This is a genomic window from Pseudomonas sp. B414 (assembly GCF_055408445.1).
In genome coordinates this window covers 1-57,671 of sequence record NZ_JBUZTQ010000028.1, presented here as the reverse complement: position 1 = coordinate 57,671, position 57,671 = coordinate 1, and the positions used below count along the sequence as shown (strand labels likewise).

The following is a 57,671-nucleotide window of genomic DNA, read 5'->3' as shown; positions in this document are numbered from 1 at the left end:
CTCGTTTTACGGTCAGGCACATGGCACGTCCGCCTTACCGTCCCAAAGGACGTTCGGCACGTCTTGAACCGCAGCGAGTTCACCGAATCGCTCAAAACCGGCAGCAAGCCAGAAGCCCAGATGAAGAAATTGGCGTTTCTACACGTTTGGAAACAAGCCATCGCTACCGCTCGGCAACGCATCGCAGGACCTACCCCCGCCGAATTACCGGAAACGTCCTACAACATCGCCAAGATGATTGCATCGAGCCGAGAAAACGCCTTGATGAGCCTTGTCTTGCCCCAAGAGGGCAAAGAGGTTGACCCAAGGTTCACTCAAAGTGCCTTAGACGAACTCGGTTCTTTTATCATCGACGTAATGCTCCAATGCCATGGATGGCAAAGCCCAGAAGACGCCAAGGTTGATCTTTACAAGCAAAAACCTTTCCTCGAATACCAACTTTTCAAAGAGAAATGGTACGCGTTGGGTGAAAATATCCCACTCGAACGTAAGGTCGAGCGAATCAATGATTACACCCACCTACAAAAAACCGTCGAGCATTATGAGATAACCGCAGGGCATGCCATTAGCGTCAGCAATATCGACGAAATCCGCTCCATTCTCGACAACCCAAGTAACTACAAAATCAAATCCCCTATCACAACTAACAGAATAGCCTCATTTGAAGCCTATCAGACCAAGACCAAGGGCATTATTCAAAAGACAGTAGATACGCAGGCTAATCGCTTGAAAATGATGGGGGCGTGGCTTGAGGCAGAGCAACGCGACCTCAACCACGAAAGCATTGCCAGCTATCTCGATACCCTCGACCTATCCATTAAGACCAAAAAACAATACCTATTCGCAGGTTCCAGTTTTTGGAAGTGGGCCGTTAAACACGACGAAAATTTCAAAAAACTGCACCGCGACCAGCAATCCCCCTTTGAAAAGCACGATTTCCCAGTCAACCGCAGCAAAAGGAACGATGGATCAATGGAAAGGAAGGCATTCACCCCGGAAGACGTTACAAAGCTCTATGAAGCCGCAAAAGCCACCAAAAACCGCGAAACCCTTACAGATCTTGTCCTTTTAGGTGCTTACACCGGAGCACGTATTGAAGAGCTTTGCCAACTTCAAGCCCAAGATATCGTGACCGAAGAAGGGATTAAATGCTTCTACTTCTACGATGGAAAGACTGCCGCCAGCGAGCGACACACCCCGATACACCCAGCGATACAGGACACCGTAGAAAGGTTGATCCGTGATTCAAAAGACGGTTTCTTGATTGAGTCACCTGCAGGGAACAAATACGGCAACCGCTCAGACGCCCTCAGCAAGCAATTCGGGCGATTAAAAACCAGCCTTAACTATAACAGCCAGTTTGTATTCCACAGCTTCCGCAAGACCGTTATCACGCAATTACAACGTGCAGATGTGCCCGGAATCCTCATTGCATCAATCGTCGGACATGAAACAGGAACGGTCACGTTTGACGTATACAGTGCAGGGCCAAGCCCGAAGCAAAAACACGACGCGATATCAAAACTAAAATACGAGATAAAATCTTAAAATTGCAAGCGTTACACGTTAAAATCCAGAACAATAATCAAAGGCTCCAAAGCTCTTACCCACCAGAAGAGCTTTTGACCTTCCCTAAACTACCATCTTTTTTTACAAATCGTCTCGCATAATGCACTCCCCTGCACACGCCTCATGTGTACGCACACGCACACCCGCGTCTTTAGTTATCAATATATAGATATCAAATATATTAGATAACAATAATAAAGACTACTATTCCGCACGCACGCATACCCAACCAACCACCCCATACAAAACCAAACCTACACCATCATGCTTGATATACATTTTTTATGTGGTTAAATATTTGTATATGGTTCAAGTTTTAAAAGAAGCCCTTAAAAGCATACCTGCTATGTTAACCATCCCACTTTTGCTACGCAAAAGATGTGACGGTTAACGCAGGTGCCTTGTCGGCAGGACAGAAGCAAAAGCCAAGAGCAAAAACCAACCCACCACTGAGGATAAAATGAATGATACCAATTTGCAGATAATTACGCTGACTAAAAGAGACAGAAACTATTCCAACCTGAAGGGGCTGGATAGCTCGTTGAAACACTCGCTTAGGCTGGACCAAAACGAGTATGACGACTTTGAATTCAACCCCAATCCAGACCACCCAAATATCGCCATTGTAGGTGGCGTTGAACAAGTATTAACTAGGGAATTAGCAGAGCAATTGCTGGCCGACTTCAACGACCAACTACAAACCAAACTCAAAGCAACAGAAGCGACTGACGAGATAGCAGCAGAAAAAGAAAAGCTCCGAAAACTAAAATCGAAGCTGGTCAAATTCATCAACGCAACCGAACCCACCCAAATAAAAGAATACGTCACATCGGTAATGGAGGGAGAAAGGCCGTTGGTAGTCGAAGACTACGCCGCCCTACTCAATCAACACAAAATCAGCCGTGTAGCTCAGCGTATCGACCTTCTAGAGAACTACACCACCAAGAAGCGAGAGATCGAGCAAAACGCACCAAATCGAGCCGTATCAAGGACGGTCAACAGGGTTAAAGAAATCATCCTTGTTATTCCCGAACCCAACAAGTTAGCGATAACCAAGGCTTACACCGACCTGCTGCAGAAAGCCTTGCACCAGTTTTATCAAAAAAACTTCCCAAGCAACAAGATGCTTTTCTCATTCAGTCATCTGGACGAAACGACAAACCACGTTCATGCCTTCCTTGACCTTCAAAATGAGAAGACTGGGAAGTATGATTTTTCAGCCCAAGAATTTGAGTTTGCATCACAATATTATGCGAGGAACAAAGCTCGTCTGGATAAGATATCCGAACCACCGAAATTAGAAGATTTCAAACTCCCCAACCGTAGCGAAGAAAAGCAAAACCATAGGTTCATTAGAGAACGCGAATCATGGAAGTCAAAAGTCATGCAAGCGGCCTTCTATGAGCACTTTAATGGCTTAGCCGCTGCATATGGCTTGCAAGCCAAGTTCCTACCTAAATCCAAGGAAACGAAAGAACATCTGAACAAAATTGAACAGGAGGCCAAGAAGCCAAAGAGCGAGCGAAGCCACAACTATTACACCAGACAGATAGACAGGCTCCAGAAGGAGCTAACCACAAAAGAGGTCGAACTTATCGAGCAAAAGGCTACTGTCGCAACCCTTAACACCACGATAAAAGACCTTCAAGGCACAATAAGCACCTACAAAACAACCATCCAGACGCTGGAATCACAGGCTAATGAACAGAGAAAAGAAAACAATGAGCTTGACCATCACAAACAAAAATTAAATGACGAAATAAACGAAAAAACCACCAAGACGAAGGAATTATCGACAAATTTCAAAACTATGAAGGAGAAAATGACAAAGGAACTAAACGATTTACGCAGAAAAATCAAAGAAGATACCGAACGAAAATCAGTTTTAGAAAATGCGATTAAGGTTTACGAGGAAGAACTTGAACCATTGATGAAACGCTTTGATATTCTGGTGGATCGACTACTTGATGCCCGTAGGCTCGACGAAAACCCAGAGCAATACTACAAAAGACTACGAGAAAACACCTATGAAATGGTCAGTCGCTTAGGCACAGAGAAACGTAAGGACTATCTATTCAACGTTGAAGAGCAACTGAAAGAGCAAGGTTTAGACCATACTCAAGCGGCATTAGGATTTACTGACAAAGTAAGACTATGGGCATCTGATACATTCACCAACAAGCAAGTAGTAGAGTTTGACAAGGAAGAAGCCGAGCAGGCGAAGCAAGCCAGAAAGAGAAGACTTCTAAAGCCTAAGCCACCAAGCCCGTTCCAAGACCCTTACGACCCGTATCAATAGTCAAACCCATTAGATAATAAAAACCCGCTGGAAAGCGGGCTTTTTAGCATCCAAATTTGACAACCCTCGAAAGTATGGCAATTTGAATAGAGCAGAAAAAGAAAACCACCTTGGGGAAGGTGGCAATGAATACAACAATATTATATAAACTTACACCTCCATTTAATCACCAAATAATTTATTGTCAAGTCACCCAAGGTTTTCTTTTTCTAAACAACCAATTAGACGAGGATAACAATGGGATGCGTAAAACTATTTGAGGACTACTTACCAAAGAGACCTTATCACACAGACGATTTAGTCAGTGGCTTAAAAATCAATAAAAAAGAAAAAGCGAAACTTGCTCGATTGGTCCAACCAAACGGCCCTACCCATAGATACTGGATGGTTTTCGATCTGGACAAGACCAACGCGGGGATGCATTGGGATGACGTTGGAGCACCAGCACCTAACCTCATCGCTCGAAATCCAGCCAATGGGCACGCCCATTTGCTCTACTTGCTACAAACCCCTATCCGAACCGCAATCGACGCTAAAACAGCCCCTTTACGTTACGCTGCGGCCATCGAAGCAGGTTTGCGTAACCTGCTGGGAGCAGACAGAGGATACTCTGGCTTGATCTGCAAGAACCCGATCAACTCCCATTGGATCGTGCAAGAATGGGAATCCACCCCATACACGCTGGACGACCTTGCCGACTACATCGATCTCACCCCTGAAAAGGCCAGAGAGAAGCCAGTAGAAGACTATGGCCTTGGCCGTAACTGTATGCTTTTCGATGAGTTAAGAGCGTGGGCGTACAAAGCAATCCGTCAAGGCTGGCCCGACTACAACCAATGGCTTAATGCTTGCCTTGACAGAGCCATAGGCTACAACGTCAATTTCTCCACACCCTTGGACATATCCGAAGTCAAACACACGGCTAAAAGCGTAGCGAAGTGGACACATAGAAACTTTACTCGTGGCACCTTTGACGAGTATGTCGCAAGAACTCATACAAGCGAAATCCAGAGTTTTAGAGGCAAGCAAAAGGGCAAGGGCAAGAGAGAACAAGGAATTATCTTATTTGAAGCAGGAGCTACTATTAAAGAAGTTATGAAGCAGTTAACCGTAGACCGTGCGACTGCGTACAGGTGGATGAAACACACCATCCTCCTCCACACGACCTAAAATACCACTAGCTTTGTAACACTCGGAAAAGGGCCGAAACATGGCTACATCACCTTGACCAACATAAAAACGCTTATACTTAAAACACACACAAATACATATAACGCCGAGAGCAATCCACCTATAACTTAATATATTAATACTCTACAGCCATACAATTAAAGCCAGTTATTGTCATGCCACCAGACAACCTGTATAATCTCAACTCAATCTCGATTGAGATAACAAGCCAGTAACAATAGGGAAATGCAAATGCACCCAACGCCCAACGCCCAACGCCCCAAAGTAAAATACACTTTAGGAGCCAAGCTTTTTATCTCATTTCTGCTTGTAGCTCTAGGCACTAGCATAGCTGCTCTTTTGTATGTTATTGCAGGATATTAACAATGAAAGCAAATGAATTTTCAAACGATGACATTTCGATTTTCGAAATTTATAATTTTTTCGCCCGGCAGACTAGAACCATCATAATAACCTTCCTTTTAGTTCTTGCAATAGGTTTAGGGTACACGGCAAGTAGACCGACATTGTATAAAAGCACTTCGACAGTAACAACCGGCAATAGCCTAAGCCTATACTCAGACACTCTGACTCCGCTGGAAAGACCAGAAGAAATAGTCTATAAGTACTCCAGAACTGCCACTATAACCCCTATTAAAAACACTAACATAGTCGAAGTCTCCTCGGTTACTGAAGACCCAAAACAATCGATAGAAAATATAAACCTGACAGTAAAGAAAATAACAGAAAGTCAAAAAACAATATACCAAACACAAGAGCAAAATTTTGTTAAGTATGTAGAGCTATTAAGGATTTCAGACGCGGCAAACACAAGAATACTAGACATTTTACAAACCGCATCAAAATCTTCAAATACTTATTCATCTGAAATACTTACCGAAGAACTTCCTTACTCTGGAAAATTTAAAATAAATTTGGTGCTCGTTAGCCTTTCCGCTGTTTTCGTAGCCCTTTTCACCGGTGCAGTTAAAGAACTATTCAGAAGAGTACGCGAGAGCAAATATTAGTAGCTATAAATTACAGATCCCGATACAAAGTGTATTCGCCAACCACCAATCAGGTGCATGCAAAATCCCCACCTGATTGGCGGCTCTATAAAACATCATTACAAAATTTAACCGTAACCATTTGAAGATCATGTCGCCAGAACGTAGACAAGTGAGATTTAGGCTTATAGAGGCTCCCTGAACGGTAAATCAAGAAGACTTAACTTGAAGCAGGCGTGTCTATCCAGCAAATAATGAAATAATCAAACATCAACATAGCGACAGCATACAACTGGAGGATACGCACTTAATATTATAATTTGTCGCAAAGCCTATATCAGATAATAGCACCCGGTGAGGGTGTTTCTTCTTCCTCCCTCTCCCTTCTTTCCTCCCATCCCTCCCCATATACACCCACGTACATACCCACTGACACCTCAATAGCCGTATAACTCACGGAAACGGGTCAAACTGGGCCGTTCTCACGCAAGTGATACAAATCCTCATCCAAAGTAAAAGACACGCCCTAACGCCTTAATTTCGCACTACCCTATAGAATAGCCTACATAGGTTTGGAGATATATCCCCGAAGCTATATGTATGTATACATACATATCAGATTTCATAGGACAACCCATCACAGCAGCCCACTTCCATTTTCCCAAAACCTCTATTTTTGTCCAAAACCCAAAATAGGTCATTTTCGATAAAAACCAACCCCATCGACCCGCAAGCATTAAAATGCTATTATCAAAAAAAATCTTGAAAATTTTTTACAACTTTATATCAAATTATTGATAACTCGATTTTTCCGACCATCACTTTATGGCTTAATTACGGCAAAAAACGTTGTCAATAGCAAAACGAAAATATTTTTATCGTTCAACCTTATTTGAATTTAGGGTTCAACTCTATCGCATTTTACTTAGTTGATATTTGCAATTAACCCCGACTAAAAAATCAAACCATACTTTCAAAAATCTCTCCAATTTTAATTTCAAGATTGAACGTGGGGAATAGGTCACGTAAAAAATTGAAAATTTAAAAACCCTGCCTCCGATTGGCGGCTCGCCAAAAGCTAGCGTAATACTTCGAAGATATATCCCTGAAGCATTGACTTATTTTAAACCTATGCTATTTGTATTTAAAACAGCATAGGAGAATATATGAAAAAAGCAGAAATAGCGGGAAAGATAGGCGGCATGGTTGGTGGTTTCAAACGACGAGAGCGTCAAAGATTTTTAGTCAACTTCCTAAAAATAATAGAAATTGAGGAATACCCTAACTTAAGGCTAACATCAAGCCTCGCCAAAAAACTCATAGCGGCATTTTCTGGCTATAAGTCCATCTCTAATGACGTATTAGTGAAAGAGTTTGGAAGAGGGAATAACAAGGTAAAACAGCAAAATCTCGATGAGATTGTAACCCTTATGGTGGCAAGGCATAGAGACACATACAAAGATTTATGGGGCGATGCAAAGCGAAAAATTGAAGACGATGCAGACGAATACAAAAAACGCATAATCGAAGAAATGCGACCTCACTAAACTCAAACAATGTAACGCCCCACGTTACATACTTATATCCTCAAAGCTAATACTACGCTTCACGGACATATACCCTACTCCCACAGAGTAGGAATCGCCCCATTTCGTTCCACTTAAATTAAACAGCCATAGGTTCAAAGATATATCCCCGAACCCTTATTTATCACCCACCCTCGACAACTGCCTGCGACCGGTTTTCGTTTCGTAATCCGGCCCCCAACGGCACGGGTACAAGTCCCCGCACCTTTGGCGACCTTGATCTAAAACGTAGCAGCAGAGCAGCCCACAGGCTCAGCAGAGGTATCGTCAGGTCAGCGATAGGCGTTGGTAGCCAAGAAGGCCAAAGACGCTCAGGAAGAGCCATAGGACGGTCAAATGACAGACGAAAAAAATGGCGATCTGCAGGTCAGGTTTTGCTACAAAACCTTGCTACAAATCACCATTTTTACAACCTCGTAAATCATTGATTTATAAGGCTTTTTTCAATATGGCGGAGAGATAGGGACTCTCCGATTATGACCATCAACCCCAACAAATCCATTGTTTATTGACCACAACCCCCATTAGTAGTAGAAAAGAGTAGTAGAATACATACCACTACTCACACTCGGTATCCCGTATGGCTGACTATATTTTCCAGAAGAAAGGCGAATCGACGTGGTACGTCAAACTGGATATCCCAGCGGATGTGAGAAGAGCGCTAGGCAATCGTCGTGTTTTCACTCATACCTTAAAGACAGGCCTTCGCTCAGAGGCAATGGAACGTCGCCTGCCTTGGATTACTCAGTGGAAAGCTGACATCCGCGCAGCACGAGAGTCTAAAGCTGGCAGCGGAGATGAATGGCGGCTAGCCCAGCACACGATTGGGCTAGATTTGCAGCAGAAGCGAACCGATGCCGTAACAAAGATATTCACCCCGCTGAGTCCCGATGCTACCCCGGCTGACATTTCATGGTTTGAGGCGCTCCCAGAAATAGTAAACGACCTACGGGAAAATGGTCGGTTTGATCTAGCTGAGCGCGTAACCAACAACAGCAAAAGACTCCTAGAATTTTATGAATACGGTGGGACTGCTGGCGAGGGAATTGATATTACCAACGAGCGCCAAATGATCATCGGGGATATTGAAGCAGCGTGCATTGCTGATGAGTACGATCTTTCGGAGAAAGAAGAAGAGGAAGCGCGGAGCATTATGCGCGACCCTACGACCTACAAGCCACGATCCCCAATTACCGCGCCTATGATTGAGGCTTGGGCAAAGCACCTAGTCACTCAAATCGAATCAGGGAAAACCCGTGATAGCCATAAAGCTCGCATTGAGAAGATATCTAAGTTCCTGACGACTGAAGGTGCCCCGCTCACCTTCGACACAATTCACAGGTTCTTAAATGCCCAAGGTGGTGCTCGTCAGACACTCACGAACTACATGTGGTCGGGACGAGACTTCTGGAAGTGGGCGATAAAGTACAACGCTCAGTTCCGAGATCAATTCAAAGGCCAGCTATGCCCTTTCGACGGTCACGAACTTCCCAAAACTGGTAAGGCGGCAGGAGAATCTTACATCCCGTTCACTCGTGAGGAAGTGGAGCAGCTTCACAGGATGGCAAAGGAGAAAGGCAAAAAGGACTTAGAAGACTTGATTGCTTTTGCTGCCTACACCGGGGCGAGACTTGAAGAAATTGGACGCCTAAAACCTGAGGACACCATGTTCGATGAGAACGGGGAGCCAATCGGATTCAGAATCACCGAGGCTAAAACAGCAGCAGGTGTGCGAGAAGTACCACTTAACCCAGCCCTTGTAGCCCTTTACAAAGATCGCTCAAACTCTGCAAACCAGAACAATGGCTATCTATTCAAGGGTGGAACAAACAAAAACGGCAATAGACTTGATGGGCTCGGTAAGCAGTTTGGGCGTCTGAAGTCTAAAGCCTTTAGCAGGCTGCACGTGTTCCACAGCATCAGAAAAACAGCAACCACCCTTCTCCATCAAGCCGGAGTTGGCATAGATGTTATTCCGTACATCATAGGGCATGAAAACCCTTCGTTCACTTTTAACGTCTACAGCGCCGGATGTTCTTTCAAGCAAAAGCAAGATGCTATAAACCTGCTCTCTTACAGCTTTCAGTGAAAGCGCACGAAGCAAGGACAAGCTGTCTTGAGCAACCTTGGCTTCAACTTCAATCGTTAACGCCGCTACCAGCATCGGTAGGGAAATTCGATTAAGAAGAGCTATCAATTTCATTCAGGCTATTGACAATGATTATCATTCGTGATAATATGTTTCTTATAGAGAGGAACTCTTAGGCCCCATCATTTTTACCTCTTGTTTTGGTGATGGCTGGCTTGTGGGTTACGGAATTCGCTCCTATGGTTCCGGGCTGCATTCTCATTGCAACCTTCTCTTCCCTCCTAAAAGGTCCATTCGTGGACCTTTCTTTTTATCTACGATAAAACACGTTCAAACCAACCCAGAACACAACTCACCAATCCCTTGGAGGTAAATCTATGGCTAATCATAACGCCTGTGCTGTATGCAACATCTCACTTAGCAACCATAACTCCCACGCAAAATATTGCTCATCAGCTTGTCGCTCAATCGCTTGGCGAGCAGTACAAGCAGCGAAGGTTAAACAGGTAAGTGTCTTGCTCAAAATGCCGAGCGATGTATTTGCAACATTGAAAGCTAAAGCCAGCGATGCTGGACAGCTTATTAACGGGTACATCATGAGCCAGGTAGCTTAACAACACCCCCAACAATCCGCTAACCACTTACAAGGAGATGGAAGGCAATAACACACAAGGAAAACAATAATTGAACTACGCAGTTTGCAATACCCAGTCTAGTCTCATAACCAATATCATTACCTCCTCTTCATTGCCAGCCAGCAACTCTATACACAAGTTTATTGAGATAGGTAATACAACACTGTCTCGATACTACAAACTGCTAAATAAACGATCCCGCAACGGGGCAGCAGTTGGCATTGGAGAGCTTGCTTTACTGAGCCCATCCTTCGCGGAAACATTGGCCCAAACGAGATAAAAGGGGTAGCCCCTACCTACCCTACAGGGTCGATGTTTTGCACGGCTACAGGCCACGTATTCCGTGGACTTGAAAGGCGACTTTGGCCTTATGTCTGCCTATCTTCGATACATCGGAACGTTACCCCCCCAACCAACTCAACAGAAGGATCAATCATGACTTCCCCACAGCAATTTCTCGATCAACTTAAGAGAGCCCAGTTCCGTAGACAGAACAAACAAGCTAGCCAAGTAACAACAGTTGTTGAAACTAAGATTTCAACTAGCACTGCTACCGCTACCCATACCAAGGTAGCCAAAACCAAGATGAGCGATGACCTTTATCGTACCTTGATCGTAGCCAAAGCAATCCACCATATTAAACAAAGAGGAGTATAACAATGTCATCAACAAACAAGATCGTCGTAAGTGGTGTCCCGCTTCAGTTCAACCAAGAGGAACTTGATAATAGAGTAGCTGCCCACCAGTTTGCATATACTCAAACCAGCCTGAGCTGTATTACAGTGAGAGGGAGCCACCCCAAGGAATTCTTTCAGAACATAATTGACCGAGCTGCTGAAGGGTTCAGTTTGACAGACTATCCTAGCTCACTCAGTCCAATGGACTATTCGATTTCAATGCGTAAGCCTGAAGCTTTGCAGGCTGATGACTTACTTCAGATTACTAATGATGTGAAGGCTAAATACCGGCTGGAGCTTGAGACATCTCATGAGTCTTACAAGAAGTTATTGTTTGAGCAGCTTGTACAAACAGAGGAGCTGAAACAGCAAAAGGCTCAACAAGCGACTAGGGACAAACTACTGGCGAGACTGCAAAAAGAAGCCGATGGTTGTTACCAGCCGCTCAACTTTCCTGAGTAAGAGTTTCAGTAAGCACGGCAGTATCAGGCTTTAAAGCAGGGCATAACGACCCTGCTAGATCCTCAGATTACACGTACAGACGTGCTCTGGTGCCGATGCCTGCGGGCTCCTCCTCTCAGGTGGTTACACACACTCTCTGTTCCTTCCTAAAATGGCGATTTACCGTCATACTACGGAAAACCACCTAAAATCCTCACCTAAAAACTCCGCCTTGAATCTGCCAGCCCCAGCCTTTACTGGCGGGCGTTTGCTAGATTCTGTGGGGTCGCACAAAAAGCATGAGCTGAGATGCAGTATAGGTATACATGAACAAGGACTGAAAATTGAGCGAATCCCCATCAGACAGAACGGTGCGACAGTACCTAAAATTCCACTTGAGCACCCAGTGGCGTTACCAGCACACCCTCTTCTACGCCACCCCAGAAGACAGCGTTGGTCTTTTAACGGAGCAAGTGCGATTCAAGGAAGCCCTGAGGAAGCATGTACCAGATCAGCCCTTCCTTTGCCGCATCCAGTTGCTGGATAAAGATGGGGTGCAAGCCATCTTGGTCATTTACACAACTGGCAAGGTTCATGGACTCACTGAGCTGGCTTGTAAAACATTCAAGCAACCAATGAACACTCTCGGTCGTGGCTTGCCTGATAGTCGCCGTGATGGCGCTGCTGCCACAATCAAACGTGAACCAGCTCACAACCTTGCAGAGTTCTTTGAGAAGCCTTCAGTGCGCCGCTGGAGCGTCCTAAACAAGCCACTGATTGATCCCACCCTCCAGTACAAGGCGAGCTGAAAAGCTCTTCCTAAAACACGCCTACATATAGGTGTAGAACACCCATTATATAGAAAGAACAATAAGACCAGAGCAAGAACATCGCTGGCGCTCTGTTCCCACTACAGCATGACTTACATTAAAGCCATTCTTGCTTAGAGAAACTCATTAGAAGAGTTCCAAATCTGGTGAAATACCAGCCTGACACGAACACGGTGGATATCAGTCAGGGGCCACAATGTGCCTAAGTACAATTGTGGCACCTTCGACATCGGGCGACTCATGGATCTCCGTCTGGAGTTTCAGTCCTAGAACATCATGCGGCTCGTACATCCTCAAATGCCCGATCTCCTCTCCTGTCTGACTACGTGAATACTTGCCCGAAAAAGCCAAAGGTCTAGATTCCTCGGTACGCAGGAGACTCCCCGTGAATCTTAGGAGAGCTATTGCTACTGGGCCTTGGGCTGTATCCAACACATGACTGTCGTTGAGGGTCACATCGAAGGAAATTGGCAACGCAGGCCCATTGACTTGTAACCCCTCCAAAAGCTCCGGATGGCGATCCAAGGTGTTTTTGAAAATGGAAAGAGGAGTTACTTCATCATTTGTTGCGAGCTCACGAAGCACCTGATTAGCCTGATCGCGCTGCATCGCCTCTGCCAAGCTATCCATTGTATGAGTGGCTGGAGTCGTATTCACACCAAACTCAACCCTTTGCAGATTAAGTAGGTCAGTTCGGTGCATCATGCCCACCAGCTCAGGCCAGCTCTTAAATTCAGCACAGGAGAGCTCCCTGAATTCACGAGTATCAATACCCAACTTCGACGCCAGCTCCAAGGCAGGACGACTAAAGCCAGTCGTAGATACCGCTGTCACTTTGGACAGATTGTATCTATGCCGCCTACCGTAGAGCTGCTCAATCCATGATGCAGGAGCCGGTCCAGCGGATGGCCGATCTCTGCACTCGATAAGCCAGGTAAGATCAATCGTACCGACCTTACCTTTGAGCAGGATATCAAGCTCACCACCAGTTCCTCCTGCCTCGCTTTTACGAAGCACTCTTGGTGTTATTGTCCAACCCTCTGGAAGTCGCAGACTCTCGATGTAGGTCACGATGCTTTCCAATTTACGGCCATCGTTTCTCTTCCGACTAACCATTGAATGCCTGCCTTCCTGAGATTTAAGAGTTCCCAAAGCATACACCGAAGAGCAACGAGAGAAGCCGCATGTACACCGCTGCTCTCCATTTTACGCTGTCCACTTAACAACCCCAGCATGACCTCCGCTACAGCCTCCTTGGCTATACCGCCAGTCACAACATTGGAATTCAGCCTTCCCTGAATTCCAGCGCAAGCAAACCAAACCTCAGTCAGCAATCACCCACTATCGAAGTACTCTACCTAAACGGTAGTGCGATAGACGGTGGCAAATAACTATCAGATAGCTATTGTGCAAGGCTATTCGATAGGATTATCATTTGTCTATCGATCAGATAGCCAAAAGGAAATCAGCAATGAACGCCCACCTTTACCTCAGAGCCTCCACCAAAGACCAAGACGCCAACCGCGCCAAGGTGGCCCTTGAGGCATTCGCTATTGAGAAGGGGCTGACCATTACTGGCGTGTACGCCGAGAACATCAGCGGAACCAAACTCAACCGTCCTGAGCTGCTTTCCTTGCTCGATACTGCCGAGAGTGGTGACGTGTTGTTGGTTGAGTCTGTTGACCGTCTGAGTCGCCTCTCCCAAGCTGACTGGGACACGCTCAAGGCGACTATCAAGTCTAAGGGGTTGCGTCTTGTTGTTGCAGATTTACCCACGAGTCACATGCTGGTTGAAGCGAAAGGAATCACCGGGCAAATCATGGACGTGATCAACAACATGCTGATCGACCTGATGGCAACCATGGCACGACTGGATCAAGAGAAGCGTGTGGAGCGCATCAAGCAAGGGTTGGAGAATAAGAAGGCTGCTGATCCTGAATGGAAGCCAGCAGGCAAAGGCAGGAACGCCGCCAAGTGGGAAAAGGTCAAGTCACTGATGCAGAAACATCCAAAGATGTCTGCTGATGAAATTGCCAAACTGGCTGGATGCGGTGTCGCCACCGTGTATCGAATCAAGAAAGAGACAGCGTAAGGCCCCTGCGCCCATCTAGCCTCGATAAGGCCTAGGTAAGGGGTCAACCTAGGTTAGATGACGAACGTCGCTCCTAGTGTGCACAGCAGAGGGATCAACGGGATTTTGCCGAATACCTGAGCTGCCAGCCGCCCAGATTGAGGTACTTGTTCGACAAGGTTCCTATCCCACCAAGGATTCCCCACCACCAGATACCCAAGCTGATTGGAAAGTGGCGACTGGAAAAATATTTGGGATGGCTAGAGTAGTAGAAATGAGTAGTAGAATCGAAAAGCAAAAAGCCCCGTAACTCATTGAATTACGGGGCTTTTCTATGTATGGCGGAGAGATAGGGATTCGAACCCTAGGTACTGTCGCCAGTACAACGGATTTCGAATCCGTCCCATTCGGCCACTCTGGCATCTCTCCAACGGCGCGAATCATAGCGCGATTTTTGATTATGGCAAAGCCTTTTTTCAAAAAAATCGCGCTGTATCAGTTGCTTGCGCGCCTTTACTGCTTAAAGCGGGACGCCGAGGCGGTTGGCAACTTCTTCGTAGGCTTCGATTACGTCGCCCAGACCCTGACGGAAGCGGTCTTTGTCCATTTTCTTGCCAGTGGCCTTGTCCCACAGACGGCAGCCGTCCGGGCTGAATTCGTCGCCCAGGACGATGCTGCCGTCGTGGAATACGCCAAATTCAAGCTTGAAGTCCACCAGCAGCAGGCCCGCGTCGTCGAACAGTTTGTTCAGTACGTCGTTGACCTTGAGCGACAATTCTTTCATGCGAACCAGTTGCTCGGCAGTGCCCCAACCAAATGCCACTACGTGGGATTCGTTGATAAACGGGTCGCCCTTGGCGTCGTCCTTGAGGAACAGTTCGAAGGTGTAAGGGTTGAGTTTCATGCCCTCTTCCACACCCAGACGCTTGACCAGGCTGCCGGCCGCGTAGTTACGCACAACGCATTCGACCGGGATCATGTCCAGCTTCTTGACCAGGCATTCGTTGTCGCCCAGCAGTTTGTCGAATTGGGTCGGCACGCCGGCTTCTTCGAGTTTCTGCATGATAAAGGCGTTGAACTTGTTGTTCACCATGCCCTTGCGATCAAGTTGTTCAATACGCTTGCCGTCGAACGCCGAGGTGTCGTTGCGAAACAGCAGGATCAAGCGGTTTTCGTCGTCGGTCTTGTAAACCGATTTCGCTTTACCGCGATAGAGTTCTTCACGTTTTTCCATGATGGGCTCCGCATGCTAAGTAGGTGGGCTAGGCGATTGTGCGCCAGTCGAGCCCTGAATCTTGATCGGCCAGTTGCAGCCAGTCCGGGTCGCACCCAAGGGTGTCGACAAAACATTGCCGGGCCAGCTGCGGCAGGTTGTTCTTGCTGCTGAGGTGGGCCAACACCAGGTGTTGCAGGTCTTGCCAGCCCAACTCGGCCACCAGGCTTGCGGCCTGGTGGTTGTTCAAATGTCCTTCCTGGCCGCCTACCCGCTGCTTGAGAAAAGCGGGGTAGTGACCACGGGCAAGCAGGTCGCGGCAGTGGTTGGCCTCGATCATCAGTGCATCCAGGCCGCTGTAGCTGTCCAGCACGCCAGCACAATACGAACCCAGATCGGTCAGCAAGCCAAAACGCCGCTTGCCGTCACTGAACACATATTGGGTAGGCTCCTGGGCATCATGGGCAACCAGGGTCACGCTGATGCTCAACGCGCCGATCTGCAGCGTCTCACCACCTGCCACAAAACCGGCAGGCTCCAGGGGTTTGCGCATCCCGCGCTGTGTGCCACGACTCATATACACCGGCAAATTGTAGCGCCGAGACAGCAAACCCACGCCATGCACGTGATCGGCATGTTCGTGGGTTACCAGAATTGCGCTCAATTGGTGCGCGCTAACGCCCAACCGGGCCAGGCGACGCTCGGTTTCTCGCAACGAGAAACCGCAATCGACCAGTACATAGGTGCTGTCGCTGGCTATCAGCGTGCCATTCCCTTGGCTACCACTGCCGAGAACGGCAAAACGCATAGAATCAGCCCAGGTTGTCTTGAATCACGCCCAACACTTTGCGCGCCACTTCTGGCGGGGCAACGGTGTTGATGTTTTCTTCGACAGTCACCTGCACGCTATCACCGACCTTGCTCAGGCGAACCTGGTAGCGCTGGGCACGGGCCTCAACTTCTTCCTTGTTCGGCTTGCTGGCGAAGAGACCGGAGAAGAAACCAGGTTTCTCGTCCTTTTTCTCGGCTTTTTCGGCAAGGTTGATGTAGTACAGGCCCAATGTGCGGTTGATGTCTTCAACGCGCCATTCGCCCTGTTCAAGCGCACGGCCGACACCGGACCAGGCACGGTCGAGGTCTTCGGTCAGGGTCAGCACCGGGTTACCGCTGCCGTCTTCGCTCAGGGTCACACGTGCCGGGGTGTCGAAATCACGCGCAGCCAGCAACGACACCGAACCGCCCTTCTCGGCGTTACGGCTCATGCTGATCAGCATTTCATCAACCAGGGCTGCATCCAGACCGGTGTTGACCGAGCGGTTACCGAAGTCGACGTTGGCAGTGCTGCCCGCCGGGCGGTTGGCGCTGACAACGTAGACTTCACTGGTGTTGCGCTGCACACCCGGCTCGATGCGCACCCGCAGGCGGGTCTCGCTGTCGGCGGCCAGGCCGCTGCTGCCAATGTGACGGGCCATCGGCGCCGAAAGCTCGTCAGCACGCTGCCAGCTCGTGGTGAACTCGCCGGTTTGCGGGCGTTGTTCATCGATGCGGAAGCCGTTGTCCTGGAAGAACTGCATCGCTACCGGCCACACTTCTGACGGGGAACGCTGCGCCATCACCCAACGGCTGTCGCCGCTTTTTTGCAGGCTGAAGTCGCTGGCGCTGGCGGTAACCGCCAATGGCTGCGGACGCGGCACTTGAAACTCGCCAGTGACGGTGTCGTCGGGTACGTTGCTCGGGATCGGCAACAGCGGCACAAGGCGCTTGTCAGTCTGGACACCTGGCGGCAACTGCATCGGAGCGGTTTGACGCGCTTCCAGATAATCGCTGCCACGGTCACGGAAGTACCCGTCTTGACCCCACAGCCAACCGCAGCCGCTGGTGCTCGAAATAATCACGGCTAGTGCGGAAAGTCCGGCCAATCGCTTCATGCGTAGTGCTTCCTCAATTAAACCAAAACACCGGACTGGCGCATTGCCTGACGCAGCGGTTCGTGGCAAGGCTCGCTGAGCCAGGTGAGTGGCAGACGGATACCGTCCGACATCAAGCCCATCTCGCTCAGAGCCCATTTCACGGGGATAGGGTTGGATTCGATAAACAGGGTTTTATTGAGCGGCATCAGCTTTTCGTGGATCGCACGGGCAGTGACGGCATCGCCACGCATCGCAGCGGCGCACAGGTCGCTCATGTCACGCGGGGCAACGTTGGCGGTTACCGAGATATTGCCCTTGCCGCCGAGCAGGATCAGCTCGACTGCCGTGGCGTCGTCGCCGGAGTACACCAGGAAGTCATCGCTCACGCCTGCCAGGATGGCCGGTACGCGCGTCAGGTCGCCGGTGGCTTCCTTGATGCCGATGATGTTCGGCACGGTGGAAAGGCGAATGACGGTAGCCGGCAGCATGTCGCAGGCGGTACGGCCCGGAACGTTGTAAAGGATCTGCGGGATATCGACAGCTTCGGCGATGGCCTTGAAGTGCTGATACAAGCCTTCCTGGGTCGGCTTGTTGTAATACGGTGTCACCAGCAGACATGCATCGGCGCCAGCGGCCTTTGCATTGGTGGTGAGTTCGATCGCTTCACGCGTCGAGTTGGCGCCCGTACCGGCGATCACCGGAATGCGCCCTGCAACCTGCTTGACGACATGACGAATCACTTCAATGTGTTCGTTCACATCCAGAGTTGCCGATTCACCTGTAGTGCCAACGGCAACAATGGCGTTGGTGCCCTCTTGCAGGTGAAAGTCCACCAGTTTGCTCAGAGCGTCCCAATCAAGACGACCTTGTGCATCCATAGGTGTGACCAGTGCCACCATACTGCCCGCAATCATGCAACCGCTCCTGCCGGAAAAAGAGAGCCGTAATGGTACTGGCGCCATGACCCTTGCACAAGCAACAGCTCGCCCGATGAGCATTCCCCTTAGCGTTGCTTTTCGCTACCCTTCACCCTTTGATTGGTACTGATGTGTGCGCAAGTCTGTTTCACAGGCTTTCAGCAAGCGCCAAAAGCCCCGCCCAAACGCCGCCGAGCGCGGTTTGCAGAGCCTGCAAACCGCCTGAAACGCTGTATTGACGGGCTTCTGATGTTCAAGTGTTACCTGATATTCAACTTGCCTGCCATCGACCGTACTGACCGCTCATCGTTTTAGGAAGGCTGCATGTCCACCCCCACAGTCCGCGAACAATTCCTTGTCATCAGTGCCCTTGGCGCCAACCCAATGGAGCTGACTAACGTCCTGTGTCGCGCCAGCCATGAAAATCGCTGCGCCGTCGTGACCTCGCGCCTGACTCGCCATGGCGAATGCAGTGCGCTGGTCCTGGAGATTACCGGTAGCTGGGACGCCCTGGCGCGCCTTGAAGCAGGCCTGCCTGCGCTGGCGAAAAAGCACGCGTTCAGCGTCAATGTAGTGCGCAGTGCCGCCCTGGAAACCCGCCCGCAAGCCTTGCCTTATGTGGCCTACGTGAGTTCGGCCTACCGCTCGGACATTATCAACGAGCTGTGCCAGTTTTTTATGGACCACAACGTTGAGCTGGAAAACCTGACATGCGACACCTATCAGGCCCCACAGACCGGCGGCACCATGCTCAATGCCACGTTTACCGTGACCTTGCCGGCTGGCGTACAAATCAGCTGGTTGCGTGACCAGTTCCTGGACTTCGCCGACGCGCTGAACCTGGATGCACTGATCGAACCGTGGCGCCCACAGAACCCGATGTAAGGAAACCGACTCAATGGCTGTTGCAATTGACCAACCCGTAGACGATTTCCAGATCCCGGCAACGAGTGAAAAAACCATCAGCCTGTCGCAGCTCAAGGGCAAGCAGGTAGTGATCTACTTCTACCCCAAGGACAGCACGCCGGGCTGCACCACCGAGGGTCAGGGCTTTCGCGACCATTACGCCGATTTCCAGGCGGCTAACACCGAAGTGTTCGGCGTGTCCCGCGACAGCCTCAAGTCCCATGAGAACTTCAAGGCCAAGCAGGCGTTTCCGTTTGAGTTGCTGAGCGACAAGGACGAAGCCCTGTGCCAGCTGTTTGACGTGATCAAGCTGAAAAAGCTGTATGGCAAGGAATACCTGGGCGTTGACCGCAGCACCTTCCTGATCGACAAGGACGGCGTATTGCGTCACGAATGGCGCGGCGTGAAAGTGCCGGGGCATGTCGAGGCAGTGCTGGAGCAGGCCAGGGCGCTGCATAACGGCTGACGCTATCTGCTCAATACCTTTGTGAGAGCTGGCTTACCAGCGATACAGACTGCTCGATGGATCTGAACAATCGTGTCGAAGCAATCGCTGGCAAGCCAGACTCCCACAGTATTTAAGGCATTCTCAGAGTTACTGACGCACCAGCCGCACATTCTGGAACTCGACCGCTTCAGTGCTGCGGTACGGGTTGATATCCAGCCCGCCACGGCGCACATAGCGCGCATACACAGTCAACTTCTCGGGTTTGAGCAAACGCTGCAGGTCGAGGAAGATCCGCTCCACACACTGTTCGTGGAAGTCCGAATGCTGGCGAAAGCTCACCAGATACGCCAGCAAACTGGCGTGGTCCAGCGCCGCACCACGGTATTCGACCACCACAGTGCCCCAGTCCGGCTGACTGGTAACCGGGCAGTTGGATTTGAGCAAGTGGCTGTAGACACTTTCCTCAAGCACCTGCGAATCATCACACTTGAGCAATTCAGGACGCGGCTGCGCATAATCGCTGACCGTGATATCCAGATCATCAATGCACACACCCGGCAAAACGCCTACGCCATCCGCCTGAAAATCATCCAGGCTGCGTACGCGCACGCTGACAGGCTTGCCCGAAGCAGCTGACAGATCCGCCTGCAATGTGGCTTCAAGGCTTGGGGTATCGGCAAACACGCTCTGGTTCAGCGAGTTCAAGTACAACTTGAAGGACTTGGACTCGACGATATTCGGCGAATCGGCGGCAAAGCAGAACTCGGCAATGGCCACCACCGGCTTGCCCGATGGCAACAGCCAAGACAGTTCGAAGCAGGTCCAGAAATCCACCCCGACATAGGGCAGGGTTTCGGCGCTCAGGCCCAGCTCTGCCCATTTGGCCGCACGCGGGATCGGGAACAGCAAGGACGGGGTGTAGGTGCTGATGTATTCACTGGACTTGCCCAGCGGGGAATGTTCGGCGGCGGGATGCATGAGGAAAACCTGGCTAGAAAAACCCGGTAATTCTATCGGGTTTAAGCCAGGCTTTCAGCGTTCACAGACGATCAGGGCGTTTTAAGGCGCAACTTTGACCTTGCCGACCATGCCGGCCTGGTAGTGGCCGGGCACATTGCAGGCGAACTCAAGGTTGTCAGCCCTGGTGAAAGTCCAGGTCAACTCGGCGGTTTTGCCCGGCTCGACCAGCACACTGTTGGGGTCGTCGTGCTTCATGCCCGGCATATCCATCGAACCGTGGCCCATGGCCGAATGATCCATGCCGCCTTTGCTCATGCCGGTTGGGGTGAGCATGCCGCTTTGCTGCATTTCGAGCATTTCTTTCTGATGGGCCGCGTGCATCGCCGCATTGCCCAGATTGAATTCGTGCAGCAGCTGGCCTTTGTTGATCAGTACAAAGCGCACGGTCTCACCGGCCTTCACGTCCAGCGACTTGGGGGTGAAGGCCATATCGGTCATGTCGATCTCCACCGTGCGGGTAGCACTGGCCGCCGGTGCGGGCTGGCCGAAATCGTAATGCCCGACAGGCGATGCAAGAGCCGGCAAACTCAGGGCCAATAAACAGCCTGCGAGCGACAAACGGAAACCTAAGGTCATACTTACTCCCAGAAACTAAAGATCAGGCTTGTCACTACTCTAAAACCCCGGTACTGGCATTCAACTGACAGTAAGATTACAACTTTGTCAGCTTGGCCCTACCTCAAGTACAGCAGGGTATAAGGCTGAAGTTAATTTTTACGATGAGTCGATCATGAAACTGCTGATTGTCGAAGACCAGATCAAAACCGGGCAGTATTTGCGTCAGGGCTTGAGCGAGGCCGGGTTCACCACCGAACTGGCGGCCGATGGCATTACCGGGCAACACCTGGCATTGACCGGCGATTATTCGCTGCTGATTCTCGACGTCATGTTGCCCGGTCGCGATGGCTGGCAAATCCTGCAAGCCGTGCGTGGCGCAGGGCTGAGCATACCAGTGCTGTTTCTGACCGCCCGCGATGCCGTGGACGACCGCGTCCACGGCCTGGAGCTGGGGGCTGATGATTATCTGGTCAAGCCGTTCGCCTTTTCCGAGCTGCTGGCACGGGTGCGCAGCCTGCTGCGCCGTGGTAGCAACACACCACAGGAAACCAGCCTGCAACTGGCCGATCTGCGCCTGGACCTGATCCGCCGCCGTGCCGAGCGCAACGGTCAGCGTATTGACCTCACCGCCAAAGAATTTTCCCTGCTGGAACTGCTGCTGCGCCGCCAGGGCGAAGTACTGCCCAAGTCCCTGATCGCTTCACAGGTGTGGGACATGAACTTTGACAGCGACACCAACGTGATCGAAGTGGCGATTCGCCGCCTGCGCCTGAAAATCGACGACAACCACGAACAAAAGCTGATCCACACCGTACGCGGCATGGGCTACGTACTTGAGGAGCGCAGCAGTTGATGCGCCGCCTGTCCTTGAGCAGTCGTCTGGCCCTGCTGTTTGCCGGTTGTACCGCCGTGGTGTCGCTGTTTGCCGGGGTGCTGTTCGGGCGGGCCAGTGAAGTGCACTTTGTCGAACTCGACCAGCAACTGATGGAAAGCCGCCTGGCAGTCCTGCGCAGCACACTGCAAGGGGCCGATACCCTGGAAAGCTTCACCCTGCGCTTGCCGACGCTATTACAGGATCTGGCCCACCAGCCGGAACTTGCAGTGCGGGTGCGCGGCCCGGACGGGCATCTGTGGTTTGACAGCTCGCCGCGCCTGCCCCTGGCGCTTGAAACCCGGCCGGGACTGGGCAGCCTGCAGATCAACGGTACCGATTACCGGGTTCTGGTACCGCAGAACGACAACGCAAATGCACCTCATCTGACACTGCTACTGGATATCACCCACCACCAGCACTTTCTGCAACGCATGCAGCGACTGATATGGATGACTGTCGGCCTCTCAGCGCTGGCTACGGCGATTCTCGGCGCCTGGGCGGCCCGTAGCGGCTTGCGCCCCTTGCGCCGCATGAGCGCGATTGCAGCCAGCGTTTCGGCTGACTCCCTCAACGCCCGCCTGCCCCAGGAACAAATGCCTGCCGAACTGGCCGACCTGGCCACGGCCTTTAACGCCATGCTTGGGCGGCTGGACGATTCGTTCCAACGATTGTCGGCATTCTCCGCCGATATTGCCCATGAGCTGCGCACGCCGCTGTCCAATCTGCTGACCCATACCCAGGTGACCCTGACCCGACCGCGGGGCATCGAGGAGTATCGCGAAGCGCTGCACAGCAACCTCGAGGAGCTGCAATGGATGGCGCAGTTGGTCAACGACATGCTGTATCTGGCCAAGGCTGACCACGGCCTGCTCACCCCGCGCCGCGAGCCGCTGGAGCTGGGCCATGAAGTGGAGGCACTGCTGGAGTTTTACGCGATGCTGGCTGAGGACTCGCAGATTGAGCTGAGCCGTGAGGGCAGCGCGCAGATTGCCGGCGACCGCAGCATGCTGCGCCGCGCCCTCTCCAACCTGCTGGATAATGCATTGCGCTACACGCCGGCAGGTGGCGCAATCAGGGTACTGATTGAGGCTTTGCCGAGCAGCGTAAGCATCAGCATCGAGAACACGGGTCCGGGGATTCCTGCAGAACTGCTGCCACGCCTGTTTGACCGGTTTTACCGGGCTGATCCGGCGCGGCGCGAAGGCAGCAGTGAACATGCTGGATTGGGGCTGGCGATCACCCAGTCGATCATTCGCGCCCATGGCGGGCAGATTCGCTGTGAGTCGCAGGCAGGGATCACGCGGTTTGTGATTGACCTGCCGAATAATACTTGAGCCCGCTCACACAAATAAGGGTAAGGACGACGATACTCAGGAATAGCGCAAAGCATGTGCAGGCTGGATTTTCGCCGCCCGATACGCCGGATACAGCGTGGCCAGGAAGCTCAGCACAAAACCCGCACCGCAGATCAATGCCACATCGCCACCTTGCAACTCTGACGGCAAGTTACTGACGAAATACACGTCGGAACTGAAGATATGCTGCCCGGTGACCCGCTCCATCCAGCCCACCAGTTCGCTGACATTGAGCGCCGCAATCACCCCCAGCACGCCACCGATCAAGGTGCCGACGATACCGATCACCGTGCCCTGCACCATAAAAATGGCCATGATTTGCCGCGGCGTCGCGCCAATGGTGCGCAAGATCGCGATATCCGCACCCTTGTCGTTCACCACCATGATCAAGGTGGCAATGATATTGAACGCCGCCACGGCCACGATCATCAGCAGCAACAGACCGATCATGGTTTTTTCCATTTTCATGGCACTGAACAGGCTGCCCTGGGTATGGGTCCAGTCGTCCGCCTTGTATTGCGCCCCGAGGCCCGCAGCAACCTGTTGCGAAACTTGCGGTGCCGCATACAGATCCTTGACTGCCAGGCGCACGCTTTGCACCTGGTTTTCATCCCAGTGTTGAATGGCGGCAGCATCGGCCATATGGATCAGGCCCATGGTGCCATCCAGTTCAGCCCCGACCTTGAAGATGCCCACCACATTCAAACGCTGCAAGCGCGGGGTAATCCCCCCCGGCGCAGTGCTGGCCTCGGGCACGATCAGAGTAATCTTGTCACCCACTGCCAGACGAAAACGCCGCGCCGTCAGATCACCCAGCACCACGCCGAACTCGCCGGGTTTCAGCTCCTCAAGGCTGCCCTGCACAATGTGCTGGGTGACGATCGACACCTTGCCTTCCTGCGCCGGATCAATACCGCTGATCTGGATCGGCTGCATCGACCCCTTGAATGACAGCATGCCGTCCAGTTCGGTAAACGGTACGGCGGCCGTGACTTCAGGGTTTTTCATTGCCGCCTCGGCCACCGGGCGCCAGTCATCGATCGGCTTGACGCCAACGATGGTCGCATGGGGCACCATGCCGAGGATGCGGTTACTCATTTCACGCTGAAAACCGTTCATCACCGACAACACCACGATCATCGCCAGCACACCGAGGGCGAGGCCGATCATCGATGTCATGGAGATAAACGAAACAAAACGATTGCGGCGCTTGGCGCGGGTATAGCGCGTGCCGATAAAAATCGATAACGGTCTGAACATTCGCGGGCACCGTATAAAAATTGAAGACCCGACGCCCGCTGGCAGGCGCCGGGTACTAGCCGATCAGATCGTGGTCAGGCGACCTTCCTGAAGGTGCAGCACGCGATCCATCTGGCGGGCCAGGTTCATGTCGTGGGTCACCACCAGGAACGCCGTGCGCATCGAGGTGCTGAGTTCCAGCATCAAATCCTGAATGCCCTGGGCAGTGTGCGAATCAAGGTTGCCGGTCGGCTCGTCGAGCATCACCAGCCCCGGCTTGTTGACCAGGGCACGGGCAATCGCCACACGCTGACGCTCACCACCTGACAGTTCCGACGGTTTGTGCTCCAGGCGATGGCCCAGACCGACACGGGTCAACAACGCAGTGGCTCGCTCACGGGCCTCGGGGATCGCCGTCTTGCCGATCAACAGCGGCATGCAGACGTTTTCCAGCGCAGTGAACTCGGGCAGCAAGTGGTGGAACTGGTAGACGAAACCCAGCGAGCGGTTACGCAGCAGGCCACGGGCCTTTTCACCCAGTGCCGACAACTCTTCACCTGCCAGCCACACGCTGCCGGAGGTTGGGGTATCAAGGCCGCCGAGCAAGTTGAGCAAGGTACTTTTGCCCGAGCCCGAGGTGCCGACAATCGCTACCCGCTCACCGGGGTGCAGCTCAAGCTGCAGGCCCGACAGCACAACCACCGATTCCGGGCCTTCCTCGTAGGACTTGCCCAGGTCGCGGCAACTCAACACTGCTTGTTCTTTCATGCCCAACTCACTCATAACGAAGCGCCTGCGCAGGCTGGGTGCGCGCAGCACGCCAGGCCGGGTACAAGGTCGCGAGGAAACTCAGAAGCAATGCCGCACCGCACACCATCAACACGTCCTGCGCCTGCAATTGCGACGGCAGGTAGTCGATGAAATACACGTCGGCATTGAGAAACTTATGCCCGATCAGGCCTTCAAGGGCCGAGATCGCGGCGCTGACATTCAGCGCGGCAAGCATCCCGACCACCGCACCGATGGCGGTGCCGACCACACCGATCACGGTGCCTTGCACCATAAAGGTGGCCATGATCGTGCCCGGCGTCGCCCCCAGGGTACGCAGGATGGCGATATCGCCCTTCTTGTCATTGACCACCATCACCAGCGTGGAAATGATGTTGAAGGCGGCAACGGCCACAATCAGTAACAGCAGCAGGCCGATCATGGCTTTTTCCATACGGATGGCCTGATACAGGTTGCCGTGGGTACGGGTCCAGTCGCGAGCGTAATACTGACTCTCGCCCAGCTGCTGGGCGATTTCCCAGGCGGTACGCGGCGCCTCGAACAGGTCATCGAACTTCAGCCGCAGGCCCTGTACCTGATCGGGTTTCCAGCGCTGCAAACGCGCCAGATCCTGCAGGTTGGTGATGCCCAGATAGCCATCAATTTCACCGGCGCCAACATGGAAGATGCCCTGCACGGTAAACCGCTTCATGCGCGGAAACATGCCCGCCGGGGTCACGGTGACTTCGGGTGCAACAAAGGTCAGTTTGTCGCCCACCGCCACACCGAGCTTTTTCGCCGCCTTGTCGCCGATGATGATGCCGAAGCTGCCAGGGGTCAGCGAATCGAGCTGGCCCTGCTGCATGAATCGATCAATGATCGAGACATTGCGCTCCTGCGCCGGGTCGATGGCATTGAGCAGGACTTTCTGCACATTGCCATCATGGGTCAGCAAACCCTGCATCTGGGTAAATGGCGCAACCGCCTCCACCTTGGGGTTTTGCTTGACCCTGGCGGCCAGGCCTTGCCAGTCACTGATCGGCTGATCACCAACGATGGTCGCGTGGGGCACCATGCCCAGCACGCGGGTACGCATCTCATGATCGAAGCCGTTCATCACCGACAGCACCACAATCATCACGACCACGCCAAGGGCAAGTCCGATCATTGAAGTCAGAGAAATGAACGACACAAAATGATTGCGGCGCTTTGCACGGGTATAACGCGTGCCGATAAATAAAGAGAGAGGTCTGAACATGTCGGGGCTTGTTCGAGGGAAAAGAAGACGTCCTTGTGGCGGGGCCTGATAAGCAGCTTTACACTCAGACCACAGCCGCCATCATGGGTTCGCCATGTCGACATTAAATGACGCAGATCGCCGCGAATACTACCGTATCGAGGATATGATCGCACTGGAAATAACCCCGCTATCGGCCCCCGAAGCCGCGAGCGACGAAGTGTTGCAGGATGCGTCGCCGTTATTCAATTTGCTCAGTGAACTGCACCTGAGTGAATTCGAGTCCCAGCACCTGTTGCGCCAGATCAGCGAACGCGACCGCACGCTTTCCAGCTACCTGAAAACCTTGAACAAACGTGTCGAGCTGCTGAGCCAGATCGTTGCCCAAACGGTACTCGGCAAGATCGGCGAATTGCAGCCGGTACAGCTGTCTGAAGGCGGCATCGAGTTTCATCACCCCCACGCCTGCACACCGGGCAGCCACCTCTCAATCAAGCTGGTGCTGATGCCGCAAGCTCTGGGTTTGCTGCTGCGTGCCCGAGTCATCGACTGCGTGGCACAAGATGACGACTACCGAATCAACACCGAATTTGAAGCCCTTACCGACACGCAGCGCCAACTGCTGGCGCGCTACATTTTGCAAAAACAGGCTCAGGCACGCCGCCTGGCCCGCGAACAAAACGAACCCGCGGCCGAGTAAACACTCAGGCTGTGATCGCGACAGACAAGGAGCAATTGTGACCCTGATTTATGGCCATCGCGGCGCCAAAGGCGAAGCACCGGAAAACACCCTTGCCAGCTTCGAGCAATGCCTCAAGCATGGCGTTCGTCGCTGTGAACTCGACCTGCATCTGTCCAGAGATGGCGAGTTGATGGTGATCCACGACCCTACCCTCAAGCGCACCACCGACCGACGCGGCAAGGTAATCGAGCACACCGCCGCTGACCTGACGACCTACGACGCACGCAAGGGCGGCCCGGGCTGGGTGCACCCCTGCCCGATCCCGCGCCTTGAAGAACTGTTTGAGAAGTGCGATTTCGAGCACTGGCAGCTGGAAGTCAAAAGCGCTTCGCGTACCCGTGCGGCAACAACCGTACTGGCCATTCGCGAGATGGCGGTACGTCACGGCATCATGGACAAGGTCACCGTGACCTCAAGTTCCCGTGAAGTGCTCAAGGCTGCGCTGGAATTGACCCCGGATCTGTCCCGTGGACTGGTCGCCGAATATGCCTGGCTCGACCCGATCAAGGTCGCCCGGAACTATGGCTGCGAGATGTTGGCGCTGAACTGGACACTCTGCACACCGGAACGCCTGGAAAAGGCCCAGCGCCAGGGTTTGCATGTGTCGGTATGGACAGTCAACGAACCTGCGCTGATGCGCAGGCTCGCCGACTTCGGCGTAGATAGCCTGATTACAGACTTTCCCGGTTTGGCCACTGCCACCCTCGGGAATGGCTGAAATCGGTCTCCCCGGCCGGCTCAGGCCACCGGCCGGAGCCGCTCAAAAAAGCCGGTTAAGACCGTCGTAAGCAGCTACCCGATAGGCTTCAGCCATGGTCGGGTAGTTGAACGTGGTGTTGACGAAGTACTTCAGGGTATTGAGTTCACCCGGCTGGTTCATGATCGCCTGGCCGATATGCACGATCTCTGACGCCTGATAACCGAAGCAGTGAACGCCCAGCACTTGCAGGGTTTCACGGTGGAACAGGATTTTCAGCATGCCCTGGGGCTCACCGGCAATCTGTGCCCGAGCCATGCTCTTGAAGAATGCCTTGCCCACTTCATAAGGCACTTTGGCCTGGGTCAGTTCCTGCTCGTTCTTGCCGATCGAGCTGATCTCCGGAATGGTGTAGATCCCGGTTGGCACGTCATTGACAAAGCGCCAGCTGCCATTGTCGACGATGCTGCCAGCGGCCGAACGCCCCTGGTCATGGGCAGCACTGGCCAGGCTTGGCCAGCCGATCACATCGCCTGCGGCATAGATGTTCGGCACGGTGGTGCGGTAGTTCTCATCCACAGTGATCTGGCCACGGCCATTGGCCTTGATGCCGATGTTTTCCAGACCCAGCTGATCGGTGTTGCCGGTACGGCCATTGCACCAGAGCAAGGCGTCCGCCTTGATCTTCTTACCCGACTTGAGGTGCAGGATCACGCCGTTTTCAACGCCCTCAACCCGCTCGTACTCTTCGTTGTGACGCACGGTGATGTTGTTGTTGCTGAAGTGATAGCTCAGCGCTTGCGAGATCTCGGAATCGAGGAAGCTCAACAGTTGCTCGCGGTTGTCCACCAGTTCGACCAACACCCCCAGGCCGCTGAAGATCGATGCGTATTCGCAACCGATCACGCCAGCGCCGTAAACAATCAATTTGCGCGGGGTGTGGCCCAGGCTGAGGATGGTGTCGCTATCGTAGATACGCGAGTGGCTGAAATCGATATCGGCCGGGCGATAAGGACGCGAGCCAGTGGCCACGATGATCTGCTTGGCCATCAGGGTTTCGACAACACCGTTGGCGCAGACCACTTCGATGGTTTGCTCGTCAGTGAAGCTGCCGGTGCCGAAGAACAGGTCGATACGGTTGCGCGCATAGTAGCCCGTGCGCGAAGCGACCTGCTTGGAGATGACCTTTTCTGCGCTCTTCAGAACGTCGGGGAACGAGAACCAGCGCGGCTCACCAATGGCCCGGAACATCGGGTTGGTGTTGAACTGCATGATCTGGCGAACCGAGTGACGCAGGGCTTTGGACGGGATGGTGCCCAAGTGCGTGCAGTTGCCACCGACCTGACGCCGGCTATCGACCATCGCGACCTTGCGCCCTGCTTTAGCGGCGTTCATTGCCGCACCTTCTCCTGCCGGGCCGGAACCCAGTACCACTACGTCGTAGTTGTAGACAGCCATGCGTACTCCTCAGAACAGGCCGTGGCACCGCTTTGGGCACCTACGGCTAAATCATGTCGCGGCCAGCGCCATGAAGGATCAAAACGTGGGGCACAGTCTATAGAAGCCTGACCGCCGCGAACATTAACCCTTGGTCTGGTCGTTGGCTATTTTTGTGTTCACTACATCAAAATCAGAATCTGACATAACCTCTATCAACCCACCGATCAGAGCCCACCACCATGCGCCAGTTGTTGATCGTTCTTGTGTTGCTGTACAGCGCCACCAGCCTGGCAGACGACTCCGCACAGTTAAAGGAAGCCAACTTCGACGCCCAGGTACGAGCCGGCGCACAGCCAATGGAGCGCAAGGGCCAGATCGTACTGACCTATCTATGGGCCGATATCTACGCCGCCGCCCTCTACACCCGACCCGGCACCAACCCGCAACAGGCCTTTGACGAACAACGCGACCTGCGCCTTGAACTGTTCTACTTGCGCGATCTTGAACACAGCGATATCACCCAGGCATCTGCCACCATTCTCAAACGCCAGCAATCTGCAACCACCCTGGCCAAGCTCGACGCGCCACTGAAGGAACTGCAAGCCAGCTTCGGTGATATCAAGCGCGGTGATCGCTACGCCCTGGACTACAACCCGCAGCGCGGGCTGAACCTGGAGCGCAATGGCACCGTCATTTTCACTAGCCAGAATCATCAATTGGCCAAAACCTACCTGGGCATCTGGCTTGCCCCCGAAGGCCTGCCCGACAAGCTTCGCCTGGACTTGCTCGCACAAAGGCCCTAGCCCGCCCGTGTAGCGACAACAAATGTTGCCTACATAATTTGTTACACATATGGTTACAAAACTGTTTTGCACCATGGCGCAGGCCATGACCTTGCAGTGTGGACGAGTAAAAACACGGATTACGCATAAAAACAGATAAGAGCGGGTGATTTCTGATGGCCTCCAGTACGGGCAAAGGCAAGGCGATTTTTCGTGTTGTCAGCGGTAACTTCCTAGAGATGTTCGACTTTATGGTCTTCGGCTTTTACGCCACGGCCATTGCCAAAACCTTCTTCCCAAGCGATAGCGCTTTTGCCTCATTGATGCTCGCCCTGGCTACCTTTGGTGCCGGCTTCCTGGCGCGCCCGCTGGGTGCGATTTTTCTCGGTGCCTATATTGACCGTCATGGTCGGCGTAAAGGCCTGATCATCACCCTCGCCCTGATGGCCATGGGCACGGTGCTGATCGCCTGCGTCCCGGGATATGCCACCCTGGGCGTTGCCGCGCCCCTGCTGGTGTTGCTTGGGCGCTTGCTGCAAGGCTTTTCCGCAGGCGTGGAACTGGGCGGCGTGTCGGTGTACCTGGCGGAAATCGCCACACCAGGGCGCAAGGGCTTCTTCGTCAGTTGGCAATCTGCAAGCCAGCAGGCAGCCGTGGTGTTCGCCGGTTTGCTGGGGGTTGGCCTCAACCACTGGTTGAGCCCTGAGGAAATGGGTGAATGGGGCTGGCGCATCCCGTTCCTGCTGGGTTGCATGATCGTACCGGTGATCTTTGTGATTCGCCGCTCGATGGAAGAAACCCCTGAATTCGAAGCACGTAAACATCACCCTACCCTGCGTGAAATCCTGCGTTCAGTCGGCCAGAACTTTGGCCTGGTGCTGGGCGGTATGGCGTTGGTGGTGATGACCACCGTGTCGTTCTACCTGATCACCGCCTATACCCCGACCTTCGGCAAGGCCGAGCTGCACCTGTCGGATTTCGATGCCTTGCTGGTTACGGTATGTATTGGCCTGTCGAACTTCTTCTGGCTGCCGGTCATGGGCTCGCTGTCCGACAAGGTAGGGCGCAAACCGCTGCTGCTGGGGGCAACCATTCTGGCAATTCTGACCGCTTACCCGGCGCTGTCCTGGCTGGTAGCCAACCCGAGTTTCAGTCATCTGCTGATCGTCGAGTTGTGGCTGTCGTTCCTGTACGGCTCGTACAACGGCGCAATGGTGGTGGCCCTGACCGAAATCATGCCGGTTGAAGTGCGCACCACCGGGTTCTCCCTGGCCTACAGCCTGGCGACCGCGACCTTTGGTGGCTTTACTCCTGCAGCCTGTACTTACCTGATCCATGTACTGGACAACAAGGCCGCACCCGGCCTGTGGCTGACCGGTGCTGCGGTGCTGGGCCTGATCGCTACCGTGGTGTTGTTCCGTGGCAATCAGCATCAGTTGCGTGCGGCGCAGGCGGCAGTACCAAGCAACGGTTAAAAGCCGCTTTAACTTGTGGGAGCGGGCTTGCTCGCGATGTAAACGACGCGATCTGGCTGAAAAACCGCGGCGCTCAAATCGCGAGCAAGCCCGCTCCCACAGGGTATGTACCGAGTTTTTCCCCCAGCTTTTTTGCTGCACACACAAAAACGCCCCGAACCAGTCGGGGCGTTTTCAGTTACGGCAGTTGCTTAGCGCGGGAACGCTGGCGGGTTTACCCCGGCCATGTCTTCCATAACGCGTACTACCTGGCAGCTGTAACCGAATTCGTTGTCGTACCAAACGTACAGCACAACGCGGTTGTCATTGCAGATAGTGGCTTCAGCATCCACCACACCGGCGTGACGCGAACCTACGAAGTCAGTGGAAACCACTTCCAGCGAGCTCACGAAGTCGATTTGCTTGTGCAGATCGGAGTGCAGCGCCATGTGACGCAGGTACTCGTTCATTTCTTCACGGGTAGCCGGCTTCTCAAGGTTCAGGTTGAGAATAGCCATCGACACGTTTGGCGTTGGAACGCGAATCGCATTACCGGTCAGCTTGCCAGCCAGCTCAGGCAGGGCCTTGGCAGCAGCGGTCGCAGCACCGGTCTCGGTGATCACCATGTTCAGCGCAGCAGAACGACCACGGCGATCGCCCTTGTGGAAGTTGTCGATCAGGTTCTGGTCGTTGGTGTACGAGTGAACCGTTTCAACGTGGCCGTTGACGATGCCGAACTTGTCGTTGACAGCCTTGAGCACCGGCACGATGGCGTTGGTGGTGCAGGATGCCGCCGAAACGATCTTGTCGTCCGCGGTGATTTCGCCGTGGTTGATGCCGTGAACGATGTTCTTCAGCTTGCCTTTGCCCGGCGCGGTCAACACTACACGGTCGATACCAGGGCACTGCAAGTGCTGGCCCAGGCCGTCGGCGTCACGCCATACACCGGTGTTGTCCACCAGCAGGGCGTTCTGAATACCGTACTGGGTGTAATCCACCTCGGTAGGGTTTTTCGCGTAGATAACCTGGATCAGGTTGCCGTTGGCGGTGATGGTGTTGTTGGCTTCATCGACCACGATGGTGCCATCGAACGGGCCATGTACCGAGTCACGACGCAGCAGGCTTGCACGCTTGACCAGATCGTTGTCGGCGCCTTTGCGCACAACAATGGCGCGCAGACGCAGACCGTCGCCACCACCGGTTTTTTCGATCAGGATGCGCGCCAGCAGACGGCCGATACGACCAAAGCCGTACAGCACAACGTCGGTGCCTTTACGTGCAGAAGCGTTTTGTTGACCTACAACATCGGCCAGCTCTTCACGCACAAACTGCTCAGCCGTACGGCCATTGCCTTCGGCCTTGAACTTGACGGCCAGCTTGCCCAGATCTACCGAAGCAGCGCCGAGCTTGAGCTCGCTCATTGCCTTGAGCAGCGGGAAAGTTTCGTGCACGGACAATTCGATATCATCGGACTGACGATGGCGAGCAAAGCGGTGAGCCTTGAGAATCGCAATGACTGAACGGTTGATCAGGCTGCGGCCATAGATCGAGCTAACCACATTGTTATTGCGGTATAGCTGACCGATAAGCGGAATCATCGCTTCTGCGAGTGCTTCACGGTCGATCCATTCACCAAGACACTGGTCGGGCTTCTGAGTCACGGGAACCTTCCACATGTAGGGGCTGAAAAAAGGGGCTACATTATGCCGCTGCACCCATGCAGGGGCAATGCACGCCTGTCACACGCATTTACTGAAACGATTAAGCTCCAGTAAATATAGGCGAATATTTTTTTAACACTGGCCTTTTTACCGGCCCGTCGCCCTTGCGCAGCCCCTCTGGCACCCCCATGTTGAGTAACAGGCGCTGATTTGCGCCCCCCGTTAAAGACTGCAACTGACAGCCAGCCCTCTGGCCCGTTACACTTGCCGACTTTGTCGCAACGCTTGGAGCTCAACCTTCCGTGCCCGTCCTGCGTCTACCGAAACTCCCTGCTACGGCAGGTAAACAGCACTGGAGCAACCTGCCCGGTGCTGCCCTGAGCCTCGCGATTGCCGAGGCCGCCAGCGCCGCCAAGCGCTTCACCCTGCTGCTGACCGCCGACAGCCAAAGTGCCGAACGCCTTGAGCAGGAACTGAGGTTCTTTGCCCCCGAGTTGCCGGTGCTGCATTTCCCCGACTGGGAAACCTTGCCCTACGACCTGTTCTCGCCGCACCAGGACATCATCTCCCAGCGCATCGCCAGCCTGTATCGGCTGCCGGAGCTGAGTCATGGCGTTTTGGTAGTGCCGATCACCACCGCCCTACATCGCCTGGCCCCCACCAAGTTCCTGCTCGGCAGCAGCCTGGTGCTGGATATCGGCCAGAAGCTGGATGTTGAGCAGATGCGCACGCGGCTTGAGGCCAGTGGCTATCGCTGTGTGGACACGGTGTATGAGCATGGCGAATTCGCCGTGCGCGGGGCGCTGATCGACCTGTTCCCGATGGGTAGCAAGCTGCCCTACCGGATCGACCTGTTCGACGACGAAATCGAGACCCTGCGTACCTTCGACCCGGAAAACCAGCGCTCCATCGACAAGGTCGAATCGGTACGCCTGTTGCCGGCCCGCGAATTTCCGCTGCAAAAAGACGCCGTCACCCGCTTCAAGGCCCGCTTCCGCGAGCGCTTTGACGTGGACTTTCGCCGTTGCCCGATTTTCCAGGACTTGACCAGCGGGATTACCCCGGCGGGTATCGAGTACTACCTGCCGCTGTTTTTCGACGAAACCTCGACCCTGTTCGACTATTTGCCGGGGGACACCCAGGTGTTCTCCCTGCCGGGTATCGAGCAGGCAGCCGAGAACTTCTGGTCTGATGTACGCAACCGTTACGAAGAACGCCGTATCGACCCGTCGCGCCCGTTGCTGCCCCCTGCCGAGTTGTTCCTGCCAGTAGAAGACTGCTTTGCCCGCCTGAAAAGCTGGCCACGAGTAGTCGCCAGCCAGGATGACATCGACACCGGTAGCAGCCGTGAACGCTTCCCGGCACAGCCACTGCCCAACCTGGCCATCGAAGCCAAGGCCAATCAGCCGCTGCAGGCCCTGGCAGGTTTTCTTGAGCAGTTTGAAGGCCGCGTGCTGTTTACCGCCGAGTCAGCGGGTCGCCGTGAAGTCCTGCTCGAACTGCTCGAACGCTTGAAGCTGCGGCCAAAAACCGTCGACAGCTGGCCCGATTTCGTCGCCAGCAAACACCGCCTGGCCATCACCATCGCCCCGCTGGATGAAGGCCTGCTGCTGGACGACCCGGCATTGGCACTGATCGCCGAAAGCCCGTTGTTCGGCCAGCGCGTGATGCAACGCAGGCGTCGCGAAAAACGCGCCGACGCCAATAACGATGCGGTGATCAAGAACCTTACCGAGCTGCGCGAAGGCGCGCCGGTGGTGCATATCGACCACGGTGTGGGCCGCTATCAGGGTCTGGCAACCCTGGAAGTGGACAATCAGGTCGCCGAGTTCCTGACCCTGGAATATGCCGAGGGCGCCAAGCTCTATGTGCCCGTGGCCAACCTGCACCTGATCGCCCGCTACACCGGCAGTGATGATGAGCTGGCGCCGCTGCACCGCCTGGGCTCGGAAACCTGGCAAAAAGCCAAGCGCAAGGCTGCCGAGCAAGTGCGTGATGTGGCCGCTGAACTGCTCGATATCTACGCTCGCCGTGCTGCCCGTGAAGGCTATGCATTTGCCGACCCGAAAGCCGATTATGCGACGTTCAGTGCCGGCTTCCCGTTTGAAGAAACCCCGGACCAGCAAACCACCATCGAAGCTGTGCGCGCCGACATGCTGTCGCCCAAGCCGATGGACCGCCTGGTGTGCGGCGACGTGGGTTTCGGCAAAACCGAAGTGGCCATGCGCGCAGCCTTTATTGCCGTGCATGGCGGGCGTCAGGTGGCCATTCTGGTGCCCACCACTCTGCTTGCCCAGCAGCACTACAACAGCTTCCGCGACCGTTTCGCCGATTGGCCGGTAACGGTCGAGGTGATGAGCCGCTTCAAGTCGGCCAAGGAAATCAACCAGGCCGTGGCTGATCTGGCTGAAGGCAAGATCGATATCGTTATCGGCACCCACAAGCTGCTGCAGGACGATGTCAAGATCAAGAATCTGGGCCTGGTGATCATCGACGAAGAACACCGCTTCGGGGTGCGCCAGAAAGAAGTGCTCAAGGCCCTGCGCAGTGAAGTCGATATCCTCACCCTCACCGCCACGCCCATCCCGCGCACGCTGAATATGGCGGTGTCGGGCATGCGCGACCTGTCGATCATCGCCACGCCTCCGGCGCGGCGGTTGTCGGTGCGCACCTTTGTCATGGAGCAGAACAAGAGCACGGTCAAAGAGGCCCTGCTGCGTGAACTGCTGCGCGGCGGCCAGGTGTACTACCTGCACAACGACGTGAAAACCATCGAGAAATGCGCTGCCGAACTGGCTGAGCTGGTGCCTGAGGCACGGATCGGCATCGGCCACGGGCAGATGCGCGAGCGCGAACTCGAACAGGTGATGAGCGACTTCTATCACAAGCGCTTCAACGTGCTGATTGCCTCGACCATTATCGAGACCGGTATCGACGTGCCCAGCGCCAACACCATCATTATCGAGCGTGCGGACAAGTTCGGCCTGGCACAGCTACACCAGCTGCGCGGCCGCGTCGGGCGCAGTCACCACCAGGCCTATGCCTACCTGCTGACGCCACCACGTCAGCAAATTACCGGGGACGCGCAAAAACGCCTGGAAGCCATTGCCAACACTCAGGACCTGGGGGCCGGTTTTGTCCTGGCCACCAACGACCTCGAGATTCGTGGCGCCGGTGAACTGCTCGGTGATGGCCAGAGCGGCCAGATCCAGGCGGTCGGCTTTACCCTGTACATGGAAATGCTCGAGCGTGCGGTCAAGTCGATCCGCAAGGGCGAACAGCCCAATCTCGACCAGCCGCTGGGAGGTGGCCCGGAAATCAACCTGCGCGTACCGGCGCTGATTCCCGAGGCGTACCTGCCGGATGTGCATGCGCGACTGATTCTGTACAAACGCATCGCCTCGGCCACCGACGAAGAGGGTCTCAAGGACCTGCAGGTGGAGATGATCGACCGTTTCGGCCTGCTGCCTGAGCCGACCAAGAATCTGGTGCGTATCACCCTGCTCAAATTGCAGGCCGAGCAACTGGGTATCAAAAAGGTTGATGCCGGGCCGCAAGGCGGACGTATCGAATTTGCCGCCGATACTCCGGTTGACCCGATGGTGCTGATCAAACTGATCCAGGGCCAGCCCAACCGCTACAAATTCGAAGGCGCAACCCTGTTCAAATTTATGGTTCCCATGGAACGCCCGGAAGAACGCTTCAATAACATTGAGGCGCTGTTTGAACGCCTGACGCCGAAGACTGCCTGAATGAAATGCCCATGCCCCTGAGCCAGAACCCGCGACTGACCAAACCCCTGGCACCGACCTGGGTCAGTCGCTTCAAAGAGCAAAGCCTTGAGCGTGGCCGCCGCTACGCCAAGGAAAATCGCGTCAGAATCGCCACAATCGGCGACAGCATGATCACTGCCAGTTGTCAGGGCTCAGGCGAAAACACCTACCGTCAGACCATACATTTGCGCGAATCCGCCAAAGGCACACTGCTTTTGGTGGACGCCACCTGCACCTGCCCGGTACGCATCAATTGCAAGCACACCGCTGCCGTCTTACTGAAGATCGAAGAAACCTTGAATTACCCCGCCGCCGCTCAGGATGCCGAGCTTCTGGAGAAACTCCAGGCCGTACTCGATTCACGTCGCCCCAATAACCTGCCCGAGCAATTGATCGACGATATACAGCCGGTACCGCGCCTGTGGCTGGCCAGCGCCGAGTTCAGCGCCTTCGAGCCACGCAACGGCAAGATGCAACGCTATATCCAGCACCGCGCCGCCCTGTCGTTCAACTACCTTGACCACTACGTCAGCGGGCAAAAGAACGCCGATATCCTGCTGCGCCAGGAACAGCAGATCCTGCGGATCAAGCGCCAGCCGCAGGCAGAAAACCGCTACCGCGAGCAACTGCGCAGCCTGGGCTTCAAGATTGCCACCCGCCAGAGCAAGGCCCTGCCTGAAAGTGCTGGCGAACTGTTTGAGCTGGTCAATGACAGTGCCTGGCTGAATTTCACCCTCAACCAGTTGCAGGGCCTGCGCGAGCAAGGCTGGGAACTGCAGATCGATGAGGATTTCGGCTTCGACCTGAGCCCGGTCGAAGACTGGTACGCCAATGTTGACGAGGCCCCTGAGCGGGACTGGTTCGACCTGGAACTGGGGATTGTGGTCAATGGTCAGCACCTGAGTTTGCTGCCGATCCTGCTGAACCTGATGCGTTCGCACAACGACCTGCTCAACCCCGAGAAACTTGCACGGCGCCGGGATGACGAGCTGATCCTGGTGAATATTCCGGCCAACCCCGCCAGCGGCCAAGGCCCGCTGCAGGTTGCCCTGCCATTCGGGCGTTTGAAGCCAGTACTGGCGACCCTGGACGAATTTTACCTGGGCGAGCCGGATGCCACTTCGCTGCGAATCAAAAGCGCCGACGCCCTGCGCCTCAACGCACTGGATGCCCTGCCCCTGCGCTGGGAAGGCGGCGAACAGATTCGCGGCTTTGCCCAACGCCTGCGTGATATCAAGGACTTTAGCGTCGAAGCCCCCGCAGGGCTCAACGCCAACTTGCGCCCCTACCAGCTCGAAGGCCTGAGCTGGATGCAGTCCCTGCGCCAGCTGGAGGTCGGCGGCGTACTGGCCGACGACATGGGCCTGGGCAAGACCCTGCAGACCCTGGCGCATATCCTCTGCGAAAAAAATGCCGGTCGCCTCGATCGCCCGGCCATGGTGGTGATGCCCACCAGTCTGATCCCCAACTGGCTCGACGAAGCGGCGCACTTTACCCCGCAGCTCAAGGTACTGGCGCTGTATGGCGCCACGCGCAAAAAACACTTTGCGCACCTCAACGACTACGACGTGATCCTCACCACCTACGCCTTGCTGCCCAAGGACATAGAACATCTGGCCAAACTGCCCCTGCACATCCTGATTCTGGACGAAGCCCAGTACATCAAGAACCCCGGCAGCAAGGCCACCCAGGCCGCCTGTGAGCTGGTTGCACGGCAACGCCTGTGCTTGAGCGGCACCCCGCTGGAAAACCACCTGGGCGAGCTGTGGTCACTGTTCCACTTTCTGCTGCCCGGCTGGCTGGGGGACGTCAAGGCCTTCAACCGCAACTACCGCGTGCCGATCGAGCGCCAGGGCAACAACGAGCGCCTGCAGCATCTGAATGCGCGGATCAAACCGTTTTTGCTGCGTCGCACCAAAGAACAGGTCGCCACTGAACTGCCGCCCAAGACCGAGATCATCCACTGGGTCGATCTCAACGAAGCGCAGCGTGACGTATACGAAACCATGCGCCTGGCGATGGACAAAAAAGTGCGCGATGAAATCACCCGCAAGGGTGTCGGGCGCAGCCAGATCATTATTCTTGAAGCGCTGCTCAAACTGCGTCAGGTGTGCTGTGACCTGCGCCTGGTCAGCGACACCCCGCCGAAAAAAGGCAGCACCTCGGGCAAGCTCGACAGCCTGATGCTGATGCTCGAAGAACTGTTTGCCGAGGGTCGGCGCATCCTGCTGTTTTCCCAGTTCACCTCGATGCTGGCCCTGATCGAGGCCGAACTGAAAAAACGCAAGGTGAGCTACGCCATCCTCACCGGGCAAACCCGCGACCGCCGCACCCCGGTCAAGGACTTCCAGAGCGGCACGTTGCAGATTTTCCTGATCAGCCTCAAGGCGGGCGGCGTCGGCCTGAACCTCACCGAAGCGGACACGGTGATTCACTACGATCCATGGTGGAACCCGGCGGCGGAAAACCAGGCCACCGACCGTGCCTATCGTATTGGCCAGGAAAAACCGGTGTTTGTGTACAAGATGATTGCCCGCGGCACTGTCGAAGAGAAAATCCAGCACTTGCAGCAGGAAAAATCGGATTTGGCTGCAGGCGTACTCGACGGGCGCATAGCCGGGGACTGGAAACTGCAGGACGATGATATCGACGCCTTGTTTGCGCCGCTGCCGCCTAAAACTGAAAAACGCTGAGATTCAATATGGGGCGGCGGTGCGACAATTCGACTTGTTCGCGATGCAGGCGACCAGATTTATCTGACACACCAAGGCGATACCATCGCAAGCAAGTCGAATCGTCGCACCGCCGCTCCCACAGGGGATGGGTGAGTATCAGCCCGCCAGCACCCGCGCCAACGTCGCCTTCACCTTACCCATGCCGTCATGCAGCGCCTGCTCGATTTCGGCCATGGTGATAATTGCCGTCGACTTGCCCGCCGCCGGGTTGACCACCAGCGCCAGGCACGCGTAATCCAGTTCCAGCTCACGGGCCAGCGCCGCTTCCGGCATGCCGGTCATGCCCACGATATCGCAGCCGTCACGCTCAAGACGGGCGATTTCAGCCACCGTCTCAAGACGCGGGCCTTGAGTTGCCGCATAAACACCGTGGCTGCTGTAGGAACAACCCTCGGCCGCCAGCGCGCCGATCAACTGCTCACGCAACGACTCGGTGTAGGGATAGCTGAAGTCGATATGGGTCACATGCTCCAGGTCACCGGCGAAATAGGTATGTTCCCTGCCGCTGGTGTAGTCGATCAGCTGATGCGGCACGCAAAAATGCCCGGTACCCATGGCCATATGAATTCCGCCCACGGCATTTACCGCCAGGATCGCTTCGGCCCCGGCCTGCTTCAAAGCCCACAGGTTGGCGCGGTAGTTGACCTGATGCGGCGGCACCCGGTGCGGATGGCCATGACGGGCCAGGAACAATACTTCGCGGCCGCCAAACTCACCGATCTGGATATCTGCCGAAGTCGGACCGTAAGGCGTATCCAGGGCCAGTGAACGACTAATGGTCAGCCCTTCGAGCTGAGTCAGACCCGTGCCGCCGATAATTGCATAAACCGTCATTGAGGCCGATCCCTTAATCAATTAATTGAGCATCTTTGAGTGCGCCCATCGCCACCAGCCAGCGCGGGCTCTGCCGATAGTCGGTGCTGGCCCAGGCTTGGCCACGCATGCGCGCAATCCGTGGCGACGGCGTCACCTTCAGGCGCTGCGCAGCGCTGAGGGCCAGTTCTGCTGCTGCACGATCATTGCACACCAGCCCCATATCGCAACCGGCCGACAGGGCAGCCTCGATGCGGCTGGCGGCATCACCCACCACATGGGCACCGGCCATCGACAGGTCGTCACTGAAGATAACACCGTCAAATTGCAGCTCACCGCGCAAAATATCCTGCAACCAGCGACGGGAGAAACCTGCGGGCTGGCTGTCTACCTGTGGGTAAATCACATGGGCCGGCATCACTGCCGCCAACTGCTTGCTCAGGCGGGCAAATGGCACCAGGTCATGGGCGCGGATCTGCTCAAGGCTGCGCTCATCAGTCGGAATGGCTACATGAGAATCAGCTTCAGCCCACCCATGCCCCGGAAAATGCTTACCGGTAGCAGCCATGCCGGCGTCGTTCATCCCGCGAATAAAAGCCCCGGCCAATACCGCTGCGCGTTCAGGATCACCTTCGAAAGAACGGCTGCCGACCACGGCACTGCGCTGGTAATCCAGGTCCAGTACCGGGGCAAAGCTCAAGTCCAGGCCCACGGCCAAAACCTCAGTGGCCATGATCCAGCCGCATTGCTCGGCCAGGTACTCGGCATTGGAGTTGTCGGCAATCGCGCGCATGGCAGGCAGGCGCACAAAGCCCTGACGCAAGCGCTGCACCCGACCGCCTTCCTGATCGACCGCCAGCAGCAGGTCCGGGCGCACTGCCCGAATAGATGCACTCAACTCACGCACCTGGCGCGGGTGCTCGATATTGCGGGCAAAGATGATCAAACCGCCCACTTCAGGCTGGCGCAACAATTGCCGGTCTTCAGCCGTCAGCCAGGTACCGGCGACGTCCACCATCAAGGAGCCTTGCAAGGCAGAACTCATGGGAAATCCTTTAGAAAGAGAGCGCTTGTTACCCGGCCCGGATACGCAGGCACGGGCCTGCACGCCGCACTCCAGAGAGGCAGCAGCGAATCGACAGACGGGAACAAGTCAGGGCTGGGCATGGCAGCTAGCTTAGCGGAACAAAGCTGCCGCGCCCACCCGCAGCAGGTCAAACCTTGGCGGTGACCGGCGCGGTTTTGCTGCGAGGGCGAAGCTGGGCACTGGCCATCGACGGGTCGGTAACACCGCTCTCGGCACGCATGCCGGCCGCCAGAAACGGCACCATCAGACGCATCACCTGCTCGATCGAGGTATTGACCCCAAAATCGGTCTCGGCAATGGCACGCAATGCCTTGATCCCGGACATGCTGAAAGCCGCCGCACCCAACATGAAATGTACGCGCCAGAACAGCTCGATGGGCGGGATCTGCGGGGCAGCTTCGTTGACCAGCAACATATAGCGACGGAACACCTTGCCGTACATATCTTCGAGATAACGGCGCAAATGGCCCTGGCTCTGACTGAACGCCAACCCCAGCAAGCGCATGAAGATTGACAGGTCGTTGCCACTGCGCGGCTGAATCACCAGCGCCTGCTCGACCAGCATCTCCAGCAACTCTTCAAGGGTCGGACGGTTCTCCGGCTTGCCCTGACGGCGCTCCAGTTCACGATCGAGGTTGGCGCAAAAAGGCCCCAGAAAGCGCGAAAAAACTGCCTGGATCAACGCTTTCTTCGAACCGAAATGGTAATTGACTGCCGCCAGGTTGACCCCGGCCTTGCTGGTAATCAGCCGCAACGAGGTTTCAGCAAACCCTTTTTCCGCGAACAGCTGCTCGGCAGCATCAAGGATACGTTCAACGGTTTCCGACTGGGCCATGACTACTCCGCCTGACATGCATTTAAACACTTGTTTGAAACATACGTTTCAGCTTGTAAAAAGTCAAGATGACCTATTCGTTTTGCGACCGGGCGGTTTCGCATTTAACCACAGCCTCGGCCAGCCCTGCCCCAACTGATAAGGTACGGGCCAAGCCACTTATTGACGACCGTCCAGCGGACTGCTGGAAATGGGTGATTGCCAATACGCCTTCACTGTATATAATCCCAGTCACTGTATAAAAAGACAGAGCGATCAACATGCTAAAACTGACGCCACGCCAAGCTGAGATCCTGGCCTTCATCAAGCGATGCCTGGATGACAACGGATACCCGCCCACCCGTGCCGAGATCGCACAGGAACTGGGTTTCAAGTCCCCCAACGCTGCCGAAGAGCACCTCAAGGCCCTTGCCCGCAAGGGTGCCATCGAGATGACCCCGGGGGCCTCGCGCGGCATTCGTATCCCCGGCTTTGAAGCCAAGGCGGACGAATCCACCCTGCCCATCATTGGCCGTGTTGCTGCCGGCGCGCCGATCCTGGCACAGGAACATGTCGAAGAGTCCTGCAACATCAATCCGACCTTCTTCCACCCGCGGGCCGATTACCTGCTGCGGGTCCAGGGCATGAGCATGAAGGACGTCGGCATCTTTGATGGCGACCTGCTGGCGGTTCATACCTGCCGCGAAGCACGCAACGGCCAGATCGTGGTGGCCCGCATCGATGACGAAGTCACCGTAAAACGCTTCAAGCGCGAAGGCAGCAAAGTCTGGCTTATCGCTGAAAACCCGGATTTTGCCCCCATTGAAGTCAATCTCAAGGAGCAGGAACTGGTCATTGAAGGCCTGAGCGTCGGCGTTATTCGCCGCTAATAGGAGGCGTCATGCAGTTCCCACACACCCCGCTGCCCGCACAACTGACCCTGTTCGAAGCGTTCATGGCGCAACCCATGCCCCCTGCGATCAAGGACGTGCTCGATTCACCCTGGAGCGCCGAACCTGAAGTATTCAGTGAGCTGTCGCTGCGTGGTGCTGCCGGAAACTGCCTGAACCTGCTGGCGCCCATGCTGCGCGAACTGAGCGAGCATCAAAACGCCCGCTGGCTGACCCTCATCGCCCCGCCCGCCAGCCTGACTCAAAGCTGGCTGCGCGATGCCGGGCTGAACCGCGAACGTATTTTGCTGCTGCAACCCAACGGCAATAAAAGCGCCTTGCAACTCACCTGCGAAGCGCTGCGCCTGGGCCGTAGCCACACCGTGGTCAGCTGGATCAACCCGCTGACCAGCGCCGCGCGCCAACAACTGATCGGCGCAGCACGCACCGGCCACGGGCAAAGCTTGAATATTCGCTTGGGCTAAATCACTTGCGCTGCCACAGCGCCAATGCAGAGTGCAGTGGCCGGTTGTGGCACAGGATTCAAGGCCGCTTAATGAAGAATGCGCGGCCCGTCATCTTTCTCGAGCTCGCCTTCGGCCAGCCGCCCCGCCATCTGCACACCGACGCTAAGCATGGCCTTGGCCACCTCTACGTGCTGACCCTGAAGAAAGGCCTTGGCATCTTCAGAAAAGTTCAGCGTTACCAAAGACCCTTCGTCCTCAGCACGGCGCAACTCGATGCGGCCGTCTGGCAACTCGACAATTTCTAGAAAGGACGTTGGCATATAAATTTGTTCTCCACGAAAGCGCGGGAGTATATCAGCCATCCCGTGGAAAATTCCCAGGATCTGCAGCGCTTTGCATTACAGACTGATGAATGACTGTACCGTCTCGATTTTGACCCCTAGCACTCATTGAGTCCATCACGGAACCGGATAGCCAGACTTTTCAGGTTCTGGCGCCACTCTTCCATGGTTTCGCGGCTCAGCTCCTGAGGCGTCTCGTCTTCCAGATTGACCGCTACGATCAAAGGCTGGAACACGTCAGCCTTGACCTTCTTCGGCGCCTGCAGCGGCTGATACAGCGCTGCATGGGTGGCAACCAGCTGTGCCAGCCAGGTTTGCGGCGCATGCGCCAGTTCAACCAGCTCTGCCAGCTCGGGGATGGCCTTCTCGTCCAGTACTGCCTGAGTAAGCAGCAGCTCGACCCGCGGCGCATTGGCCTGGGGCAGACGATAGAAGCCCGCGATCTCATGACACAATCCAAGCAGCGCCCCATACAAGTGGAACACCGCCGATTCGCGCTCAGCCTGAACCAGCGCCTGGGCGTTCATGGCCCGACCTTCGCTTGCCTTGTGCATGGCCTCCAGGGCCAGGCCAGCGAAATAGATCTTCTGATTGGTGCGGGTATAGAGTTCGTGAGCCATGGGGGCGCTCCACAACGAATGGATAAAGGCAGGTGGTACAGTCTCAGGGATCAGGCCGTACTGGCGCAAGGCCCACGCTCCCCACCGCCACTTGTGGGAGCGGGCTTGCCCGCGATGCAGGCGCTGCAGTGTTTCAGCCAAACCATGTCGATGCCATCGCGGGCAAGCCCGCTCCCACAACAGTGTTCCAGCGGCGACAACCACGCCGGGACTGGCAAGCAAAAAAAACCGCGCAAGGCATGCAGCCCTTGCGCGGTTTTTTTATTCAGCGATCAGCTCGGATCAAGCGTCTTTTTCTTTACGCTTGTCTTCCACCTTCCAGCTCTTGCCGTCATAGAACGCACGCCAGCCAGTCGGTTTGCCATCCACTTCAGTCTGCACGTACTGCTCTTTGGTCTTGCGACTGTAACGAATCACCGCAGGGCGGCCATCCGGGTCTTTCTTCGGCGCTTCACACAAGAAGTGGTACTTGGGATCGATCTCGTCCTTGTGCGGCACAATCTCGATCACCAGCGGAGCACGGGTCTCACGGTTTTTCGGGAACTGACTCGCAGCCAGGAACAACCCCGAAGCACCGTCACGCAGGATATACGTATCGTTGACCTTCTCGCATTTCAGCTCCGGCATTTTTACCGGGTCCATCTTCGGTGGCGCCGCCTCACCGCTTTTCAGCAGTTTGCGGGTGTTCTTGCATTCCGCATTGGTGCAACCGAAGAACTTGCCGAAACGGCCAGTCTTGAGCTGCATCTCGCTGCCGCACTTGTCGCATTCCAGGCTCGGACCTTCGTAGCCTTTGATGCGGTAGTTACCTTCCTCGATTTCGTAGCCCACGCAATCCGGGTTGTTACCGCAGATGTGCAGCTTGTGCTTCTCATCCAGCAGGTAAGCATCCATTGCCGTGCTGCAAATCGGGCAACGGTGCTTGCCCAACAGCACCAGGGATTCGGATTCGCCTTCGTCGTCCGCTGCGATTTCATCGCCCGGCACCAGGTTAACCGTGGCCTTGCAGCGTTCTTTAGGTGGCAGGCTGTAACCCGAGCAACCCAGGAACACGCCAGTCGAAGCCGTACGAATCTGCATCGGACGACCGCATTCCTTGCATGGAATATCCGTCATCACCGGCTGGTTGGCACGCATGCCGCCTTCCGGCGCTGCCGCTACTTCGAGTTTCTTCTTGAAGTCGCCGTAGAACTCGTCCAGCACGTTTTTCCAGTCGCGCTCGCCTTGCGCCACGTCATCGAGGTTCTCTTCCATACCGGCGGTAAAGCCGTAGTCCATCAGGTCGGAGAAGCTCTCGGACAAGCGTTCGGTAACGATGTCGCCCATTTTTTCGGAGTAGAAGCGGCGGTTATGCAACGCCACGTAACCACGGTCCTGAATGGTCGAGATAATCGCCGCATAGGTCGAAGGACGACCGATACCGCGCTTTTCCATCTCTTTTACCAGGCTGGCTTCGGAGTAACGCGCAGGCGGCTTGGTGAAGTGCTGGCTCGGATCGAGCTCGATCAGTTTCAGCGCATCGCCCTGGGCCATGTCCGGCAGTACATCGTCGTCGCCCGGCTTGGCAATCTGTGGCATTACACGGGTGTAACCGTCGAACTTGAGGATGCGGCCCTTGGCACGCAGCTCGAAGTCGCCAGCGGCCACGGTAACGGTGGTCGACAGGTATTTGGCCGGTAGCATCTGGCACGCCACGAATTGGCGCCAGATCAGCTCGTAGAGGCGCTCAGCGTCGCGCTCCATGCCTGTCAGCTTGCTCGGGTGCAGGTTTACGTCAGAAGGACGAATCGCTTCGTGAGCCTCCTGTGCGCCTTCCTTGCTGCTGTACACGTTCGGTGCAGGCGGCAGGTAGTCAGCGCCAAACTCGCCTTCAATGTAGGTGCGCGCCATTTCGACCGCATCGGCCGACAGGTTGGTGGAGTCGGTACGCATGTACGTGATGTAGCCCGCTTCATATAAACGCTGGGCCATCATCATGGTCTTTTTCACCCCGTAGCCCAGGCGGTTGCTCGCGGCCTGTTGCAGGGTGGACGTGATAAAGGGTGCCGACGGCTTGCTGCTGGTCGGCTTGTCTTCACGCTTGACGATGCTGTAGTTCGAAGCCTTGAGCTTCTCCAGCGCCGCCATGGCCTGAGCTTCGTTCAGCGGCTTGAAGGCCTCGCCTTTTTCGCGGGCAACGTCAAAGCGCACTTTCGCACCTTTGGCAGTGCCCAGATCGGCGTGAATCTCCCAGTACTCTTCAGGATTGAACGCACGAATCTCGCGCTCACGCTCAACTACCAGCTTTACCGCAACCGATTGCACACGGCCAGCCGACAGGCCACGGGCAACCTTGGCCCACAGCAGTGGCGAAACCATGTAACCCACGACGCGATCGAGAAAGCGACGAGCCTGCTGGGCATTGACCCGGTTGATATCCAGCTCGCCCGGTTTGGAGAAGGCTTCCTGAATCGCTTTCTTGGTGATTTCGTTGAACACCACGCGCTTGTAGCGGGTGTCATCACCACCGATGGCTTCGCGCAGGTGCCAGGCAATGGCTTCCCCCTCGCGATCCAAGTCGGTTGCGAGATAGATGGTGTCAGCATCCTTGGCGAGCCGGCGCAGCTCTTCGATGACCTTTTCCTTGCCGGGCAGGATCTCGTACTTGGCTTTCCAGCCATGTTCGGGATCAACGCCCATGCGCGAGATCAGCTGCTTCTGAGCCTTCTCTTTTGGCGACAGGGCCGGCGCTTCGCCCGCCGCTGCCTTGCCACGCTTGGCAGCCGGTTCTTTGCTGGCGCTAGCCGAACCGCTGGTGGGCAGGTCTCGGATATGGCCGATACTCGACTTCACCACGTACTCGTTACCCAAGTACTTGTTGATGGTCTTGGCCTTAGCCGGGGATTCCACAATGACCAGCGATTTGCCCATGGATCAGAAAATTCCTGAATTCTAGAAGTGAAAGGCGGTTCGCGCCTGACGCGGCACCGCTATATATAGTGGCTACAAGGTGAGGTCAAGCACAGGGTTCTGCGCGACCTTGCCTTATGGCCGGGAAAAAAGGCTGGGTTCGGCCTGAATCAGGGCAAAGCGCGGGACCTGTTCGCCCTCGACGATGACTGACTCCAGGAACATGCTCAGCGGGCGCACCCAAAAGCCGTAATCGCCATACAGGGCTTGGTAGAACACTACATCCTCTTCGGTTTCAGAATGGCGAGCCACACTGAATACCCGATATTGAGGGCCTTTGTAATGTTGATAGAGCCCAGGTTGTAGCGGCATGTTGCGGACCCTCTGCAAAATAAAAAAATAAAAACGCCTAAAAACAAAAACCGGGGCACAAGGCCCCGGCTTCCATCAACGCAACGCTTAGACGCGTTCGAAGACGGTGGCAATGCCCTGGCCAAGACCAATGCACATGGTGGACAACCCGAAGGTGCCGCCATTTTGCTTCATTACATTGAGCAAAGTGCCGGAGATACGCGCACCTGAACAACCAAACGGGTGACCCAGGGCGATGGCACCGCCGTGCAGGTTAACCTTCTCATTCATCTTGTCGAGCACTTTCAAATCTTTCAGCACTGGCAGGGCCTGTGCAGCGAAAGCTTCGTTGAGCTCGATGAAGTCGATATCGGCCATACTCAAGCCCGCACGCTTCAACGCTTTTTGCGTAGCCGGTACTGGACCATAGCCCATGATTGCAGGGTCCACACCCGCAACCGCCATCGAACGGATCACGGCCAACGGCTCCAGACCCAAGTCTTTGGCCCGCTGCGCCGACATCACGATCATGCACGAAGCACCATCGGTGATTTGCGACGAAGTGCCAGCAGTCACTGTGCCGCCTTTCGGGTTGAAAGCAGGTTTCAACGCCGCCAGGCTTTCCAGGGTGGTATCTGGACGAATAGTTTCATCGTAGTCGAAAATCTTCAGGAAGCCGTTTTCGTCATACCCCTGCATCGGGATGATTTCGTCCTTGAACTTGCCTTCGATCGTCGCCTTGTGGGCCAATTGGTGCGAGCGCACGGCAAACGCGTCCTGCTGCTCGCGGCTGATGCCGTGCATCTTGCCCAGCATTTCAGCGGTCAAACCCATCATGCCCGAGGCTTTCGCCGCATACAGCGACATGTGCGGGTTAGGGTCAACGCCGTGCATCATGCTCACGTGGCCCATATGCTCGACGCCGCCGACGACGAAAACGTCACCGTTGCCGGTCATGATCGCTTGCGCAGCCGTGTGCAGGGCGCTCATGGACGAGCCGCACAGGCGGCTTACGGTCTGCGCTGCGCTGGTGTGCGGGATCTGGGTCATCAGCGACGCCATGCGCGCAATGTTCCAGCCCTGCTCCAGGGTCTGGTTTACACAGCCCCAGATCACGTCTTCCACTTCACCCGGGTCAACCTTGCTGTTGCGCTCCAGCACTTTGCTGATCAGGTGTGCAGACATGTCTTCAGCACGGGTGTTGCGGTGCATGCCACCCTTGGAGCGGCCCATCGGGGTGCGACCGAAGTCTACAATCACCACGTCTCTAGGATTCAAGCTCATAATTTCACTCTCACTCTAATGGGGCGCTTAACCGAAGAAGCTCTGGCCGTTTTTGGCCATCTCACGCAGCTTCGCAGTCGGGTGGTACAGCGCGCCCAGTTCAGCGTACTGATCAGCCAGGGCCACGAACTCTGCAACACCGATCGAGTCGATGTAGCGCAGAGCGCCGCCACGGAACAGCGGGAAGCCAATGCCGTACACCAGACCCATATCGGCCTCGGCTGCGGTTTCAACGATGCCGTCTTCCAGGCAACGCACGGTTTCCAGGCACAGCGGGATCATCATCCAGTTGATGATGTCTTCGTCGGTCACGTCGCGCTGCTCGTAAACGATTGGCTTGAGCACTTCAAGCACGCTTGAATCAACGACTTTCTTCTGCTTGCCGCGCTTGTCTTCTTCGTAGGCGTAGAAGCCCTTGCCGTTCTTCTGGCCCAGGCGCTTGGCCTCGTACAGAGCGTCGATCGCCGAGCGGCGGTCGTCTTTCATGCGATCCGGGAAGCCTTCAGCCATTACGTCGCGACCGTGGTGACCGGTGTCGATGCCGACCACGTCCATCAGGTACGCCGGGCCCATTGGCCAGCCGAATTTTTCCATTACTTTGTCGATGCGCACAAAGTCGACACCGGCACTGACCAGACGGGCGAAACCGCCGAAGTACGGGAACAGTACGCGGTTGACCAAAAAGCCCGGGCAGTCGTTGACCACGATCGGGTTCTTGCCCATTTTCTTGGCGTAGGCAACGGTGGTTGCAACAGCCAGATCGCTGGACTTCTCGCCACGAATCACTTCAACCAGCGGCATCATGTGCACCGGGTTAAAGAAGTGCATGCCGACGAAATTTTCCGGACGCTTGAGGGCCTTGGCCAGCAGGCTGATGGAGATGGTCGAGGTGTTGGAAGCCAGGATGGCGTCTTCGCGAACGTGGTTTTCCACTTCCGCCAGCACCGCTTGCTTGACCTTCGGGTTTTCGACTACTGCTTCGACCACCAGGTCGACGTTGCCGAAATCGCCGTAGGACAGCGTAGGGCGAATACCGTTAAGTACTTCAGCCATTTTTGCCGGGGTCATGCGACCTTTATCAACGCGCCCCACCAGCAGCTTGGCGGCTTCTGCCAGACCCTGCTCGATGCCGTGTTCGTTGATGTCCTTCATCAGGATCGGCGTACCTTTGGAGGCCGACTGATAGGCAATACCGCCACCCATGATGCCTGCGCCCAGAACGGCGGCCTGCTTCACGTCTTTGGCGATCTTGTCGTAGATCTTGGCTTTTTTCTTCAGTTCCTGATCGTTCAGGAACAGGCCGATCAGGCAGTTCGAAGCGCTGGTCTTGGCCAGTTTGGCAAAACCTGCGGCTTCCACTTCCAGCGCCTTGTCACGACCGAAGTTGGCGGCTTTCTGGATGGTCTTGATTGCTTCAACCGGGGCCGGGTAGTTCGGGCCGGCCTGGCCAGCCACGAACCCTTTGGCGGTTTCGAAAGCCATCATTTGTTCGATTGCGTTGAGCTTGAGCTTTTCCAGCTTCGGCTGACGCTTGGCCTTGTAGTCCAGTTCGCCACTGATGGCGCGCTTGATCAGGTCGAGGGCGGCTGCGCCCAGCTTGTCAGCGGTTACAACAGCATCAACGGCGCTCACTTTAAGAGCGTCTTCGGCGCGATTTTCCTTGCCGGAGGCAATCCACTCAACCGCGTTATCAACACCGATCAGGCGCGGCAGACGCACGGTGCCGCCGAAGCCCGGGTAGATGCCCAGCTTGACTTCTGGCAGGCCGATCTTGGCGCTGTCAGCCATGACCCGGAAGTCAGCTGCCAGGCACATTTCCAGACCGCCGCCCAACGCGATGCCATTGATGGCCGCGACGGTAGGGACATTGAGGTCTTCGAAATCACTGAAGATTTTGTTGGCTTCCAGGTTGCCAGCGATCAGCTCGGCATCCGGCAACTTGAAGTTTTCGACGAATTCGGTGATGTCGGCGCCGACGATAAACACGTCTTTGCCACTGGAAACGATGACACCCTTGACCGAAGCGTCTGCCTTGATCGCATCTACCGCCTGACGCAATTCGTTCAGGGTTAGACGGTTGAACTTGTTGACGGACTCACCCTTGAGGTCGAACTTGAGTTCGACGATGCCACTTTCAAGAGCCGTAACCGTGATGGCTTTACCTTCGTAAATCATCAACTGATCTCCAGGATATGGAAGCTGAACAGTACACGCTGGACGCTAGCGTCTGGCTGCCATTGACCTCGGGTCAATGCTGTTGCCAATCCGCCAGGCACACCCGCCAACGCGATATTCGGGCTTGAATGAGCGCTGTCTGACACGACAAACACTTGATTCATACGCCCGTTTGATTTGGGTGTCGACACCTTTACGGAAAAGCGATCGATTGTCAATTGTCCAAAACAATGATGACAAAACGACCCGGCAGTCAGTTTAAAAACTCATGCCCCTGTGGGAGCGAGCCTGCTCGCGATGGCATCTCCACGGTTCACCTGAGAGACCCCGCCGCCCGCATCGCGGGCAAGCCCGCTCCCACAAAGGACACGCAGAGGCTCAAGCCAGCGCCTTGAGCACTTCATCAATGGCCTTCAACACCTGAGCCTCACCCTTCTCGCCCCACACCAGCACGATCATTTGCTTGTCCGCCTCAACTTTATAGACGTTGGCCGGCAGTTTTTCGAACTGCGCCAGCAGGCGCGGATCCTCACACGCTTCCTGCCAGCGATTGAGCCATTTGCCCGGCGCCGATTGCCAATAGCACCACACATCAGGCTTAGTACTGCGCCGCGGGCGGTGGTATTGCGCACAGGAAGCAGGCGGTTCAGGCTCAAGCCAGTGCGGCCACTCCTGCGGCGCCAGCTGCATGGCCAACCCCATGCGCCGCGCCTCCATACGCAAGCCCATGCGACCATTCTGACTACGCGAAGGTCGCAACCATGCCAAGGGGCTAAGAACCAGCGCCAGGATTGACACCACTATCCATACCGTCATATCTGTACTCTCATAACTTGATAACCGAGTAGATCCGGACTTGAACCAAGGCTCTGCAAAAGGGCCATACTCATAATTGATTACATTCAACAGGAGCGCCGCAAATGTCCACGCCAAAGCCCTACACACATATTCTCGTCGCCGTCGATCTGACCGATGAATGCGACCCGGTGATCTATCGCGCCAGTGCGAGCGCTGAGGCAAATGGCGCCAAACTGTCTCTTATCCACATCGTTGAACCGATGGCCATGGCCTTTGGTGGCGATGTGCCTATGGACCTGTCGCAGCTACAGCAACAACAGTTTGATCAAGCCAAGGAGCGCCTTGAACGCCTGATCGACATTTATCCGCAGCTGTCCAAAGACAACTGCCACCTGAAATATGGTCAGCCACGCCAGGAAATTCACGGCTTCGCAAAAGCCGAAAACTGCGACCTGATCGTGGTCGGCAGCCACGGCCGACACGGCCTCGCCCTGCTGCTGGGCTCCACCGCCAACGACGTACTGCACGGTGCGCCATGCGACGTGCTGGCGGTCAGCCTGAAAAAGCCTGACTAAGTTTATCTGCATGCAACAAAAAAGCCCGGCACCTTGTAAAAGGGCCGGGCTTTTTCAGTTCAGCATGCCGTCAATCAGGCATCCAGCTCGGCCCAGCGCTCAACCAACTGCTCAAGCTCGGCTTGCAATGTTTCGAGCTTGGCAATCACTTCTGCGGTTTTGGCCGCAGGCAGTTGGTAGAAACCAGCGTCAGCCATTTCTGCTTCAACAGCAGCAATCGCCTGTTCTTTGGCGTCGATATCAGCCGGCAAAGCTTCCAGCTCGCGCTGCAGCTTGTAGCTGAGTTTCTTTTTCGCCGCAGGAGCAGGCTGAGCCGCCACCGGAGCCGGTGCAGCCTCGACCACGGCCGAGTTCAGGTCGGCTTTGCCCGACTTGCTCTCGGTCACGCCCAACAGGCGTGGAGAGCCGCCCTGACGCAGCCAGTCCTGATAACCGCCCACGTATTCGCGGACCTTGCCTTCGCCCTGGAATACCAGGGTGCTGGTCACCACGTTGTCGAGGAATGCCCGGTCGTGACTGACCATCAGCACGGTGCCCTTGAAGGTCAGCAGAACCTCTTCGAGCAGCTCCAGGGTTTCAACGTCCAGGTCGTTGGTCGGCTCATCGAGCACCAGCAGGTTGGCCGGCTTGCTGAACAGCTTGGCCAGCAACAGACGCGCACGCTCACCACCCGACAGCGCCTTGACCGGCGTGCGGGCACGCTGGGGGCTGAACAGGAAGTCGCCCAGGTAGCTGAGCACATGCCGGCTCTGACCATCGATATCAATAAAGTCGCGGCCTTCAGCCACGTTATCGATCACGGTTTTTTCCAGATCCAGCTGGTGACGCAGTTGATCGAAGTACGCCACGTCGATGCGCGTGCCCTCTTCAACCGTACCTTCAGTTGGCACCAGGCCGCCCAGCATCAGCTTCAGCAGGGTGGTTTTACCGGTACCGTTGGCACCCAGCAGACCAATACGGTCGCCGCGCTGCAGGACCATCGAGAAGTCCTTGAGCAGGAACGGACCACCCGGGTGAGCAAAGCTGACGTTTTCCAGCACCATCACTTGCTTGCCGGACTTGTCTGCGGTGTCCAGCTGGATATTCGCCTTGCCAGTACGCTCGCGACGTTCGCTGCGCTCTACGCGCAGTTCCTTGAGGGCGCGTACGCGGCCTTCGTTACGGGTACGACGGGCCTTGATGCCCTGGCGGATCCACACTTCTTCCTGAGCCAGACGCTTGTCGAACAGCGCGTTGGCGGTTTCTTCCGCGGCCAGGGTGGCTTCCTTGTGGACCAGGAAACTGGCGTAGTCGCCATTCCAGTCGATCAGGCCGCCACGGTCCAGTTCCAGAATCCGGGTGGCCAGATTTTGCAGGAATGAACGGTCGTGGGTAATAAACAGAACCGCGCCCTGGAAGCCCATCAAGGCCTCTTCCAGCCACGCGATTGCGCCGATATCCAGGTGGTTGGTCGGTTCGTCGAGCAGCAGCAAATCCGGTTCGGAAACCAGAGCCTGTGCCAGCAGGACGCGACGACGCCAGCCGCCGGACAATTCGGCGAGGGTTTTGTCAGCCGGCAACTGCAGACGGCTCAGGGTGCTATCGACCAGTTGCTGCAAGCGCCAGCCATCACGGGCTTCGAGGTCTTGCTGGACGTGCATGAGCTTGTCCAGGTCAGCATCGGTAACGATGTTCTGGCTCAAGTGATGGTACTGGGCCAGCAACTCGCCAACACCGTCCAGGCCTTGGGCCACAACGTCGAACACGGTCCGCTCGTCGGCAACCGGCAACTCTTGCGGCAATTCGCCAATCTTGAGGCCGGGCGCGCGCCAAACAGAGCCGTCATCGGGTTTTTGATCACCTTTAACCAGCTTCATCATGCTGGACTTGCCGGTACCGTTGCGGCCGATGATGCACACCCGCTCTCCACGGGCGATCTGCCAGGACACCTTGTCCAACAACGGCATAGAGCCGAAAGCAAGGGACACATCGCTGAATTTGAGCAGGGTCATGAGCTTCTCCAAAAACTGGGCGCGCATTCTACCTGATTTGAACCCTCGGGCGGCCGGGTATTTCTTGTACGGCGCCGTCTTGCCTTCATTTAGTGCCAAGTTGCGCCGGTTGGCCTTCAAGACGTTCACGCATCACTGGCAAAAGGCTAAGCTACGAAATAATCAGCGCAGGCCAGGCCTGCGTTCGTCGCGTTTTTCATCAGTACGGAAGCCTCATGCGCAGTCGTCTCTTCAACTTTTTATCCTGCCTGCTTCTCACCAGCTGTGCCGTGCAAGCCGCCCATGGCGCAGACCTGACTCAACAACGCCAACTCTATGACCAGGCCAAACGTGCCCTGGCCAAAGGCGATTCCGGCCCTTATTTTCAAAATGCCGCAGCCCTGCGCAGCTACCCACTGACGCCTTACCTGGCCTATGACGAGCTGACCGCTCGCCTGAAATCGGCCAGCAACACCGAAATCGAGCAATTTTTAGCCGACCACGGCGATCTGCCCCAAGCAAACTGGATGAAACTGCGCTGGTTGCGCTGGCTGGCAGAACGGGGCGACTGGGCTACATTCGAAAAGTACTACGACCCTAAGCTCAATTTCACCGAGCTGGACTGCCTCAATGGCCAGTATGAGCTGCAACACAATCTCAAGGCCGAAGGCTATGCCACTGCCGAGAAACTGTGGCTGGTCGGCAAGGCACAGCCCGACGCCTGTGACGCCCTGTTCCGGCAGTGGGCTGCCGAAGGCCAGTTGACCGAGCAAAAACGCTGGCAAAGGGTCAAGCTCGCCGCTGAAGCGCGCAATTACGCTCTGGCCACGTCGCTGGCCAGCGGCCTCAACACCCTCAGCCCACAAGCCAAGCTGATGATCGATGTCGCGCAGAAGCCCGACATGCTCAGCCAGCCTTCGCGCTTCGCCCCGGCCAGCGAGGCCATGTCTGATGCCGTGGGCCTGGGCCTGCGTCGCCTGGCGCGTCAGGATCCGGAAAAAGCCGCCTCCCTGCTCGATACCTACGCCACCAACATGCACTTTTCCCGCGATGAAAAAGTCGCCATCGCCCGGGAAATCGGCCTGACGTTCGCCCGCCGCTACGATGGTCGCGGCCTGGACATCATGACCAAATATGACCCCGAGCTGCGGGACAACACTGTTACCGAATGGCGCCTGCGCCTGCTGCTGCGCCTGGGCCGCTGGCAAGACGCCTATCAGTTGACCCGCAAGCTGCCGCAGGATCTGGCAGCCACCAGCCGCTGGCGCTATTGGCAGGCGCGCAGCCTTGAACTGGCCGAGCCGAAAAACCCGCAAGCGCAGGTTTTGTTCAAAAAAGTCGCCAACGAACGTGATTTCTACGGTTTCCTGGCCGCTGACCGGGCGCAAACACCGTACCAGCTCAACAATCGACCGCTGGTACTCAGCCCGCAACTGGTCAAAAAAGTGCGCAACACTCCAGGGGTGCAGCGCGCACTTGAATTCCATGACCGCGGGCAAATCGTCGATGGGCGCCGCGAGTGGTACTACGTCAGCCGCCTGTTCAGCCGCGATGAAATGGTCGCCCAGGCCAAGCTGGCCTACGATCTGAAGTGGTATTTCCCGGCGATCCGTACCATCAGCCAGGCCCAGTACTGGGACGATCTGGACATTCGTTTCCCGATGGCCCACCGCGACACACTGGTACGTGAAGCCAAGCTGCGCGGCCTGCATTCCAGCTGGGTATTCGCCATTACCCGTCAGGAAAGCGCCTTTATGGATGATGCCCGCTCTGGCGTGGGCGCCAGCGGCTTGATGCAGTTGATGCCAGCAACCGCCAAAGAGACGGCGCGAAAATTCAATATCCCGCTGGCCTCACCACAGCAAGTGCTGAACCCGGACAAGAATATCCAGTTGGGTGCCGCTTACCTGAGCCAGGTGCATGGTCAGTTCAATGGCAACCGGGTGCTGGCTTCAGCGGCGTATAACGCCGGGCCGGGCCGTGTACGCCAGTGGCTCAAGGGCGCCAACCACCTTGGCTTCGATGTGTGGATTGAAAGCATCCCGTTCGACGAAACCCGTCAATATGTACAGAATGTGCTGTCTTATTCGGTGATCTACGGGGAGAAGTTGAATGCACCACAGCCTGTGGTGGACTGGCATGAGCGGTATTTTGATGACCAATAAAATCTAACGAGGCCCGCCCCTTGTGGGAGCGGGCTTGCTCGCGATAGGGACTGCGCGGTTTGTCAGATAAACCGCGGTGATGCAATCGCAGGCAAGCCAGCTCCCACAGGATTTGCGTTGCTCACAAAATTCGGACCTTGCCGGGGTCATTATGTAGGAGCGAGCCTGCTCGCGATGGCATCACTGCGGTTCGCCTGACAGACCGCAGCGCCTGCATCGCAGGCAAGCCAGCTCCCACAGGGTTTGTGGCAACCCACAAAATTCAAACTTGGCAGGGAACATTGTGGGAGTGAGCTTGCTCGCGATGGCATCACTGCGGTTCGCCTGAC

At 55.5% G+C, this 57,671-nt stretch carries 47 protein-coding genes and 1 tRNA gene (1 of these 48 running past the window's edge); 24 read left to right on the top strand and 24 right to left on the bottom strand.

The window, feature by feature from the left end:
- The 9 genes from ACZRMH_RS20025 to ACZRMH_RS19985 form a co-directional block, all read left to right on the top strand.
- On the top strand, positions 1-1,548 hold the 3' portion of the coding sequence (locus ACZRMH_RS20025; protein ID WP_317529347.1) for a site-specific integrase. 15 nt of this gene lie to the left of the window's left edge; only the last 1,548 of its 1,563 coding nucleotides appear in the window; the start codon falls outside the window, past its left edge; the stop codon is at positions 1,546-1,548.
- A 481-nt stretch (positions 1,549-2,029) separates the two neighbouring features.
- Positions 2,030-3,868: a hypothetical protein gene (locus ACZRMH_RS20020; RefSeq protein ID WP_464014909.1), complete on the top strand. Its 1,839-nt coding sequence runs from the start codon at positions 2,030-2,032 to the stop codon at positions 3,866-3,868.
- Positions 3,869-4,105: 237 nt separating this feature from the next.
- Complete coding sequence (locus ACZRMH_RS20015; protein ID WP_256815080.1) at positions 4,106-5,038, top strand: replication initiation protein; 933 nt, start codon at positions 4,106-4,108, stop codon at positions 5,036-5,038.
- A 386-nt stretch (positions 5,039-5,424) separates the two neighbouring features.
- On the top strand, positions 5,425-6,066 hold the full coding sequence (locus tag ACZRMH_RS20010) for a hypothetical protein (protein WP_464014908.1): 642 nt from the start codon (positions 5,425-5,427) through the stop codon (positions 6,064-6,066).
- Between the two features lie 1,145 nt (positions 6,067-7,211).
- The gene (locus tag ACZRMH_RS20005) at positions 7,212-7,592 is read left to right on the top strand and encodes a hypothetical protein (RefSeq protein ID WP_063427422.1); all 381 of its coding nucleotides are present in this window, start codon (positions 7,212-7,214) and stop codon (positions 7,590-7,592) included.
- A 619-nt stretch (positions 7,593-8,211) separates the two neighbouring features.
- On the top strand, positions 8,212-9,720 hold the full coding sequence (locus tag ACZRMH_RS20000) for a tyrosine-type recombinase/integrase (RefSeq protein ID WP_464014907.1): 1,509 nt from the start codon (positions 8,212-8,214) through the stop codon (positions 9,718-9,720).
- A gap of 1,070 nt (positions 9,721-10,790) precedes the next feature.
- Positions 10,791-11,012 (top strand): hypothetical protein, encoded by a 222-nt coding sequence (locus ACZRMH_RS19995; protein ID WP_464014906.1) that lies wholly within the window; start codon positions 10,791-10,793, stop codon positions 11,010-11,012.
- Between the two features lie 2 nt (positions 11,013-11,014).
- Positions 11,015-11,494, top strand: a complete 480-nt coding sequence (locus tag ACZRMH_RS19990; RefSeq protein ID WP_464014905.1) for a hypothetical protein — start codon at positions 11,015-11,017, stop codon at positions 11,492-11,494.
- A 323-nt stretch (positions 11,495-11,817) separates the two neighbouring features.
- Positions 11,818-12,282, top strand: coding sequence for a hypothetical protein (locus ACZRMH_RS19985; protein ID WP_464014904.1), 465 nt, complete (start codon positions 11,818-11,820; stop codon positions 12,280-12,282).
- A 201-nt stretch (positions 12,283-12,483) separates the two neighbouring features.
- Here ACZRMH_RS19985 and ACZRMH_RS19980 read toward each other — a convergent pair whose 3' ends face one another.
- Entirely contained in the window at positions 12,484-13,374 is an 891-nt protein-coding gene (locus tag ACZRMH_RS19980; RefSeq protein WP_464014903.1) for a hypothetical protein, read from the bottom strand.
- Positions 13,375-13,774: 400 nt separating this feature from the next.
- Between ACZRMH_RS19980 and ACZRMH_RS19975 the strand changes: the two genes are divergently transcribed.
- Positions 13,775-14,395 (top strand): recombinase family protein, encoded by a 621-nt coding sequence (locus ACZRMH_RS19975; protein WP_464014902.1) that lies wholly within the window; start codon positions 13,775-13,777, stop codon positions 14,393-14,395.
- Positions 14,396-14,713: 318 nt separating this feature from the next.
- Here ACZRMH_RS19975 and ACZRMH_RS19970 read toward each other — a convergent pair.
- From ACZRMH_RS19970 to dapA, 5 genes are all read right to left on the bottom strand, one after another.
- Positions 14,714-14,803 (bottom strand) — tRNA-Ser (locus ACZRMH_RS19970).
- 91 nt (positions 14,804-14,894) lie between these two features.
- Complete coding sequence (gene purC / locus ACZRMH_RS19965; protein ID WP_019410660.1) at positions 14,895-15,608, bottom strand: phosphoribosylaminoimidazolesuccinocarboxamide synthase; 714 nt, start codon at positions 15,606-15,608, stop codon at positions 14,895-14,897.
- Positions 15,609-15,636: 28 nt separating this feature from the next.
- Complete coding sequence (locus ACZRMH_RS19960) at positions 15,637-16,395, bottom strand: MBL fold metallo-hydrolase (RefSeq protein ID WP_464014901.1); 759 nt, start codon at positions 16,393-16,395, stop codon at positions 15,637-15,639.
- Between the two features lie 4 nt (positions 16,396-16,399).
- Complete coding sequence (bamC, locus tag ACZRMH_RS19955; protein WP_464014900.1) at positions 16,400-17,515, bottom strand: outer membrane protein assembly factor BamC; 1,116 nt, start codon at positions 17,513-17,515, stop codon at positions 16,400-16,402.
- 17 nt (positions 17,516-17,532) lie between these two features.
- A complete protein-coding gene (gene dapA / locus ACZRMH_RS19950) occupies positions 17,533-18,411 on the bottom strand; it encodes a 4-hydroxy-tetrahydrodipicolinate synthase (protein ID WP_464014899.1) in 879 nt (292 codons plus the stop codon).
- Positions 18,412-18,738: 327 nt separating this feature from the next.
- On the opposite strand from dapA, the gene ACZRMH_RS19945 reads away from it, so the two are divergent.
- The gene (locus ACZRMH_RS19945; protein ID WP_019410656.1) at positions 18,739-19,299 is read left to right on the top strand and encodes a glycine cleavage system transcriptional repressor; all 561 of its coding nucleotides are present in this window, start codon (positions 18,739-18,741) and stop codon (positions 19,297-19,299) included.
- A gap of 13 nt (positions 19,300-19,312) precedes the next feature.
- On the top strand, positions 19,313-19,786 hold the full coding sequence (locus ACZRMH_RS19940; protein WP_464014898.1) for a peroxiredoxin: 474 nt from the start codon (positions 19,313-19,315) through the stop codon (positions 19,784-19,786).
- 129 nt (positions 19,787-19,915) lie between these two features.
- On the opposite strand, the gene queF is transcribed toward ACZRMH_RS19940, so the two are convergent.
- Both queF and copI read right to left on the bottom strand, forming a co-directional pair.
- Positions 19,916-20,746 carry an NADPH-dependent 7-cyano-7-deazaguanine reductase QueF gene (gene queF, locus ACZRMH_RS19935; protein WP_464014897.1) on the bottom strand — a complete coding sequence of 277 codons (831 nt, stop codon included), beginning with the start codon at positions 20,744-20,746 and terminating at the stop codon, positions 19,916-19,918.
- 81 nt (positions 20,747-20,827) lie between these two features.
- Positions 20,828-21,364 carry a copper-resistant cuproprotein CopI gene (gene copI / locus ACZRMH_RS19930; RefSeq protein ID WP_464014896.1) on the bottom strand — a complete coding sequence of 179 codons (537 nt, stop codon included), beginning with the start codon at positions 21,362-21,364 and terminating at the stop codon, positions 20,828-20,830.
- A gap of 154 nt (positions 21,365-21,518) precedes the next feature.
- Here copI and ACZRMH_RS19925 point away from each other — a divergent pair, with 154 nt between their 5' ends.
- Together ACZRMH_RS19925 and ACZRMH_RS19920 are read left to right on the top strand one after the other, a co-directional pair.
- The gene (locus tag ACZRMH_RS19925) at positions 21,519-22,199 is read left to right on the top strand and encodes a heavy metal response regulator transcription factor (RefSeq protein WP_464014895.1); all 681 of its coding nucleotides are present in this window, start codon (positions 21,519-21,521) and stop codon (positions 22,197-22,199) included.
- Complete coding sequence (locus ACZRMH_RS19920) at positions 22,199-23,554, top strand: heavy metal sensor histidine kinase (protein ID WP_464014894.1); 1,356 nt, start codon at positions 22,199-22,201, stop codon at positions 23,552-23,554. Before ACZRMH_RS19925 ends, ACZRMH_RS19920 begins: the two co-directional genes overlap by 1 nt.
- Before the next feature lie 36 nt (positions 23,555-23,590).
- Here the strand turns inward: ACZRMH_RS19920 and ACZRMH_RS19915 are convergent, their stop codons facing one another.
- From ACZRMH_RS19915 to ACZRMH_RS19905, 3 genes are all read right to left on the bottom strand, one after another.
- The gene (locus ACZRMH_RS19915) at positions 23,591-24,835 is read right to left on the bottom strand and encodes a lipoprotein-releasing ABC transporter permease subunit (RefSeq protein ID WP_464014893.1); all 1,245 of its coding nucleotides are present in this window, start codon (positions 24,833-24,835) and stop codon (positions 23,591-23,593) included.
- Between the two features lie 63 nt (positions 24,836-24,898).
- The gene (gene lolD / locus ACZRMH_RS19910; RefSeq protein WP_464014892.1) at positions 24,899-25,582 is read right to left on the bottom strand and encodes a lipoprotein-releasing ABC transporter ATP-binding protein LolD; all 684 of its coding nucleotides are present in this window, start codon (positions 25,580-25,582) and stop codon (positions 24,899-24,901) included.
- A gap of 7 nt (positions 25,583-25,589) precedes the next feature.
- Positions 25,590-26,840, bottom strand: coding sequence for a lipoprotein-releasing ABC transporter permease subunit (locus tag ACZRMH_RS19905; protein ID WP_464014891.1), 1,251 nt, complete (start codon positions 26,838-26,840; stop codon positions 25,590-25,592).
- A 94-nt stretch (positions 26,841-26,934) separates the two neighbouring features.
- Between ACZRMH_RS19905 and ACZRMH_RS19900 the strand changes: the two genes are divergently transcribed.
- The gene (locus ACZRMH_RS19900) at positions 26,935-27,519 is read left to right on the top strand and encodes a PilZ domain-containing protein (RefSeq protein WP_464014890.1); all 585 of its coding nucleotides are present in this window, start codon (positions 26,935-26,937) and stop codon (positions 27,517-27,519) included.
- A 37-nt stretch (positions 27,520-27,556) separates the two neighbouring features.
- A complete protein-coding gene (locus tag ACZRMH_RS19895; protein ID WP_464014889.1) occupies positions 27,557-28,279 on the top strand; it encodes a glycerophosphodiester phosphodiesterase in 723 nt (240 codons plus the stop codon).
- 42 nt (positions 28,280-28,321) lie between these two features.
- Here ACZRMH_RS19895 and sthA read toward each other — a convergent pair whose 3' ends face one another.
- On the bottom strand, positions 28,322-29,716 hold the full coding sequence (gene sthA / locus ACZRMH_RS19890) for a Si-specific NAD(P)(+) transhydrogenase (protein WP_464014888.1): 1,395 nt from the start codon (positions 29,714-29,716) through the stop codon (positions 28,322-28,324).
- A gap of 221 nt (positions 29,717-29,937) precedes the next feature.
- Between sthA and ACZRMH_RS19885 the strand changes: the two genes are divergently transcribed.
- Both ACZRMH_RS19885 and tcuC read left to right on the top strand, forming a co-directional pair.
- A complete protein-coding gene (locus tag ACZRMH_RS19885; protein ID WP_464014887.1) occupies positions 29,938-30,501 on the top strand; it encodes a chalcone isomerase family protein in 564 nt (187 codons plus the stop codon).
- A gap of 155 nt (positions 30,502-30,656) precedes the next feature.
- Positions 30,657-31,955: a tricarballylate/proton symporter TcuC gene (tcuC, locus tag ACZRMH_RS19880; protein ID WP_464014886.1), complete on the top strand. Its 1,299-nt coding sequence runs from the start codon at positions 30,657-30,659 to the stop codon at positions 31,953-31,955.
- A 191-nt stretch (positions 31,956-32,146) separates the two neighbouring features.
- On the opposite strand, the gene ACZRMH_RS19875 is transcribed toward tcuC, so the two are convergent.
- Entirely contained in the window at positions 32,147-33,610 is a 1,464-nt protein-coding gene (locus tag ACZRMH_RS19875) for a glyceraldehyde-3-phosphate dehydrogenase (protein ID WP_095002203.1), read from the bottom strand.
- Positions 33,611-33,897: 287 nt separating this feature from the next.
- Between ACZRMH_RS19875 and mfd the strand changes: the two genes are divergently transcribed.
- Together mfd and ACZRMH_RS19865 are read left to right on the top strand one after the other, a co-directional pair.
- Positions 33,898-37,347 (top strand): transcription-repair coupling factor, encoded by a 3,450-nt coding sequence (gene mfd, locus ACZRMH_RS19870; protein WP_464014885.1) that lies wholly within the window; start codon positions 33,898-33,900, stop codon positions 37,345-37,347.
- An 11-nt stretch (positions 37,348-37,358) separates the two neighbouring features.
- Positions 37,359-40,061: an SNF2-related protein gene (locus tag ACZRMH_RS19865; protein ID WP_464014884.1), complete on the top strand. Its 2,703-nt coding sequence runs from the start codon at positions 37,359-37,361 to the stop codon at positions 40,059-40,061.
- A 138-nt stretch (positions 40,062-40,199) separates the two neighbouring features.
- Here the strand turns inward: ACZRMH_RS19865 and ACZRMH_RS19860 are convergent, their stop codons facing one another.
- From ACZRMH_RS19860 to ACZRMH_RS19850, 3 genes are all read right to left on the bottom strand, one after another.
- Positions 40,200-40,937 (bottom strand): S-methyl-5'-thioinosine phosphorylase, encoded by a 738-nt coding sequence (locus tag ACZRMH_RS19860; RefSeq protein WP_088379317.1) that lies wholly within the window; start codon positions 40,935-40,937, stop codon positions 40,200-40,202.
- A gap of 13 nt (positions 40,938-40,950) precedes the next feature.
- Positions 40,951-41,949, bottom strand: coding sequence for a beta-N-acetylhexosaminidase (gene nagZ / locus ACZRMH_RS19855; RefSeq protein WP_464014914.1), 999 nt, complete (start codon positions 41,947-41,949; stop codon positions 40,951-40,953).
- Between the two features lie 181 nt (positions 41,950-42,130).
- Positions 42,131-42,838 (bottom strand): TetR/AcrR family transcriptional regulator, encoded by a 708-nt coding sequence (locus tag ACZRMH_RS19850; protein ID WP_464014883.1) that lies wholly within the window; start codon positions 42,836-42,838, stop codon positions 42,131-42,133.
- A 260-nt stretch (positions 42,839-43,098) separates the two neighbouring features.
- On the opposite strand from ACZRMH_RS19850, the gene lexA reads away from it, so the two are divergent.
- Together lexA and sulA are read left to right on the top strand one after the other, a co-directional pair.
- Positions 43,099-43,707, top strand: coding sequence for a transcriptional repressor LexA (gene lexA, locus ACZRMH_RS19845; RefSeq protein WP_029611310.1), 609 nt, complete (start codon positions 43,099-43,101; stop codon positions 43,705-43,707).
- 11 nt (positions 43,708-43,718) lie between these two features.
- Positions 43,719-44,192 (top strand): SOS-induced cell division inhibitor SulA, encoded by a 474-nt coding sequence (sulA, locus tag ACZRMH_RS19840; protein ID WP_464014882.1) that lies wholly within the window; start codon positions 43,719-43,721, stop codon positions 44,190-44,192.
- A 68-nt stretch (positions 44,193-44,260) separates the two neighbouring features.
- On the opposite strand, the gene ACZRMH_RS19835 is transcribed toward sulA, so the two are convergent.
- The 7 genes from ACZRMH_RS19835 to ACZRMH_RS19805 form a co-directional block, all read right to left on the bottom strand.
- Entirely contained in the window at positions 44,261-44,494 is a 234-nt protein-coding gene (locus tag ACZRMH_RS19835; RefSeq protein WP_003446620.1) for a hypothetical protein, read from the bottom strand.
- A gap of 119 nt (positions 44,495-44,613) precedes the next feature.
- Positions 44,614-45,135: a DUF6586 family protein gene (locus tag ACZRMH_RS19830; protein ID WP_464014881.1), complete on the bottom strand. Its 522-nt coding sequence runs from the start codon at positions 45,133-45,135 to the stop codon at positions 44,614-44,616.
- 282 nt (positions 45,136-45,417) lie between these two features.
- Positions 45,418-48,045, bottom strand: coding sequence for a type I DNA topoisomerase (gene topA, locus ACZRMH_RS19825; RefSeq protein WP_464014880.1), 2,628 nt, complete (start codon positions 48,043-48,045; stop codon positions 45,418-45,420).
- A 114-nt stretch (positions 48,046-48,159) separates the two neighbouring features.
- A complete protein-coding gene (locus tag ACZRMH_RS19820) occupies positions 48,160-48,396 on the bottom strand; it encodes a DUF1653 domain-containing protein (RefSeq protein ID WP_463994011.1) in 237 nt (78 codons plus the stop codon).
- Positions 48,397-48,483: 87 nt separating this feature from the next.
- Entirely contained in the window at positions 48,484-49,659 is a 1,176-nt protein-coding gene (gene fadA, locus ACZRMH_RS19815) for an acetyl-CoA C-acyltransferase FadA (protein ID WP_464014879.1), read from the bottom strand.
- Between the two features lie 27 nt (positions 49,660-49,686).
- Entirely contained in the window at positions 49,687-51,834 is a 2,148-nt protein-coding gene (gene fadB, locus ACZRMH_RS19810; protein ID WP_464014878.1) for a fatty acid oxidation complex subunit alpha FadB, read from the bottom strand.
- Between the two features lie 378 nt (positions 51,835-52,212).
- Positions 52,213-52,650: a hypothetical protein gene (locus tag ACZRMH_RS19805; protein WP_464014877.1), complete on the bottom strand. Its 438-nt coding sequence runs from the start codon at positions 52,648-52,650 to the stop codon at positions 52,213-52,215.
- Positions 52,651-52,754: 104 nt separating this feature from the next.
- On the opposite strand from ACZRMH_RS19805, the gene ACZRMH_RS19800 reads away from it, so the two are divergent.
- Positions 52,755-53,207: a universal stress protein gene (locus ACZRMH_RS19800; RefSeq protein ID WP_464014876.1), complete on the top strand. Its 453-nt coding sequence runs from the start codon at positions 52,755-52,757 to the stop codon at positions 53,205-53,207.
- Positions 53,208-53,281: 74 nt separating this feature from the next.
- Here the strand turns inward: ACZRMH_RS19800 and ACZRMH_RS19795 are convergent, their stop codons facing one another.
- Positions 53,282-55,198, bottom strand: coding sequence for an ATP-binding cassette domain-containing protein (locus ACZRMH_RS19795; RefSeq protein WP_464014875.1), 1,917 nt, complete (start codon positions 55,196-55,198; stop codon positions 53,282-53,284).
- Positions 55,199-55,413: 215 nt separating this feature from the next.
- Here ACZRMH_RS19795 and ACZRMH_RS19790 point away from each other — a divergent pair, with 215 nt between their 5' ends.
- Complete coding sequence (locus ACZRMH_RS19790; protein ID WP_464014874.1) at positions 55,414-57,342, top strand: transglycosylase SLT domain-containing protein; 1,929 nt, start codon at positions 55,414-55,416, stop codon at positions 57,340-57,342.
- Positions 57,343-57,671: the final 329 nt, after the last annotated feature.

Excerpts from the sequence above, each read along its gene's own strand:
- ACZRMH_RS20020 (WP_464014909.1), top strand. The coding sequence starts at position 2,030 with ATGAATGATACCAATTTGCAGATAATTACGCTGACTAAAAGAGACAGA.
- ACZRMH_RS20015 (WP_256815080.1), top strand. The coding sequence starts at position 4,106 with ATGGGATGCGTAAAACTATTTGAGGACTACTTACCAAAGAGACCTTAT.
- ACZRMH_RS20010 (WP_464014908.1), top strand. The coding sequence starts at position 5,425 with ATGAAAGCAAATGAATTTTCAAACGATGACATTTCGATTTTCGAAATT.
- ACZRMH_RS20005 (WP_063427422.1), top strand. The coding sequence starts at position 7,212 with ATGAAAAAAGCAGAAATAGCGGGAAAGATAGGCGGCATGGTTGGTGGT.
- ACZRMH_RS20000 (WP_464014907.1), top strand. The coding sequence starts at position 8,212 with ATGGCTGACTATATTTTCCAGAAGAAAGGCGAATCGACGTGGTACGTC.
- ACZRMH_RS19995 (WP_464014906.1), top strand. The coding sequence starts at position 10,791 with ATGACTTCCCCACAGCAATTTCTCGATCAACTTAAGAGAGCCCAGTTC.
- ACZRMH_RS19990 (WP_464014905.1), top strand. The coding sequence starts at position 11,015 with ATGTCATCAACAAACAAGATCGTCGTAAGTGGTGTCCCGCTTCAGTTC.
- ACZRMH_RS19975 (WP_464014902.1), top strand. The coding sequence starts at position 13,775 with ATGAACGCCCACCTTTACCTCAGAGCCTCCACCAAAGACCAAGACGCC.
- purC (WP_019410660.1), bottom strand. The coding sequence starts at position 15,608 with ATGGAAAAACGTGAAGAACTCTATCGCGGTAAAGCGAAATCGGTTTAC.
- ACZRMH_RS19960 (WP_464014901.1), bottom strand. The coding sequence starts at position 16,395 with ATGCGTTTTGCCGTTCTCGGCAGTGGTAGCCAAGGGAATGGCACGCTG.
- bamC (WP_464014900.1), bottom strand. The coding sequence starts at position 17,515 with ATGAAGCGATTGGCCGGACTTTCCGCACTAGCCGTGATTATTTCGAGC.
- dapA (WP_464014899.1), bottom strand. The coding sequence starts at position 18,411 with ATGATTGCGGGCAGTATGGTGGCACTGGTCACACCTATGGATGCACAA.
- ACZRMH_RS19945 (WP_019410656.1), top strand. The coding sequence starts at position 18,739 with ATGTCCACCCCCACAGTCCGCGAACAATTCCTTGTCATCAGTGCCCTT.
- ACZRMH_RS19940 (WP_464014898.1), top strand. The coding sequence starts at position 19,313 with ATGGCTGTTGCAATTGACCAACCCGTAGACGATTTCCAGATCCCGGCA.
- queF (WP_464014897.1), bottom strand. The coding sequence starts at position 20,746 with ATGCATCCCGCCGCCGAACATTCCCCGCTGGGCAAGTCCAGTGAATAC.
- copI (WP_464014896.1), bottom strand. The coding sequence starts at position 21,364 with ATGACCTTAGGTTTCCGTTTGTCGCTCGCAGGCTGTTTATTGGCCCTG.
- ACZRMH_RS19925 (WP_464014895.1), top strand. The coding sequence starts at position 21,519 with ATGAAACTGCTGATTGTCGAAGACCAGATCAAAACCGGGCAGTATTTG.
- ACZRMH_RS19920 (WP_464014894.1), top strand. The coding sequence starts at position 22,199 with ATGCGCCGCCTGTCCTTGAGCAGTCGTCTGGCCCTGCTGTTTGCCGGT.
- ACZRMH_RS19915 (WP_464014893.1), bottom strand. The coding sequence starts at position 24,835 with ATGTTCAGACCGTTATCGATTTTTATCGGCACGCGCTATACCCGCGCC.
- lolD (WP_464014892.1), bottom strand. The coding sequence starts at position 25,582 with ATGAAAGAACAAGCAGTGTTGAGTTGCCGCGACCTGGGCAAGTCCTAC.
- ACZRMH_RS19905 (WP_464014891.1), bottom strand. The coding sequence starts at position 26,840 with ATGTTCAGACCTCTCTCTTTATTTATCGGCACGCGTTATACCCGTGCA.
- ACZRMH_RS19900 (WP_464014890.1), top strand. The coding sequence starts at position 26,935 with ATGTCGACATTAAATGACGCAGATCGCCGCGAATACTACCGTATCGAG.
- sthA (WP_464014888.1), bottom strand. The coding sequence starts at position 29,716 with ATGGCTGTCTACAACTACGACGTAGTGGTACTGGGTTCCGGCCCGGCA.
- ACZRMH_RS19885 (WP_464014887.1), top strand. The coding sequence starts at position 29,938 with ATGCGCCAGTTGTTGATCGTTCTTGTGTTGCTGTACAGCGCCACCAGC.
- tcuC (WP_464014886.1), top strand. The coding sequence starts at position 30,657 with ATGGCCTCCAGTACGGGCAAAGGCAAGGCGATTTTTCGTGTTGTCAGC.
- ACZRMH_RS19875 (WP_095002203.1), bottom strand. The coding sequence starts at position 33,610 with ATGTGGAAGGTTCCCGTGACTCAGAAGCCCGACCAGTGTCTTGGTGAA.
- ACZRMH_RS19865 (WP_464014884.1), top strand. The coding sequence starts at position 37,359 with ATGCCCCTGAGCCAGAACCCGCGACTGACCAAACCCCTGGCACCGACC.
- ACZRMH_RS19860 (WP_088379317.1), bottom strand. The coding sequence starts at position 40,937 with ATGACGGTTTATGCAATTATCGGCGGCACGGGTCTGACTCAGCTCGAA.
- ACZRMH_RS19850 (WP_464014883.1), bottom strand. The coding sequence starts at position 42,838 with ATGGCCCAGTCGGAAACCGTTGAACGTATCCTTGATGCTGCCGAGCAG.
- lexA (WP_029611310.1), top strand. The coding sequence starts at position 43,099 with ATGCTAAAACTGACGCCACGCCAAGCTGAGATCCTGGCCTTCATCAAG.
- sulA (WP_464014882.1), top strand. The coding sequence starts at position 43,719 with ATGCAGTTCCCACACACCCCGCTGCCCGCACAACTGACCCTGTTCGAA.
- ACZRMH_RS19835 (WP_003446620.1), bottom strand. The coding sequence starts at position 44,494 with ATGCCAACGTCCTTTCTAGAAATTGTCGAGTTGCCAGACGGCCGCATC.
- ACZRMH_RS19830 (WP_464014881.1), bottom strand. The coding sequence starts at position 45,135 with ATGGCTCACGAACTCTATACCCGCACCAATCAGAAGATCTATTTCGCT.
- topA (WP_464014880.1), bottom strand. The coding sequence starts at position 48,045 with ATGGGCAAATCGCTGGTCATTGTGGAATCCCCGGCTAAGGCCAAGACC.
- ACZRMH_RS19820 (WP_463994011.1), bottom strand. The coding sequence starts at position 48,396 with ATGCCGCTACAACCTGGGCTCTATCAACATTACAAAGGCCCTCAATAT.
- fadA (WP_464014879.1), bottom strand. The coding sequence starts at position 49,659 with ATGAGCTTGAATCCTAGAGACGTGGTGATTGTAGACTTCGGTCGCACC.
- fadB (WP_464014878.1), bottom strand. The coding sequence starts at position 51,834 with ATGATTTACGAAGGTAAAGCCATCACGGTTACGGCTCTTGAAAGTGGC.
- ACZRMH_RS19805 (WP_464014877.1), bottom strand. The coding sequence starts at position 52,650 with ATGACGGTATGGATAGTGGTGTCAATCCTGGCGCTGGTTCTTAGCCCC.
- ACZRMH_RS19800 (WP_464014876.1), top strand. The coding sequence starts at position 52,755 with ATGTCCACGCCAAAGCCCTACACACATATTCTCGTCGCCGTCGATCTG.
- ACZRMH_RS19795 (WP_464014875.1), bottom strand. The coding sequence starts at position 55,198 with ATGACCCTGCTCAAATTCAGCGATGTGTCCCTTGCTTTCGGCTCTATG.
- ACZRMH_RS19790 (WP_464014874.1), top strand. The coding sequence starts at position 55,414 with ATGCGCAGTCGTCTCTTCAACTTTTTATCCTGCCTGCTTCTCACCAGC.